Below are 57,671 nucleotides of genomic sequence, written 5' to 3'. Positions count from 1 at the left end.
TTCATATTAGGGAGTCAGAATTAGATTTGTTAAAACAAAAAGCACTAGATCGGCTTTCTCCAAAAAGGCGAATAATTTTTGAAATGTCTCGAAATGAGAATAAAAGCTATGAAGAGATAGCCGAGGAGTTAAATATTTCAATTAGTACTGTGCGAAACCAAATGAGTAAATCATTAGAAATTCTTCGTGATATTATATTGAAAAATAAAGATATAGGGCTTATTTTTTTATTTTTTTATCAAGGCTGGCTATAAGTTATAGGGTTCTCTAAGCCCTGCTAATACTCGAAATATATATTTTTGATATCACATTTTTGTCATATTCGTAATTTTTTGATAAAAAAAATATAATTTTAATAGTATTAAATGAACACTCAGGGGTATTATATAGAACAGGTATATATTTATTTATGAAGCCGATTGAAATTAAAGAGTTGTTTGCTAAATACATAAAGCGAGAATGCACAAAAGAAGAGTTGCACAAAATTGTTAGCTACTTTAGAGAGTCTAAAGATTTTTTTGATTTCCCAACAGTTGAAGAAATATCAAATCTACTAGGGAGTTATCCTGATATGGACGAAGAAGCTGCAAATCGTATATATAATTATATTGTAACCAATGATAGAGAACAACAACCACCAATTCCAAAGAGTTTCACACTTTGGAGGTATGCTGCGGCTGTAGTTGTATTTTTTGCGCTTGGTATGGGTTACTTTTTTCAACGGAATTCAATTAAAGATGTAGAGCCAATAACCGTAGTTAAAAATGCTATAGAGGTTGGGTCAGATAAAGCCACTTTAACTCTAGAAGATGGCTCGGCAATTATTTTGGGAGGTGAGAATACCTACCAATCCCAGAATGCCACAAGTAATACATCTCAAATTTTTTACGATTCGGATCAACAAAATACAAAAGAAGTTATTTATAATTATTTAACAATACCAAGAGGGGGTAAATTTTTCTTAAAATTATCAGATGGTACTCAAGTTTGGTTAAATTCAGATACTCAAATTAAATATCCAGTAAGTTTTGTGAAAAATAAAACACGTAAAATAGAACTTTTGTACGGAGAGGCCTATTTTGATGTATCACCTTCTACAAATCATAACGGCTCTAAATTTATAGTTTTTAATAATGAGCAAGAAGTAGAGGTGTTAGGTACTGAGTTTAATATTAAATCATATAAGGATGAATCTAATATTTATACAACATTAACCGAAGGTAGGGTAGAGATAACTTTTGATGGCATAAAACAAAATTTAATACCAGGGCAACAATTGTTTTTAGATAAAAAAACGAATTATTTTTTAGTAAAAGAGGTTGATTTGTATAATGAGGTATCTTGGAAAGATGGTGTTTTTAGTTTTGATGATAAATCACTAAAAGAGATAATGGTGGTTTTGTCGCGTTGGTATGATGTCGAAGTAGAATTTAAAAATGAAGATATTAAGAATGAAAAATTCGTCGGGATATTAAGAAAAAATCAAACTATAGAAGAAATTCTTTTAGGAATTAAAAATTTTGAAATAATTAAAAACTTTCACATATATGATAAAAAAATAGTTCTAGAATAAAAAAAGAGGGAACGAAGTGTAAACATTTGCCGTGTCAGCTTCGCTCACCTCAAAGTGCTTTAACTAATTAAACGAATAACTAACTAAAACTACACGAATTTATGAAAATTAAACCAACTAATGTCCGTATTCCCAAAGGGAAGAGGTTTTTACTAATTGCTATGAGAGCCATGCTATTCTTTATGTGTACAACCGCATTTTGTTTAACAACAAAAGAGTCTTTTTCTCAAGAAAATGTTGTGATAGAAAAAAATGAACTGGTTACGGTGAACAAGGTTTTTAAGATTATTAAACAACAAACTAATTTTAATTTTGCTTACCCTAAATCACTATTTGAAAATGCACCAAAAATTCAGTTAATAAAAGGAGAAATTAAAGCTTCATTGCTAATAGAAAAAGCTTTGTTGAATAAGAATATTGTTTTTGAAATAACAAAAAATAATACAATTATCTTAAAGAAGAAACCTGAAATTTTTCAAAATAAAGTTAAGTCCCAAGATCTTGTAATCAGCGGAGTTGTAAAAGATAATGACGGTCAGCCTCTTCCAGGCGCAAATATCCTTGAAAAAGGTACTGCAAACGGTGTGCAATCAGATTTTGACGGAAAATTTTCTATAGAAGTATCCAATGAAGATGCTATCCTTCAAATCTCATATATAGGATTTAAAAATGTAGAGGTAACAGTGAAAGGGAAAAATGATATTTCAGTAACACTGGAAGAATCATCAGCTGCTTTGGGTGAAGTGGTTATTGTAGGTTTCAAGGGCGCTGAGCAACGTGCTATTGCCGTGAAGAGAAATGCGGCCAGTGTAGTAGAAGCCATTTCACCTCAGGATATGGGTAATTTTTCCGATGAAAACTTGGGTGATGCGCTTCGTAGGGTTCCAGGGGTTCAAATTCAAGAAGATCAGTCTGGTGGACAAGATGGGGGTTCTAGGGTTTCCGTAAGAGGAATAGGGCCTGCATTTGTACAATTCACTGTAAATAATAGACAATTACTGTCAGGTGGTGTAGAGGGTATTAGTAGGTATAGACAGTTTAATGTAGATGTCTTGCCTCCTGAAATTATTCAAGGAGCCACCATCTATAAATCTTCGGAAGCAAACCTTATTGAACCTGGATTGGCCGGGTTGGTAAATTTCCAAACTCTAAAACCTTTATCGGCATCATATAAAGGTGATAACAATTTTTTCGGAATGGTCAATGTGCGTGGTGAAATAGACTCACAACATGATAATTTTTCTACACCAACCCCAAGAATAAGTGCGCTTTTCGGTGCAAAAACAGATGATGATACTTTTGGTGCGTATATATCTTTTTTGAGAAGTAGTTCCGAAAGGTCCAGAGATCAAATTTTCTCTAACATTACGAATAGAAATTTGAAGGAAGACACCAATGGTAATGGTGTTTGGGATGGTTCAGCAGGAGGTGACACGGAGTTTTTAGATGTATTAACTCCCTCTATTGTTACGCATAATCCCATAAGAGAAAATCAAGAACGTACAGCATTTTCAACGGCCTTGGAATGGAAGCCTAACGATTTCTTTTCTATGGTGGCGGATTTTCAGTATTCGAAATTAGACAATTACACAACGCGATCATTGATAAGACCTGGGGCTGGCGACAATGCTAATGGAGTAATCTCTTCACTAAAAGTATTTACTCCAGGAAACCTGAACATCGTGGATGGTTTTCTTCAGAGTTATGATACTAGCGGAGCTTTTGATTCTGCAACTGGTTTGGCTTCCGAAGGCGCTGAAATGTTGTTTCAGAATGTATGGTTTGATAACTTAAATACGACTTGGTCTAGTGGGATTAATATGGCTTGGGAAAAAAACGGCTGGAGAATCGAAGGTGATTTTTCCCTTTCTGAAGTAGAGTACAACCAAATTTTAGAAGCTGGTGCCAGAAGCTCCTTAGGAGCGAATATTTTTATTGATGCTCCTTTTCAGTTTGATGGTTCTGAATATCCTAAGTTTACTTTGGGTCAAGCAGGCCAATCTGCATGGCTTGGTTCTTTGCTGAGCAATGATGTGGGCGCGCCTGTGAATCAGTGGAACCGCTTTGTAAGGGGGAATACCATGGGTTCTAGATTAGATTTATCTAAAGAACTAGGGGATGCGTTCAAATTGAATTTTGGTATTAGAGCCAATCGTAATGATCTTTTCGTGGCTGCGGTGCAACGAAACGGGGCAAATTTAAGCACATATTTGGCAGACCAGAATAATGGTACTATTCCTACATTGAGTGGTGATGACGCTTTCGGTGGATCTATTGCAAACTTTGTTCCGGGTAATAACTTTGGGCTTATGGATTATTGGCCAACCTTAAATTTTGATGCTTATGAAAATAGCTATTCCCAGTTTTTTGATTATACTCCTGGGAGTAACCCATTGTTTGCACGTAATGTAGATATCTTTGATGCGCCAGATATTGAGAGTGAGGCCATTGCTAATGGTACTGATAATGGGTTTCGTATTCAGAACGGACCACTTTTTCAAGTAGAGGAGCTAACATTCGCTACCTATGCACAATTAGACTTTAAAGTAGATTTAGGCAAAGTGCCTTTAACGGGTAATGTTGGTATGCGTGCCGTAAGTACAGAGTATACTGGTAAGGCATTTACCACGATTACGCTTTCCGATCCAGGGGCAGAGGTAGGAGGCGATATTAACCTAGGTAGGGTAAAGGCAGAAGTCAATGACTCTCGTTGGGATGTCTTGCCTGCTTTAAATCTTAGTTTTGGACTGAATTCCAATTTAAACTACCGATTCAGCGTAGTAAAAACAATGTCTCGACCTGAATTCAATGAACTAGCCCCTGGAGGTGTTCTAAGTGCCGTCAATTCTTCTAATTCTACTTTTGATGGTAATAGTGGTGCGGTAACCTTACCTAATACGGAATTGAAGCCTTTTACCTCTTGGCAGTTAGACAATACTTTGGAATGGTACAATAATTTTGGAGGAGCCGTTTTTGTGAGTGCATTCTATAAGAATATTAGCGATTACATCGGCAGTTCTGTAACATCACAAGTATCTTTTGAAGATGTACTTGCCGATGGCGGGTTTGATACTTCGGCCTTGGAAGATGCTGGGGTTTTAAGTGATTTTCAAAATCAGACCTATACGGTGACGCAGCCACAAAATATAGGTACTGCCAAAGTCTTTGGGTTTGAATTGGGAATCAACCAACCGTTGGACATTATTGGAGATGCTTTCAAAAACTTTGGTGTGCAGGCTAATTATAATTATGTAGATGCAGGTTTTGATGATGACGAAATCAATAGCGACGATCAGTTCCCAGGTACTTCCAAGCATAATTTCAATACTGTGGCCTATTTTGAAAACGATAAATTCGGTTTAAGGGCTGCATATAACATTAGAAGTAATTTCTTACGAACTCTTTCAGGTCAGGGTTTAACTGCTTTACCTGAATATACAGAGGGTAGGGGTCAGTTAGATTTGCGAGGAAATTATAATATCACAAAAGACATGCAGTTTTCTGTTGCCATTCAAAATGTAACGGGTGCGGACCAGAGTTCTTTCTTTAGAAACAATCCAAGCGAAGCATTTCAATTGATTAGTTTAGAACCTATCTATACTGTAGGTTTGAGATATGGGTTTTAATCAGAATATCCTAGGTGGGGGGCATGATTGCAATGCGATGGCTCCTCCACATATTATTAAATAACACTTATGAATTATTAAAAAAATGAACAACAAATTAAAGCCTTTTTTTATATTGATTGCTTTGTCAATATCGTTTATAACTCAAGCGCAAACGTATTATGTGGACTATACCAACGGAAACGACAGCAATGGCGGTACCTCAGTAGGTAGTGCGTTTAAGACCATTGCGAAAGCAAAACAAGTGGTAGCCACGGTCAATGATGGCATGACCAGCGACATAAAAGTTTACCTCAGAGGAGGTACTCATTTTGTAAGTAACCTTCTGGAGTTTAAAAGCCAAGACTCAGGAAAAAACGGATTTCGGGTCATCTACAGAAATTACCCGGATGAAATGCCCATTATAAGTGGTGGTACGCTTGTCACAGATTGGACCAACGAAGGCGGTGATATCTGGAGCTCAAGTGTGCCGAATGGTTTTACATTCCGGCAATTATACGTTGGAGGAAACAAAAGAACAAGAGCCAGAACACCCAACCAAGGTAATTATTATGAGTCTATCGGGTGGTCAAATAGAAGTGAAACAGTCAATGATTCAGAAATTGCCAATTGGAACAACTTAGATGAAGTTGAAGTTGTTGAAATGAAGACTTTCTTACAGATGAGATACCGAATAGGATCTTACTCAGTAAGTGATAATACTGCGACCATTGTGCCTCAAGAACCAGACAGAAACAATATGTTCGGTTGGAATAATCCTCCATCAGGTAGAACCAGCTATTTTTATGAAAACGCCTTTGAATTCATTGACCAAGACGGAGAGTGGTATTTGAATACCGATGAAAACAAGGTGTATTATAGAAAAACGGATAGTGAGAACATGAGTCGTGCTCAAGTGATTGCTCCCAACTTAGAAACCATCTTTAAATTCTCCACCAATGCCAATAGCATTACTTTGTTTGGACTTCAAATCTCTCATACTACCTGGTTAAAACCAAGTTCTGAAGGAAATATGCCTTCTCAAGGAGGTTTATATAAATACTATGATGATGGTGGTAACGCAGTGTTTACATATGTGCCGGGAGCAATCACCCTAGTCACTTGCAATAATATTCAAATAGAAAGATGTAAAATCCAACATGTTGGGGGCAATGGCATAAATATGTTTGGTAACACTCGTAGGAATGTGATTCTTGGAAATCTATTTTATCAAATAGCAGACGCAGGTATAGTTGTAGGTGCCCAACACCCAGCAGGATATGGCTGGAATTTGAATGAAAATACGAACAAAGATGAATTAATTGCCAATAATTATTTCTATAAAATGGGAACGGACTATACTGGCAGTGGTGTGATGGGGACTTCTCCAGTAAGAATGAACATCATACATAATGAATTTGAAGATATGAAGGTATTCGCTGTAAATTCTGGCTTTGGAGCACAGCAAGTTCCAGGAAACCCATACACAAGCCCTACCATCAGCTATAATGTATTTGAAAAGGTAGGTTATGCTGCGAGTGATGTTTCAGCAATCCATACAGTAGACAATGGCAAGGGTGGGCTTATTCAAGGTAACTATTTTTCAAATTTGGATAGAACCATATACCCTGTAGGGGGGACACCAGGAGGTACTACTGACAACCTCTATGGAGCGGGCACCTATCTAGACAATCAATCGTTCAATTATATGATTTCGAACAACTCATACGACAATGTTCCTAATAATGCGGTACTTACATGGGGAACCATTAATGGTACAGGTACCAATTCCCCAAATTACTTAGTCAACAATTATATTACCGACTCTTACGCTAAGCAAATTGTAATAGACAATGCAGGCATTGAGACGTCCTATCAAGACATCAAGACCTTGGCTGGCAACTTTGGCAGTATCGGTAAAAATTTAAAGCCGAATGATAGATATTCTTGGTGGGTTGTAGATCATAGATTCAATGAGGACGATGCTGCGATTGCGCGTTATAATGTTACAGATCCAAAACCTGCTCCACTTGGGATGGAAATTATTCAAACAGCAGGTGAAGTGTATGCACAAAACGGATTTCTTCATTTAGTAGATAATTCCAGCAATGCTCTAGTTAGTGCAACCAGAGAGTTTAAGGATTTGGAAAATACCTTGTTGTTCGCATTTAAGGCCAAAGCCTCACAGACCAATAGTTCTGGTGCTTATATGCTGAGAGAAAATGAGGATATAAAAGTACAATTTGCTTTTGCTGCTAATGGTCAGCTTCGTTGTTGGAACGGCAACACTGCTGTTGACTTAGGGGCATATTTACCCAATACCGAATATCTTATTGAAATTCAGGCGAACCCACAAACAGACACCTATCACGTGGACGTAGATGGTGTGCGTAAAGCATCTCACATGGCATTTACTTCAAATGCAGGCGTTATCAATCAAGTCCATATGACAATAGGGAATTCAGCTACTGGCACACAAAAGGTTAACTGGTTTTATGTCGAAGAGAATTATACCAACTAATAATTACTGTAGTATAGAATTAATAAAATTTTTAAGATGAAAAAATATATAAGCATTATTGCCTTAATACTATTGATGACAGTGTCTTATGCCCAAGAACATCAAAATGTTAAAACGATTAAAATAGCCTCTGACCAAATGGAGTGGACGTATAGTGGTGCAGGAAATGATATTACACTAACCTTTCCTGTCGAATTGTCAAAATCGCATACTATTTTGTCTGCAATTTTTCATGTCTCAGAAACGGATATAAGAGAAATACCATCTAAAGTGGTGCTAAATGTTTCTGGTGAAGAAGTAGAATGGAATACCAGCCCTTGGAATAGTTATGGTAAAAGTAAACTTAAAGATAGCCCAGAGCTAGGAAATATTCTGACTGAAGTAATCACAACAGGAAAAAATTGGTCTGATGGGGATAAGATTAAATTTGTTTTTTCTGGGTTCGAGCCAAAACCGCTGACAAAAGCAAGTTTCGTATCAGAAGACGAAAGCTACATGGAGATTTTTTATATGGAAGAAGAAAGTGTTACTAGTACAAATAGCAATATTTCTCTTGTGATTTATCCCAATCCCACTTTTGAAAATTTTACTGCAAGTCTAAAAAATGAGGAAGGTATAAGTTCATGGAAAGTAGTAGGTCTTTCAGGAGAACAATATATAACTGAAAATAATGCAGAACATAGTAATGAAGTTTCTGTAGATGTGAATAGTTTGTTGTCGGGTGTTTATGTATTTCAGTTACACGATACTAAGGGAGGGGCGCATTCGATAAAATTTATTAAGAAGTAGATGTAATTATACTGCATTTTGATATTTAAACCAAAAATGAGCACCACAATTGCTTTTTAGGTTTATATCAAAAAAATAAAAAGTGTTTTCTACCTAGATCAATCGGATAAATTTTAAATTTTTTACCAAAAAAATCTAGATAGTTTTTATTAATATATGCAATAAGTAATGCTATAGTACAATTAACAAATAGGGGAGTATATTATTTACTCCTCTATTTTTAATATACAATTTAAAGTATTGTTTTTGCGTGTTTTTTTAATACAAAAAGAAATGAATACAATAAAATTTAGTACTATAATTTTTGCGCTACTATTTATATCCTGTGAATCGTCAAAAAAGGAACAAAATAAATCCGCTGAAACAATTAAACATCCCAATATCGTTTACATTTTAGCAGATGATATGGGCTACGGAGATTTGAAAAGCTTGAATCCAGATTCTAAAATCCCTACCCCTAACATGGATCAAGTAGTAAAGAACGGCGTACATTTTACAGATGCTCATACTAACTCTGCAGTTTGTACACCTACCAGATATGGTGTTTTAACAGGTCGTTATGCGTTTAGAACTAGATTAAAAAATGGCGTTACTTGGGGTTATACGCCATCCTTAATCGAAGAAGGAAGAGAAACTGTTGCTTCTTTCATGAAGCAAAACGGTTATCAAACTGCCTGTATAGGTAAGTGGCATCTAGGACTTGACTGGCCTAAGAAAGATGAATCTAAAGAAATAAAAGATATCCAATGGAATGAAAATGTGCCTAAAGGTTATGAAGATAATGTTGATTATTCCAAACGCGTTGGTGGTGGTCCGGCAGATCATGGGTTTGACCATTCGTTAATTATCCCTGCTTCGTTGGATATGAGTCCCTATGTATATATTCGCGATGGTTATGTTGTAGAACAACCACTTGAATACACTGAAGGTAAAGAGCAACAGGATGCAGGAAGAGGCGTCTTTTGGAGACCAGGGAAAGTAGCCCAATCGTTCGACTTTGATCAGGTACTTCCCTCTTTTGTTGACTCGGCTACTCAATACATTGCTGACCAAGCCAATCAAGAAAAACCATTCTTTCTGTATCTACCCTTACCTGCACCACACACACCATGGTTACCGACTGAGGGCTATCAAGGAAAGTCCAATGCTGATACTTATGGGGACTTTGTAGTAATGGTAGATGATATGATAGGTAAAGTAATTAAGCAAGTAAAAGATGCGGGCGTAGAAGAAAATACGCTAATTATTATTACATCAGATAATGGATCTGACTGGAGACCAGACGATAAAGAAAAAACGGGTCATCAAGCCAATTATATTTATAAAGGGCGCAAAGCAGATATTTATGAGGCCGGTCATAGAGTGCCTTATATAGCCCAGTGGAAGGGTGTGATTCCTGCGGGGCATCAATCAAGTCAGGTTATTTGTACCACAGATTTATTGGCTACTATGGCTGGTTTATTGGATAAGCCTTTAGTCGAAAATGCAGGAGAGGATAGTTTTAATTTATGGCCAGCATACATTGGTGTGGCTGAAAAACCTATTAGAGAGGCTACCATTCACCATTCCTTACATGGAGCATTTGCAATCAGAAAAGGGAAGTGGAAATATACAGCACACTTGGGTTCAGGAGGTTTCTCAGTACCCGAAATAATAGAATTTAGTGAAGGGGAGGCTCTTGGAACTTTATATGATATGGAGAACGATCCTCAAGAGAAGAACAATCTTTATATGAAGAACCCTAAAACGGTGCAAGAACTAAGTCAATTATTGGAAAAGTATAAGGTACAAGGATATAGTAGGGTAATAAGTGAATAACTATAAAAAGAGTTGCAAATTGAGAAAACGTATTTTATGTGTTTGTATAGTATTTATGTTTTTAGGGTGGGGTTGCGAAGCCCTACCAAAAAATGAAACACGACCAAATATTGTGTTTATTTTAGTAGATGATTTAGGGTATTCAGACGTGGGTTATATGAAGCACAAACCAGGAATTCAGACGCCTAATATTGATGCTTTAGCGAAGAGTGGTATGATATTCACCCAAGCCTATGCAGCGGCACCTGTATGTTCGCCCACAAGAGCCAGTATCTTAACGGGGAAATCCCCAGCTGCCTTGAAAACTACTTGCCATATTCCTGGACGAGATATGGAGGGGTATATAGAACGCCAAAATAAAGGTCATCGATTAAAAGAAGCCTTTTTTCTAGATCATTTACCATTGCAGAAAATTACCATCGCTGAAGTATTGAAGGAGAATGGATACACGACGGGGTTCTTTGGTAAATGGCATTTGGCTGGTTCAGGCTCTGCATTTAGCCATAGTGAAGGGGTTGTGGATGCGCAATATCATCCAGAGCATCAAGGGTTTGATCTAAACATTGGTGGTTGTGCTTATGGCCAACCCAAAAGTTGGTTCGCTCCGTTTCACAATGCTACCATTCCCGAAAATAAAAAACATGAATATCTCACTGATAGATTAGGTCAAGAAGCCGTCAATTTTATTGCCTCAAATGAGGAAAGTCCATTTTTATTATACTTATCTACTTACACGGTGCACACGCCACTAGTAGCCCCACAAGAAACTATCGATCAGTACAAAGGCAACACTTATTTTGCCATGATAGAAAAACTAGATCAAAACGTGGGAAAAGTGATGCGTCAATTAAAGAATTCTGATTTACTAGAGAATACTTTGGTAATTTTTTATTCGGATAATGGCGGACTCTGGGGCAATGCTCCATTACGAGATAAGAAAGGATCCTTGTACGAAGGAGGCATAAGGGTGCCATTGGCTGTAAGTTGGCCGGGAAAAATTAATGCAGGGCAAATTGAAGATACCCCCGTAACAAGTGTAGATTTTTTTCCTACGCTTATGGCCTTGGTCGGTATTGAGGCTGCAGATACCATGTTGTTAGAAGGAGAAAGCCTGCTACCGTTGTTATTAGATAATGAGAAAATGGAGGAGCGACCTTTGTACTGGCATTTTCCCCATTATAGAAAAGACGGACTTACTATGGCTTCTGCCATCCGTGAGGGCGACTGGAAACTTATTTGGGAGTTTGAGTCGGATAGTGTGCACTTGTATAATCTTAAACAAGATTTGCAAGAGACAGATAACCTCGTCTATAAATACCCCGAAATAAAGGAAAATTTACTTCTGAAGTTAAAAGATTGGCAAATGATAGTAGATGCTGAAATGCCCACAATCAACAATAATCAATAAAAAAATGAAAATGATACTTAAAAATCGCGCAGGTTTAGTAGGAATAAAAGCAAAGCTAAAACCAGTCCATTTAGGATGTATTTTCATCTGTTTTCTAATTTCCTCGACTTTCTCGTTTGCTAGTGTAAAGTTGCCAGATATTTTCTCTGATCATATGTTGCTCCAAAGATCAAGTGAGGTAAATATTTGGGGTTGGGCCAATCCAAGTGAGAAGATTTCTGTTCGAGGAACATGGAGTCAACAGATATATACTACATCAGCAGGCGAAGATGGAAAATGGATGATAAAAATTAAAACGCCTGAATCAGGCCAGAGCCAAGAACTTGTTGTGTCAGGGGAAAATGAAATTAGAATAAAGGATGTACTCATTGGAGAGGTTTGGTTGTGTTCGGGACAGTCTAATATGGTCTGGCCTATGGAGCGCACAGACGAGTATAAGCTTGAACCGAAAAATGTAAATAGGGAGCTTCGCTACTTTGAGGCTAAAAAGCTCACAAGTCCAAATACTACAGAAGTGGAGGGAAGATGGATAGTAGTCAATCAGAAAACCTTGGGTCAATTAAGTGCGGTCGGATATCATTTTAGTAAGAATTTAAATAGGTCACTGCAATGCCCCATTGGCATCATAGTAAATGCCTACGGTGGCAGCACGATTGAGTCTTGGATTTCTCGTGAGGTATTAGAGAAACAATCATTTTTCAGGCCTGTGTTACAAGATTTTGACCGTATGCTTAAAGATATGGACAGCCTCATGTTAAAACATGAAAACACGGTGATCAAAGATTGGAATAAGCAAGTTACAGAGTCAAATAAAAAAGGAGTTGAACCACCTACAAAACCGAGAAACCCAGAGCCGACCAATCAGCATAGACCATCACATTGTTATAATGCGATGTTGTATGGCATTATCCCTTACACGATCAAGGGTATTCTCTGGTATCAGGGAGAGTCAAATGCAGGCAGAGGAAAGCAATACGAACAATTACTTCCGATACTTATAAACAGTTGGAGAAAGGAATGGGATCAAGGTGATCTTCCATTTTACATTGCATTACTGGCACCCCACGTAAGCCAGCAACCTATGGACATGCACAAAGCAGAGATTAGGTTAGCACAAGTAGAAGTGGCGAACCGAACGAATAACTGCGAAATTATAAGTACCATGGACGTTGGTAATCTAACCGATATTCATCCAAGAAAGAAGCAATTGGTGGGAGAGCGCTTCACGAAGATGGCCTTAGGTGAGGTGTACAAGACGAAAGGTAGCAGCCCACATGGGCCAAAACTTTCAAAGATGCAGTTGCAAGGAGATCATGTGAAACTGTCATTCGATCATGCCAAAAAACTCATTTGTACATCAGATACGCTTAAAGGGTTTCAAATTGCTGGGCTTGATGGCATATATCGCATGGCGGAGGCTACTATTTATGGGAAAACCATTAAAGTTTTTTCTGCAGAAGTAAAGAAACCCTTGAATGTGCGCTTTGCCCTTTATGATGCTGCGGAGGTATTTGTTTATAACGAATCGAACATTCCCATGCTACCATTTAGGACCGATAGTTTCGAATGGCAGTCAGAAAGTAATTTTTTACCCCCTTACCTCAGAGAGTATTTATATGATAAAGAGTGATGTTAAGTGCGCAGCAAATTGCATAAGATTATATGCAGTTAGTATCAGGGAAATTGTAAGTCTTCTTAATTATTAGTTAGTGCATAATAGTTTGAAGTATTTCTCTAAACCAAATCTAAATTTTTATAAACCATTTAATTTAAAGTAATTATGAAAAATTTTGGATCAACCTATAGTTGTATAGCCATACTTTGTATGTCGAATGCATTTGGGCAAAATTTTTATGCCAGTCCAAACGGAAGTGGCGATTCATGCTCAGAAGGAAGTCCTTGTTCTTTAGCAACATCAATAGAAAAAGTTGCTGGGGCAACTAGTGGAATGACAGCGGATATTACCGTCTTTTTAGAAGGGGGGTATTATTTTCTTGAAAACCCAATAGTCAATGTTAGAACATAATGAGGTTAATTAGATTAAATATTTTTTTTGAATATCATGGATTTAATCAAGAAAAAGGAAGGAAAGATGTTGAGTGGCGTATTCTTTTGATTTTGAAAAGGGTATTGCCTGCTTTTATTGATACGGTGGGTAAACATATTCAGAACTATGCAGATTTAGAAAAACACTTCTATCTTTTTTTGTCCCTAGCTGTAATAAAAGTATAAGCATCAAGGATATAGCAGTAAGCTATAAGTATTTTTGAGGTTTTTGGAAGCTAAAAAATGAATAATTACATGAAATTAAAATTAAAAAAAAATAGGTTTTTAAAACGTACATATTATTTTTTACTTATAATAGTAGGTTTTGTACTTGGCGGATGTGCTGACAAGTTCCACGATTTTACGGTACATTCCCCTGAAGGTCAACTATCGCTTATCATGCAGAACAAGAATGATTTGATAAGTTATACTCTATTAAAAAAAGGTAAAGAACTGATCGGTTCATCAGAAATAGCAATTTTATCAAATGTTACGAAAACCAAAATAATAGGTTCGAATTTAACATTTGAAAGTAAGATGTGGGAACCTGTTTGGGGTCAATTCAGCGAAATTAAAGATGTATACAATGAGTTGGTTTTGGATATTGATTTAGACGGTAAGAAAGCAAAACTTTTTGTGCGTATTTATGATAAAGGAATTGGATTTAGATACCAAATAGAAGGCTATGAAGAAGCTACGGAAGCTGATTTTTATTGTGAGTATAATTTAAGCGGTACGGATGCCTTATATTCTTCTTCAGGGGAAAATAGCCCCATTGGGCCTTTTAGCATCAATGAAATTAAGCTAGGGGGAAATAAACCTAGTTTATTGACACCATTAGTTGTTGAGCAATCCAAAAAAACATACCTATCAATTTTAGAATCTGACCTTTATGCGGCACCAGAATTTGATGTCATCAATTTTAAGTTCAATCTTGAAAAAGGACTACTAACATCCTCAAATAAGACTAAGCTTAAAGGAGCTAAAACCACCACGCCATGGCGTGTTATTTTAGTGGAAGATAGGATTGGAGATTTGGTCACCAATACCGTTCCTCTCAATCTGGCAACACCTAATCAATTACAGGATGCGTCTTGGGTAACCCCTGGTAAAACCCTTTGGGATTGGAGGGTGCATGGCTACACAGCGGACGACGGATTTACCTATGGTATCGATACAGAAAGTTATATGCGGTTCATCGACTTTGCTGCTGAAAAGGGAATTGAGTATTTTTTAATAGATGACTCTTGGTACACCAAAGTCACAAAAGGTCATTTTGAACTATCCGATAAACTAGATTTACAGCAGGTAATAGATTATGCCAATGAAAAAGACGTACAACTATTGCTTTATTATGATAGGAGACACGGAGAGTATGGGGACGATGAACTTTTTAAATATTATCGTTCATTGGGTATGAAAGGCATCAAGTATGGGTTTATGGGAAGTAATGTTCCGTTTACTAAAGATGCAATAAAGGCGAGTGCCGAAAACCGATTACTTATAGATTTTCACGATGGTCCAGTACCATTTACGGGTATCGAAAGAACATTTCCGAATGCCATCACAAAAGAATATTGTCATGCACAACAAGATTCTAGAAAAGCGTTTACGCCAGAGACGTTTATCCGTATGGCTTTGATTAATGCAATTCAAGGTCCGTTGGATATGAACAATGGTAATTTTGATTTAACGGGAATCAATGACGGAAGTAGAGAGAAGGGCCCCAAGATAATAGGTTCTTATTTGTCTACTGTAGCGTCAGAAGCTGCCAGAACATTGATAATTCATAGCGGATTGGTGTGTATTCCAGATGCTCCTGAAGCATATACTAAAAAAGCAGATTTATTTGAGTTTATTCAAAAAATGCCAGTAGGTAAATGGGATGAGAGCAAGGTGTTGCATGCAAAAATGGGGGAATATATTTCTACAGCCAGAAGACATGGTGAGGCATGGTTTATAGGCTCTGTTTACAATCAAAAAGGAGGCGTACTCAATATAGATTTAGATTTTCTAAAAGAAGGTGAAAATTACAAGGTAACTTTTTATGAAGATACACCAGAAACACATTGTAAAACCAATCCTGAAGCGTATCAAGTTAGAACAGGTATAGTAAAAAAAGGAGACGTTATAAAAGTTAAAATGGCTCCAGGTGGAGGACATTGTATGTGGATAAGACCAGAATAATTTATGATTATGACTAAATTAAATTTATTTATTTTTTTACTTATTTTATTGTTTTCTTGTAAAACGAATAATAGTTTTTCCAAAGTTGAAAAACCTAATATCATCTTCATTATGGCCGACGATTTAGGATGGCAAGATGTTGGTTTTATGGGAAGTAAATGGTTTGAAACTCCTAATTTAGACAAACTAGCTAAAGAAAGTTTGGTTTTTAATCAAGCATATATGTATCCAACTTGCTCACCTTCAAGAGCAGCATTACTAACAGGTCGTCAATCATTTAGAACAGACGTTTATAATGTACCTGTTTTAGAGCGTGACAACAACCAAACTAATATTTTTTCACGTTGGACTGTTGGTTTAGAACATCCTGTTTATGCAGAACCCCTAAAAGAAGCTGGTTATAAACTTATTCATATTGGGAAATGGCATATTGTAGGGCCTCATCCTGAGAATGAAACAGATTATCCATTTGATAAACCGCTTAGGCAGCCTCCAAATGCCAATTTAGATTGGTTAGAAAACCATAAAAGTGAAGGTATACAGCAATATTACCCCATTGGAAGAGGATTTCATGAAAACGTTGGGGGTACTTGGTGGGGAGATCCAGCCAGAGGATATGACAAGGGTTATCAAGCCGAAAGCGGAGGCTACCGGGCACCTTTTAAAAATCCGTTCATTGCGGATAAGCCTACCGATGAGTGGTTGACCGATAGACTCACTGATGAGGCACTGGACTTTATACAGCGAAACAAAGAGAAACCCTTTTTTGTGAACCTGCACTACTATGCACCACACCGTCCAACGGTAGTTAGGAATAAAGAATGGATGGATAAATTTCTGCAAAAGAAAGGCGATTCCATGACGGGTCAAGGAGAGGAAAATCTTGAAGAAATGGCAGGGTACGCCACCATGATTCAATCATTGGATGCTAATGTGAGGCGAATCATGGATTATTTGGATGTTAATAATCTAAGGAAAAATACAATTATTATATTCACCTCCGATAATGGTTTCAATGGACTGCAATCTGTCAATAAACGCTTGCGTGGAGCCAAAGGAAACGTTTATGAAGGAGGGTTGAGAGTACCCGCTTTTGTGAACTGGCCAAGTAACATTGAACCGAATCGAAGCACTGTTCCCATTCATGGTCTGGATTACTTTCCAACGTTCCTTGAATTAGCGGGTATTACCGATTATTCAGAAATGTTGGATGGAAAAAGCATTGTTCCAATACTAAAAGGCAACTCTTTTCAAGAACGGTCACTTTTTTGGCACATAGCCAGTACCTATAAAGACCCGCCTTGTTCTATTATTAGAAAAGGAAAATGGAAACTTATTCAGTTTCTCAATAATGAAACTGTAGAACTTTACAATCTTGAGGAAGACTTAAAGGAAAGTATAAACCTTTTTGAAAAAGAACCAGAAATAGCAAAAAAAATGTTGAAGGAACTTACCACATGGCGTAAAGAAAATAACGTACCGCTTCCACCAATTTCAAAGTTGCAGTTTTAAAAAATAAATATATAAACCATGAAAAATACTAAATAAAGCAAACCTATGTATCGAATAATTTATAGCATTCTATCTTTAACCCTTCTATTTACAGTTTCATCTTGTAATGAAACCAAAAGTTCAAAGAACCTAACGGAGAGCTCCTATATGGGTGATCCACTAGAGAAATCTGCTTTTTTAAAGAAAGACCTGCCTTGGTTTGCACAATTTCAAGTGGGAGAACAACCTGTTTTAGGGTTTCCAGGAGAAACAGCCAATGCAAGAGAACTGCGTATGAAAAATTGGGCGGACGCCAAATACGGCCTATTTCTACATTGGGGTCCGCAACGCTCGGGAGGAGAATATATAATTCCACAAGATACACTGGCCAAATTTATTCCTATGGATTTCAATGCGGAGGAATGGGTGCTAAAGGCGAAGGATCTAGGGTTTAAATACATGGTTATTACCGCAAAGCACCACGCAGGGTTTTCCATGTTCGATTCTCAGCATACCGACTATGATATTGTAGACCAAACCCCTTTTAAAAGAGACCCCATTAAAGAGTTGTCAGCTGCCTGTGAGAAATACAACATGTTGTTCGGAGTCTATTATTCTGTTTGGGATCTCTATCATCCTGATTATAGTAAAGAAATCGGAAACGCTGATTATAAAAATTATCACGAGTTTATGCTCAATCAGGTAGAAGAACTGCTGACCAATTATGGCCCTATGGTAAGCGTTTGGTTCGATGGCGAATGGGTTAATAGCTGGACAGTAGAGCGTGCTACAGAATTTAGGAATAAAATAAGGACACTCCAGCCCAACACCGTTTTAGCGAACCGTATAGGTCAAAGAAGGAGAGGCGAAGGCGACCATCAGTCGCCCGAAAATTTTTTGCCATATGTAGGCAACCAGAATGAGCATTGGGAGGGTTGTGCCAAGTTTGATGGGAGTTGGTTTTATGATGGAACCAATACATCACAAACTGCTGAATGGGCTTTGTACAAACTCTGTTACGCTACCTCGAGAGGCGGCAATTTTTTAATGAATCTAGGACCTACTCCAAAAGGCGGTTTTTTAGAATCTAGTATCAATAAACTGGATAAGGTAGGGAAATGGTTAAAGACCAATGGAGAATCTATCTATGGAGCGAAAAAAGGGCCACATTACCTATTGGAATGGGGCACCTGTACCCAAAAAGGAAATGTGTTATACTATCAGGTATTTGACTGGCCGAGCGATGAAAAACTAGTGATTCCCGGGTTGCTGTCAGAGATTGAATCCGTTAGTCTATCGGTGAACGGCACATCTTTGGAATATAGGAAAGAAGAGAGTACGGTAGTAGTTACGGTTCCCAAAATATCACCAGATCCAATGGCTACCGTAGTAAAGGTTAAACTCAAAGAAGCTGCCAAGGTAGATAATTCCATTCGCGCATTTGCAAAAAAACTTGAATCCGTGGATCATATGCGTGAAGTGCCCAAAGGAGGGTATTTCTTATCCGCTGCTTTCGCCGAGGTACATGGTGAGCAACTCTATTTTTACTATGGCACGGGATCAGGTTCACAGCGTGAAAACCTAAAGGGATGGACAGAAAAATCAGACTGGGTAGAATGGGAGTTGCTGGCAGAGGAAGAAGGAGATTATGCAGTTGAAATAACCTATGCTAACCTCACTAACGGAGGATCTTTTGAACTGAAAATCGCCGACCAAACTTTTGAACATACCGTCGAAAAAATAGATAAGAAGCCAAAAGCAAAAGAATCACCTTTAAGTGTAAACTATAAAACATTTAATCTAGGCAAAGTAAAACTCGAACCAGGGCGTCACAAACTGATCATCAAACCAATTCATATAACAGAGGAGGCAATAGTATATCATCAGGGTTTAATGACGTTGCGGGACATTACATTAATTCCACAATAAATATGAGGGACATAAAATTTTTATGCATCATTCTACTTTTGGCAACCCTTTTCGGTTGTTCACAACCAGCCAGAAACCAAGAAGGAAAAGCACCTAACTTCATCATCATTTTTACAGATGACCAAGGGTATAACGATTTGGGTTGTTTTGGGGGTAAGCATGTGAACACACCGCGAATCGATAGAATGGCTCGCGAAGGAGTACGACTTACGAACTTTTATGTAGCTGCCCCGGTTTGCACGCCATCCCGTGCGGCATTGATGACCGGAAGCTACCCAAAGCGCAACGATATGGCCACTGGGTCGCGTGGTGCTGTTTTGCTTGCGGCGGATGCAAAGGGACTCCATCCTGAGGAAATCACCATTGCCGAAGTATTGAAAACGGTAGGCTACAAAACGGGGATGTTCGGAAAGTGGCATCTGGGAGATCAACCTTCTTTTTTACCAACGCAACAGGGTTTCGATGAATTCTTCGGAATTCCATATAGTCATGATATTCATCCTTACCATCCAAAGCAGAAAAAGTTCCAGTTTCCACCACTTCCTTTGTTGGAGGGAGAACAGGTTGTGGAAAGGGATCCTAATGCGGATTACCTGACCCAAAGAATAACGGAACAAGCTATAGATTTTATCGAGAAAAACAAGGACCACCCATTTTTTCTGTATGTACCACATCCTATTCCGCATCGTCCGATACATGTTTCCCCAGAGGTAATGAAAAATGTTCCCGTCGACATAAAAGAGGCCTTAGGGAATGAAAACGGTACTATCGATTATAGAACCCGTGATAAAATATATGCCCATGCCATTAACGAAATCGATTGGTCAGTAGGAGAAATTTTGGATGCCCTGAAAAAATACGGAATCGATGATAATACTATGGTAGTTTTTACTTCCGATAATGGTCCCTCCATAGGTAGTGCCGTTCCATTGAAGGGCAAGAAAGGAAGTACCTTCGAAGGGGGTATGCGTGTTCCGGCCGTGATTCGTTGGCCTAAAAAAATTCCTGCAGGGCAAATCAGCAATGCGCTTCTTTCCACAATGGATATGCTGCCAACCTTTGCTAAACTAGCAGGCGCTAAAATTCCCGAAGACAGAGTCATAGATGGAAAGGATATTTGGTCCGTGCTAAGCGAAAACAAGAAAAGTCCACATAAAATGTTCTTTTATTATAAGGAAAACGTTCTTGAAGCGGTCCGGTCGGGTAAATGGAAGCTCCGCATAAAAGGGGATGAAGCACCAGCGCTTTATAATCTTGATGAAGATATCGGGGAAACGACCAATGTTATCTCAGTACAAGATTCTATAGCTGCAAGGTTAACCAATTATATCGAGGCCTTTAAGGAAGATATCAATGTACATAACAGGCCTGCCGCTTATGTAGAGAACCCTAAACCACTTTCCAACTGAAGCTTGGTGAATAAAAATAGGAAAAAAAGTTTAGCATGAAAAAGAGAAGTATTGGTTGGATAACGATAGTGTTTGTATTATTTGTTGGTTTTAAAAGTTTTGCCCAACAAAATGAATGGCCGGTTTTAAAGACTTACGAGGGGGAGTACCTAAAACGTATTGCCATGCCTGTCGGTGGTATTGGTACGGGTACGGTAGCATTAAATGGAAGAGGAGGTTTACAGGACTGGGAAATTATGAACAGGCCTATGAAAGGTTTTAATCCTAGTTTAATAAAGGGCCCTGTAAAGAGAGCTCCCTTTTTCTCAGCTTATATTAAAGAAAAAGATAAAAAAGGGCAAGTGGTCTTGCTAGAAGGACCTGTATCAGATTTAGAATACGAGGGTGATTTTGGAGCTATTGCTTCCAATCATGGACTTCCTCGTTTTAAGAATGCTATTTTTAAAACAGCTTACCCATTTGGTCAAGTTGAATTAACGGATGATGAATTGCCAATAGAAGTAACCGTTGGTGCTTTTAATCCATTAATACCAGGAAAAGTAGACGATAGTAGTATTCCAATGGCCGTTTTAAGTTATCGGGTTAAAAACACATCCAATGCTGCTTTAGAAATAGCCATAGCAGGAACCATCCAGAATATTATAGGAACCGATGGTTATAACGGAAAACCGGATAAGAACTTAAATACGTTTCGAGAAGAAAACGATATCAAAGGCATTTATTATACTTCTAATGGTGTGGATAATAAAAGTGCACAATGGGGAACGATGAGCCTTGTATCATTGATTGATGGGGAAACAACCTTTAGAACCAATTGGTTGCCAGCTAAATTTGGGGATGCCACACTAGATTTTTGGGATGACTTTAGTGCTGATGGATTGTTAGAAGATAGAGAAAATCTAGAAACAGATGCGCCAACAGGTACATTGGCAACCAAAATAGTATTAGAAGCAGGAGAAGAAAAGGAAATGAAATTTTTGATTACTTGGCACTTTTCTAACCGCCCCACTTGGCCACAACCAGGGTTTCATAAAAAAATAGATGGTATTGTTGGTAATTATTATGCCACTAAATATACTGATGCTTGGGATGTTGCATTAAAAACAGTACCAAAATTAAATGCTTTAGAAGATGACACAAAAACGTTTGTAAAAACTTTTATAGAAAGTGATATTCCTCAAATTACAAAAGAAGCAGCACTTTTTAATTTAGCACATTTAAGAACTCAACTAGCTTTTAGAACAGAAACAGGTCATTTGTTAGGTTGGGAAGGTAATTTTCATAACAGAGGAGCTGGTTTTGGCTCTTGTACTCATGTTTGGAATTATGAACAAGTAACGCCATTTTTATTTGGTGAATTGGCTCAAACCATGAGAGATGTTGAATTTGGATATGGAACTGACACTAATGGACTAATGAGTTTTAGATTCTATTTACCACTAGAGCATGCACAAAAACATGGTAAAGCTGCTGCAGATGGACAAATGGGAAGTATCATGAAATTTTATCGTGAGTGGCAACTTTCTGGTGATGATGCTTTTTTAAAGAAACATTGGCCAATGGTTAAAAAAGCATTGGAATTTTGCTGGATCAAAGGTGGTTGGGATGCTAATAAAGATGGTGTCATGGAAGGTTCTCAACACAATACCATGGATGTAGAATATTTTGGGCCTAATCCACAAATGGGGTTTTGGTATTTGGGAGCTTTAAAAGCTTCAGAAAAAATGGCTAAATATGTAGGAGAGAAATCTTTTGCAAAAACTTGTGAAAATTTGTACGAGAGTGGTTCTAAATGGATGGATAAAAATTTATTTAATGGGGAATATTACCAACAAGACATTCAACCGCCAATGCTACAAGAAAATGTAGCACCAGGATTGAGGTTGGGTATTGGAGCTAAAGATTTAACAAGTCCAGACTATCAATTAGGAGAAGGTGTTTTAATAGATCAACTAGTAGGTCAAGTTATGGCACATATTTTAGATTTAGGGTATTTGGCAAACGAGGAAAATATTAAGAAAACCAACAAAGCCATCATTAAATATAATTACAGAGAGAACCTTTCTAAACACCCTAATTTTATGCGCTCTTATGCTTTAGGTGATGAGTCTGCGTTGTTAATGGCAGCATATCCTGGAGAACGTCCAGAGAAACCTTTCCCTTATTTTACAGAAGTGATGACCGGTTTTGAGTACACGGCTGCTGTAGGGATGTTGTATGAAAACCAAGATACTATTGGGCTTAAAACGATGCAAGATGTTAGAGATAGATATGATGGTAAAAAGAGAAATCCGTTTAATGAAGCGGAATTTGGAAACCACTATGCTAGAGCAATGATGGCTTGGGGAAGTATATTGGCAACTACAGGGTTTAATTATTCTGCAGTAGATGAATCAATGAAATTTAATGATAATGAAGGGGCTTATTTTTGGTCTAATGGTTATCAATATGGAAACGTTAAGATTACGAAAGAAGGGGAAATAAAAAAAGTTGCGCTTACAGTTTTGAGTGGTTCTTTAAACCTGAAATCATTTACTCTTAAGGGGTTTGGTTCTATCGCATTTAAGGGAGAAAAGGCATTTACCGATAATGAAACGGTACTATTCAGGGTTAAAAAGAATTCAAAATAGTAGATTAAAATTACAAATATGAATTCATTTATTTTAAAGAAATTAGTGTTTATTACTTTCATTAGCTGTGGCACAATTGCTTTTGCTCAAGAGCCTCTGAGCGCAGACGGGCAAGTCGAACGCCCTAGAGTCCTCAACTTCCACGGAGACAATGGCCACGTGCATAAGTCAAAACAAGCGGGTATAAATTTAATAGAAACCTTGGGACAAGAAAATGGATGGGAAGTGGTCTCCACAAACGATACTTCTTTGTTCACACTAAAAAACTTGTTCTCTTTCGATGTCATTTTATTTAATAACACTTGTGGAAATAGAGGAAGACTATTTTCCAATGAACAGCAACAGGCCTTGCAACATTTTATCCGTAATGGAGGAGGTTTTGTGGGTATCCACTGCGCAGGAGCACTTTGGCATGAAGGAGGTGAATTTCAAAAATGGTATGAAGAACTGATCGGCACACGGTTGGTTGATCACCCTAAAGTACAACCTGCAAGACTTATCATTGAAGATAATACACATATAAGTACCCAACATTTAAAAAACGAATGGAGGATGACAGATGAATGGCATAGGTTTTCAAGCAATCCAAGAGCGGGTGTAAATGTGCTCATTTCGCTGGACGAAGATTCGTACGAAGGAGAGAAAAAAATGGGCGGAGACCATCCATTTACTTGGTATCAGTATGTAGATGGCGGGCGTTCCTTTTTCACATCGTTAGGACATACAGTAGCCACTTATGAAGATGAAAATTTTAAGAAGCTAGTTAAGGGAGGAATTGAGTGGGCGGCTATATCAAAGATTGCAAATTCTCTTCCTGTTGCTGATGGTTTATTGGTCGATCTCAATGCCGATCATGGAGTTACGCTGGAAGATGGAAGTAAAATTGGTGAATGGAAAAATCAAGTCGAAGGTACCAACATCAAAAGCTTTATAAAGCAAGACATAGGTAGAAAAATATCGGGTTCTGGAAGACCAAGACTCTTACTAAATGTTCCTGAATTAAATGGCCATAACACAATTGTGTTTCATCGACAAGAATTACTCAATCACCAAGAAGATGCATTCGATCATCTAACACAAGGTAGTGGCTATACATGGTTTTCCATCATGGCTGTATACGAACAAGTTAAGGGGAAGCCAGGAGTAAATTCTTTTTTTGGTAATCTTCGGAATACCAATATGGATAAAAAGGGTCAATATGAGGGATTTTGGGGTGGAATGAGTGATGAAAATAAAGTCTGGATTAGCGCTAGAAACGGATTAGAGAAAGGATTGTGGAATAAGAATAGCCCACACGTCATTGCAGATGAAGCCCTAGAAAAATCTAGGTATTATCTTGTAATGGGTAGAATGGGAGAAGGCCAAGATACTGTGAATCTGCAGCTTTTTGTTAACTCTACCTCTTCGATAGCAGAAAAACCATTCATAGTAAATCCCAAAGCCAATCCTTCCAAAATGGCCATTGGTCAAGAAAGAGATGCGACGAATCATCCCGGTGCAGAATCTTTTGATGGCGAGATTGCTCGATGTCTGATTTATGAAAAGCCTTTGAACAAAGATGAATTAGCTGCGACAATTGAATATTTGAAAACCACCTATAACATACAAGAATGAACGAAAATTAGAAAATGAAAAGTAATATGACCATAGTTTGCAATTAAAATCAATACGGTTCAACAAAATTTAAATAAGAAGCATCTTAATAAATGAAGTAAATTATGACTTTAAACAAAGCAATATTAGCACTAACCACTCTTCCTTTCTTTCTGCTAGGAGCATGCGCTCAGATAACGCAGGATATCGGAGATTATGGTGCACGAGGTAAAAATGCTAGGCCACTTGGTAATGAACTGTATTTGACACCGAATGAATTGATTCCATTAAAAATAAAATAAATAAAATGAAAACAGTTTTAGTATATGCGTTATTGAGTCTTTCATGTATTGGTTTCGGGCAATCTGAAGGAAAGGATTCTATAAGAGTGTTTTTTTTGGGAGGACAATCCAATATGGTTGGAAGAGGGAATAACATAGATTTGCCTTCTTCTTTAAAGAAAACCTTTTCAGATGTGTGGATTTTTAATGGAAATCTCACGGAGAGAAGCTCAAAAAGTGGAGAGTTGGGAACCTGGGAAAATTTAAAACCTGGGCATGGAGCGGGAATTAAAAAATTTGGGGTAGAATTATCATTCGCTAAAAAGTTGCAGGAGTTATATCCAAATGAAAAAATTGCACTTATAAAATATGCTAGAGGTGGTACGGCTATTGATAGTATGGCAAATCGTAAGTCTGGCTATTGGGAGCCTGATTATAAAGGGAAACAAGGTGTGAAAAATTACGACTTGTTTTTAAAGACAGTAAAAAGCGCGTTTAATGAAGAAGATATTAATGATGATGGAAGAGATGATTATCTTATTCCGTCAGGCATTATTTGGATGCAAGGAGAAAGTGATGGAAATGATGAGGAAGTTGCTTCCCGATATTATTTTAACCTTAAAAGGTTGATGGATTTATTCAGAGCTACTTTTCGTGATAATTACTTACCCGTTGTAATTGGGAAAATATCAGATTCGGGTAATGATGAAGATGGAAAAGTTTGGGATTATTGTGAATTGGTGCAATATGCTCAGGAAAAATATGTGAAGTTAGATGATAATGCTATTATCGTCAGGAGTACCAAAAATTATAATTATTCGGATCCTTGGCATTATGATAGCAAAGCATATATTGACTTAGGGGAAAGATTTGCTGAGGCTGTTTATCATTTAAATAATTTAAAATAATAAAAATTAAGATGAAATTTAATTATCTGCATATACAAAAAAACCAAAACCACTTTCTAACTAAAATTTTAAAATCAAAGTATTGAAAAAAGTTGGCTGTATTATTCCTGTTATCCTTTTGTCTTGTCTGCCTCTTATACTTTCAGCACAAACAAAAAAACCAAATATCATTATTCTTTTTGCTGATGATTTGGGCTATGGTGATTTAAGCTGTTATGGAGCTCAAGATGTTAAAACGCCTAATATTGACAGCTTAGCAAGTGAAGGATTAAGATTTACCGATTTTCAGGTAGCATCATCCGTTTGTAGTCCATCTAGAGCAGCACTTCTTACTGGTCGCTATCCCATGCGAAATGGGTTTCCTGTAGCTCAAGGTAAAATTGAAAAACATAAAGATTATGGTTTGCACCCAGATGAAATTACTATTGCTGATTTACTTTTAAAAGAAGATTATGCTACGTTGGCCATTGGTAAGTGGCATTTAGGTTTTAACGATGGAGCACAACCTATCGACCACGGTTTTCAACATTTTTATGGGCTGAAATCCAATTGGCATAGCAGTCATCCTGATTTAAACGATGTTTACAGTGACCGCAAAGTTGTAAAAGAAAATGTAGCTTTTGAAACATTAATTGGCGATTATACTCAAAAAGCCATTGAATATATAGAAGAAAATAAAGAGAATCCTTTTTTTCTGTACCTAGCTTATCATTCGGTGCATTCTCCAATTAAGCCAAGCAAGGAATTTATAGGAAGTTCAAAAGGAAGTCTTTACGGCGATTATGTACAGGAATTGGATTACCATGTAGGACAGTTAACCAAAGTACTTTCTGAAAATAATATGGATGAAAATACCATTGTAATTTTCTTGTCAGATAATGGTCCTGCTATTTGTCATTTTGGAGGTTCTGCAGGACCTTTAAATGGTGGGAAGTACACGACTATGGAAGGTGGTTTCCGAATTCCAGCTATCATCAAATGGAAAGGTGAATTCGTAACCGGAGTCAACGATACCTTTATATCTTCCATGGATTTATTGCCAACATTAGCAGCTTTAACGGGAACAGAACTTCCAAAAGATAGAGTGATTGATGGAAAAGATATCACCTCTATCTTAAAAACAGGAAGAGGGTTATCACCACACGAATATATATACTATTATAATGGCATCAATTTGCAAGCAGTTAGAAAAGGAAAGTGGAAGCTGCATTTGCCAAGAACCTCAGCAGATCAACCGTTTTGGTCTAAAAGCAAGGACGAAAAACCTTTTAAAGGAAAGAATCTTAAAAATATTTCATGTAAAGGTTTAGAAGTATTGAATCGTCTATTGCTATTTAATTTGGATAATGATATGGGTGAGTTAACAGATATTTCTGAAAATCATCCTAAAATAGTAGAAGAATTATTAAAGGCAGCAGACAGAGCTAGGTTAACTCTCGGAGATGTTAATTTTGTTGGAAGTAATCAGCGTTTACCTCCTTTCAAAAATATTCAAGAAAAATACTAATACTAAAATAATGCATAAAATTATACACAAAGTAAAAGACAAACGTATCAAAATATATAACAAGTTGAAGAATAAATAAAACTAAAGCCTTTGTATTAATTAACGTTTCCATAATGAATAAAGGAAAAGTTGCTGGAGAAGAAATAGTCCAGCTGTATACAAATGATAAAGAATCTAGTGTGGTTCGTTTTGTCAGAGAATTGAAAGAGTTTAATTGTGTTTGGATACATTTTAGACCCTGATTGTATTCAAAATTACTTGTCTAATTATGTAAGAATAAGTGTTTTTATACTTTTACATGTTTTTTTTAACATTAATAACTCCGCAATTTTAAATCTGAAAATTTTTCAGTAAAATTTTCAATAGATGTATAATAAATTAAAAACCAAATAAAAATGAAATTAAATAAAATAGCAATGTATACATTAGTATTCGCATTTTTATCTTGGAAGTCAAACAAAATAAAAGAAGCAGATAAATCAGTAAATATTCATTCAGAAAACATGAAAATAGAAGATGTAGGACGTGCTGCGGAAAACGAAGGAATAAACGTTTTAGCTCAGAAATCATCTAAAAAACCAAATGTGATTGTAATTATGGCAGATGATCTTGGTTATGGTGATTTGAGTTGTTATGGGGCGTCAAAACTCCTCACTCCAAATATAGACAAACTAGCAAGCGAAGGAAAAATATTTACCGATGCACATTCGGCCTCGGCAGTATGTACACCGTCTCGTTATGCTTTGTTAACAGGTCAATACCCAATAAGAGGGGAGAATGGAAAAGGAATTTGGGGACCTGCACCAGTTACTTCAGAATTATTAATAAACCCTGAGCAATTAACCATTGCGGATGTGTTTAAAAATGACGGTTATACTACTGCAGCTTTAGGAAAGTGGCATTTAGGTTTTGGAAAAGGAGAAAATAAATGGCAAGAACCTTTAAGTCCAGGGCCTAATGATCTAGGTTTTGATTATTACTATGGGGTGCCTGTTGTAAATAGCGCTCCACCTTATGTATATGTAGAAAATGACCGTGTGGTGGGAGGTGATCCAAACGACCCCTTGGTTTATGTAGGCAGAGGGAAAGACGAAGAAGTTACTCCAATTACTCCTATTCCGCCAGAAGCATCTCAAAGAACGCCTAACATGTTTAAAGGAGCTGCAGAAGCTCATAAACTCTATAACGATTATACCGTGGGAACTGTGTTGGCAGGAAAAGCTGTAGACTGGATAACAGAAAAAACAATTACCGAAAACCAAAACCCTTTCTTTTTGTATTTGGCAACTACACATATTCATCATCCCTTTACACCAGGAAAAAATTTTCAAGGAAAAAGTGACGCGGAACTTTATGGTGATTTTGTTCAAGAATTGGATTGGATGGTAGGACAAGTATTATCAACTTTAGAAAAACAAGGAGTTGCCGAAAATACCTTAGTGATTTTTACTAGTGATAATGGAGCTATGCTGAATTTAGGTGGTCGTAATGCAGTAAAAGCTGGACACAAAATCAATGGCGATTTATTAGGTTTTAAGTTTGGTGTTTGGGAAGGTGGTCATCGTGTACCGTTTATTGCCAAATGGCCCGGAAAAATACAAGCTGGAACGGTGTCTAATCAATTAATTTGTAATGTAGATATGCTAGCTACTTTTACAAAAATCTTGAAGCAAGATTTAAATAGTTTAAAGAATTCTGATAGTAAAAATATCTTGCCTGCTTTATTGGGTAATCCTGAAACACCTGTTAGAAATGAATTGATTTTAGCTGCTCACAAATCGACACATTTATCTTTAAGAAAAGGAAAGTGGATGTACATACCAGCAAAAGGTAGTGGCGGATTTGGAGGATATAAACCACATCATCATGCTTGGGGTGGCGCTCCTGGAGTAGCCTTTTTAGGAGGTGTGAATAGCGATATTGAAAATGGAAAAATAAAAGAAGATGCTCCAATAGGACAACTTTATAATTTAGAAGAAGATAAATACCAAACCACTAATTTATATAATCAATATCCAAACATTGTAAAAGAAATGGAAATTGCTTTGAATAGATATAAATCTAAAGATTAATTATGAAACAAAAACTAGTATTCAGAACTCAAAGAGTTGGATTCATTGTACTTTCTATTTTATTGGCTGTATCATGTAAAAGCAAACCAGAAACTGAAAAAGATAATCTTTCAACAGAATTACAAGAAAATAATAAAAATGAAAACATAATAACCTATGCAGATGATGTCTCTTTTATGAAAGATTATATTGATATTATTGAGTTATCAAATAACAATAAAGCAAAAGTAGCTGTGTCTGCGAAATTACAAGGTCGTGTTATGACAAGTAGCTCTTCTGGTTTAAACGGTAGAAGTTATGGTTGGATTAATAAAGAATTATTTAAAACTAAAGAAATACAAGAACATATTAATGTTTTTGGTGGTGAAGAGCGTTTTTGGTTAGGACCAGAAGGCGGACAATATTCTATTTTTTTTAAAAAAGGAAGTGAATTTACTTTAGAAGATTGGTACACGCCAAAACTAATAGATTTAGAACATTTTGATATCAAAACAAAAACTTCGAGTTCGGTTACTTTTACCAAAACAGCTTCTTTAGTTAATTATTCAGGATTTAAATTTGATTTTGATATTGAAAGAGAAGTGAAAGTTTTATCAAAACAAGAAGTGAATGAAGATTTAGGAATTGAGTTACCAAATGAAATTAATACGGTAGCCTATAAAACAACCAATTCTTTAACAAATTCAGGAAAAGAAGATTGGGAAAAAGAAAAGGGCTTATTATCAATCTGGCTTTTAGGGATGTTTAATCCATCACCAGAAATGACTATTGTAATTCCATATAAAAAAGGAAATGAAGCAGAATTTGGTGTAATTGTTAATGATGATTATTTTGGAAAAGTACCTGCTGAACGATTAATTGTAAAAGAAAATGCTATTTATTTTAAAGGCGATGGTAATTTTAGAAGTAAAATTGGGTTGTCTCCAAAACGCGCAAAAAATGTTTTAGGTTCATATGATGGAGTTAGTAAAACACTAACCATTGTAAAATATAATAAACCAAAAGGAATTACCGATTATGTAAATTCTAAATGGGAAATTCAAGAAAAACCTTATGCAGGTGATGTTGTAAACTCATATAATGATGGAGTTCCAGAACCAGGAAAAAAGCCATTAGGTCCTTTTTACGAGTTAGAAACATCTTCTCCGGCACTTTATTTAAAAGCAGGTGAACAACAAACACATATTCAAACTACGTATCATTTTGAAGGAAATCCAGTTGATTTAACTAAGGTTTCAGAGAAAGTGTTAGGGGTTTCTATTGTTGAAATTATGAATGTTTTTATGGTGAAATAACAATAGTATTAAATCAATAGTTATAACATGAAATCAATAAAAATAATAGCTACCTTATTAATTCTATTTTGCGCGGTTATTAATATTGGAGCTCAAAATATTACTTCTAATAGTAAAGTTTTATATAAAGAGATAAATGGAGATAGTTTATATCTGCATATTTTTAAACCTCAATTATCAAAAAAACCAACTGCTGCAATTGTGTTTTTCTTTGGTGGAGGATGGGCATCTGGTACCCCAGAACAGTTTTATCAACAAAGTGAATATTTTGCATCAAGAGGAATTTTAGCAATATCTGCAGAATATAGAATTAAAAACACACATAACACTTCTCCTTTTGATTGTGTAGAAGATGCAAAATCAGCCATTCGTTGGATTCGTGAGCATGCTAAAGAATTAAATGTAAATCCTAACAAAATTGTTGCTAGTGGAGGTTCTGCTGGAGGACATATTGCTATAACTACGGCTTTAATAGAAGGATTAGAAAACGTTAGCGAAAATTCATCTATTAGTTCTGTGCCCAATGCTGTAGTTGCATATAATCCAGTTTTAGACACTACAGAGAAGGGCTATGGTCATAAAAAAGTGGTGGGTCGAGAAACAGAAATTTCTCCAACGCATCAGGTTAAAAAAGATTTGCCTCCTATGTTGATTTTTCATGGAACAAAGGATAAAACAGTACCTTTTGAAAATGCAGAACGTTTTACCAGCTTAATGAAAGAAGCAGGAAATGAATGTGAATTAGTTGCAGTTGATAATGTTGGTCATGGTTTTTTTAATGGCGATTTTTTCAGAAAAGGCGCTGGTAATAAATACTTCAATTTAACCACATATAAAACAGATGTCTTTTTAGAGAAATTGTGCTACTTAAAAGGAAAACCAACGCTAGCTGAAAATATCAAACATATATCCTGTGTTGGAGATAGTAATAATGAAGCCAAATATCCTTCATTTTTGCAAGAAAAATTAGGTAACGAATATCAAGTGAAAAATTTTGGAAAAGGAGGAGCAACATTAATTGATGGAACAAATCATCCATATTTTAAAAAGGAGCAATACAAAAATTCATTAAAATTTACGCCAGATATCGTTTTAATTATGTTTGGTACAAACGATGCAAATGTGAAGTGGTGTTTAGATGAAAACAGAAAAACGGAATTTATTGGCACACCTCAAGAAGAGTTTAAAAGTCAATATGTAAAATTGATAAAATCCTATAAACATAAGAATGAAAATGCAGAGGTATATGTATTAACTCCGTTACCAATTTATGAACATGCAAAAAGTAGAGATCCAGAAATAAAACAACGTATCAAACACTTAAATGAATGGGTAATTCCTATCATTAAAGTAATTTCAGAAGAAGAAAACGTTCAACTTTTAGATGTAAACAAACTAATGAAAAAAGCCTATAATTGCACAGTTGATGGCGTTCACCTGAATAATAAAGGCTATGAAATTTTAGCAAAAAAAATAGCTCAAGAAATCAAATAAATCAAATCAATGTATAAAATGAAATTAAAATTAGGAATTATAACCATAGTAGTTTGCTTGATAGCATCTTGTAATAATACTAAAAAAGAAAAGAGTTTTAGTAAGGAAATAGCTATTAAAGAAAATGCTGTAAAGTTTACGTATCAAGAGGTTGCCGGTATAGGTAAAGACTCCACATATAACAGGCGTGATAATAGCGATATAATAAAAGTAAATGACACTTACCATATTTGGTATAGTCGTATGGATAGCCCTGTTACGGCTGGGTATTGGGCCACTATTTGGCATGCAACATCTACCGATGAAGGGCATACTTGGAAAGAACAAAGTATGGCACTTGGTTTAGGTGCAGAAGGTGAGTTTGATAATCACTCTGTCTTTACACCAAATATTTTAGTTCGTAATGGAAAATATTATATGTACTATACGGGCGTAAAACCAACACCTGGAAGAAAAGATAAAAAGTTTGAAGGCAATTCTACTACAGATATTACAGCCATAGGTTTGGCTGTAGCCAATAGTCCAGATGGTCCATTTGTAAGAGTAGAAAATAATCCTGTGTTAGAGATTTCAAAAGATTCTACTGATTTTGATAGTTTTAGAATTGATGATGCAAGTTTATTGGTGCGAGATAATAAAATAGCATTGTATTATAAAGGTCGACAATGGGGTAAATCACCAGCTGAGACTAAAATGAGTGTAGCTTATGCTAATCACCCGGAAGGACCATTTACAAAGTATGATGGTTATTTATTAGATGAAAGTCACGAAGTCTTAATTTGGCAGAAGGATGGAGGTGTTGCTTCTCTGGCATCGATTAATGCAACTATAAATTTTGCTGCCGATGGTGAGCATTTTTCTGTTTTGAATGATAGCCTAAAAAATATTCCAAAAGCACCAGGTTTGTACCGGCCAGTTTTGGAAAATGGAAATCCTGACACTGAGATTCCAGGTTGGGGAATAGCGATGAAATCAAGCAAAGGACTGACGTATTTATTGCGTTTTGAGATAAAGTAATAGTATTAAAAAAGCATTAAAATGAACAAATTATTTTTTCTTACACTCTGTTTTATTACAAGTTTTTCTTTGAATGCACAGCAAAAAGAAAAGCCTAATATACTTTTCATCTTTGCAGATGACCAAATGTATAATACCATTGGAGCTTTAGAAGATTGCGAAGTGAAAACGCCTAATCTGGATCGTCTTATGGATAACGGTGTTTCTTTTACCAGAACCTATAACCAAGGGTCTTTCTGCCCTGCGGTATGTGTGGCGAGTAGAACAATGATTATTACTGGAGCTAATCTTTGGAATGCAGCTTCTTTTTCTAAAAGAGGTAATATAGGAAAGAATGTTAGTGAGAATACCCCTAGTGCTGCATCTACGTATGAGATACCATTTAAAAAACCTGAAAAGTATTGGCCTCAATATTTAAAGGCAGCTGGTTATGATACCTACATGTCTGGCAAATGGCATATAAAAGAAATAGAAGCTAAAGAGGCTTTTGATTATACTAAAAATGTTAGAGGTGGTATGCCAAGACAAACCAATACAAGGTATACGCGTAGTTTTGAAAAAAATAAGCCGGATACTTGGTCTCCCTATGATAAAAAACTAGGTGGATTTTGGCAGGGAGGTAAACACTGGAGTGAAGTGTTAGCAGATAATGGTATTTCTTTTTTAGAACAATCAAAATCAAGGGACAATCCGTTTTTCATGTATTTAGCATTTAATGCACCACACGACCCAAGGCAAGCTCCTAAAGAATTTGTTGATATGTACCCGGTAGATGAAATCAAAGTGCCTGATAATTTCATTCCCGAATATCCATATAATGAATATGCTGGTTCGGGGCGTGGATTGCGGGACGAAAAACTAGCGCCTTTCCCTAGAACAAAATATTCCGTACAAGTAAACAGACAAGAATACTACGCCTTAATAAGCCATATGGATGCCCAAATAGGCCGTATTTTAGATGCGTTAGAAGGCTCAGGAAAAGCAGATAATACTTATATATTTTTCACAGCAGACCATGGGCTTTCTGTAGGTGATCATGGTTTTATGGGTAAACAAAATATGTATGAAAGTAGCATGCGTGTACCGCTAATTATATCTGGACCAAATCTTCCAAAAGGAAAAACGATAGAATCCTTTGTTTACTTGCAAGATATTATGCCAACGACTCTAGAGTTGGCAGGACTTAAAAAACCGGAGCAAGTAGATTTTAATAGCTTATTGCCTTTGGCAACAGGGAAGGTTAATACCAGTAATTATCCGACTGTTTATGGTGCTTATTTTGGTGCCCAAAGAATGTATAGAACGGAAGATTATAAAATGATTATCTACCCAACAGCCAATACAGTTAGGTTGTATGATATGAAAAATGACCCATCTGAAAAATATGATTTAGCAGCGGATAATGGTAAATACAAAAAAGTTTTGAAAAAACTCTACAGAGAATATAGGGTTTTGCAAAAACAAATGAATGATCCAGTAGATATTAAAAAGCCTTTTAAAAACTTCATGAAAGGAGTAGCACCGCTAACAAGTTTAAATAGCACGGAAAAATCATAATCAGTAAAACCATACGTATGAAAAAATCCTATTTACCTATCCTATTACCACTTTATTAATGGTAATAGGTGTTACGGCTCAAAAAAAGATAGTAAATCAAAACGAAACAAAACTATTCAGAGGAGATCCTCTTGAGAAGTCAGCCTTTCTAAAAAAAGACCTTCCATGGTTTGCGCGCTTTCAAGTTGGAGAGCCTCCTGTAGTTGGTTTCCCTGGAGAGACATCCGAAGAAAAAAAAGAACGTATGCGCAAATGGGCAGATGCTAAATATGGCTTGTTTCTGCATTGGGGGCCACAGAGAAAAGGAGGAGAATATATTATACCTGATACAGTTCTTGAAAATTTTAACCCGACTAATTTCAATGCCGAAAAATGGGTGTTAACAGCAAAGCGTTTAGGCTTTAAATACATAGTAATAACGGCTAAGCATCATGCAGGATTTTCAATGTATGATTCTAAACTGACGGACTATGATATTATAGAAAAAACACCTTTTAAACGAGACCCAATAAAAGAATTGGCGGATGCTTGTGCCGAACAAGAGATGCCTTTTGGAGTGTATTATTCCGTTTGGGATATGTATCAGCCTACTTATTCTAAAGATATAGGGAGTGCTGAATATGCCAAGTATCATGAATTTATGCTAGGGCAAGTTGAAGAGTTATTGACGAATTATGGCCCTATGATCAGTGTTTGGTTTGATGGAGAATGGGTGAATAGTTGGACTGTGGAACGGGCGACTGAGTTTCGGGATAAAATACGTGAGATACAACCCAATACTGTAATAGCGAACCGTATAGGCCAACGTAGAAAAGGAGAAGGAGCTCACCATTCCCCAGAGAATTTTATGCCATATATAGGAAACCAAAACGATTATTGGGAGTCTTGCGCAAAATTCGATGGCGGTTGGTTCTATAGCGGTACAGAAAAATCAAAATCTCCTGAATGGGCACTTTATAGCCTCTGTTATGCAGCTTCTCGTGGAGGTAATTTTTTGATGAATCTAGGCCCTACTCCTAAAGGAGAATTTCTTGAAACAAGTGTAAAGAAGCTAGAAAAAGTGGGAGATTGGCTTCAAACGAACGGAGAATCAATTTATGAAGCCCAAAAAGGACCACATTACTTTTTAGAATGGGGAACTTCTACCAGAAAAGGAAATACACTCTACTATCAAATTTTTGATTGGCCTGAAAATGGGAAGCTAATGATACCAGGCTTAGTAACAGAAGTAGAATCTGCATGTTTTTTGGCTGATACAATGAATACATATTTAAGAGTAACTCGTAAAAACGGAAATGTATATATAACAATACCTAAATCGCCACCCTATAAAATGGCGAATGTTATTAAAGTAGAATTAGAAGGCACGCCTAAAGTAGACCATGCAATACGAGTTTTTCATAAAGAATTACTAGCAAAAGATGCTATGAGAGCTGTACCGGCTGGAGGTTATTTTTTTTCTGTAGGATTTGCAAACATACAAGGTGAAACATTGCACTTTGCTTATGGTACTGGAGCAGGAGCACAACGTGAAAATTTGAAAGGTTGGACAGAAGAGAATGATTTGGCAGAGTGGGATTTGTTAGTAGAGAAAGATGGATCCTACAATGTTGAGATTACTTATGGCAGTTTAGTAGATGGCGGTGTTTTTGAATTAACCATTGCTGATAAAACGTTTCAACATACGGTTAAAGCAATTCCATTACATCCAAAAGCTAAAGAATCACCATTAATAGTGAAGTACAATACCCTTGTATTGGGCGATGTGACTTTGAAACCAGGAAGGTATAAAATGACCATAAAACCATTGAAGATAGATAATGAAGCGAAAAGATTGCATCAAGGTTTAATGACTTTAAGAGATGTCACCTTGGTTCCAAGATGATATTTATTATCGAATAATAAGCGTGTTTACTTTTAAGTGAAAATGATTAAGATCAATAAAAAAAATCTACTTTTAATACTAGTACTCCTTTTACCTGCGGGTGTTCGTTTAACAGCGCAGAAAAAAAGAGAAAGTATAAATGAAAGAAAAATTAAGATTCTCAACTTTTATGGTGCTAATGGATATGTGCATGACTCAAAAGAAGCTGGGATAGATCTTATTGAAGCTTTAGGCCTAAATAATGGATGGGAAGTTATTACAACCGATGATACATCTATATTTAATGTAAAAGAAATAGTCTCATTTGATGTGGTGTTATTTAATAATAACTGTGGAAATAAAGGGCAAATACTATCTAAAGGTAATCAGCTAGCACTACAACAATTTATTCGCAATGGTGGTGGATTTGTAGGTATACATTGTGCAGGTGCTATTTGGAATGAGGGAGGTGCATACCAACAATGGTTTGAAAAATTAATTGGGACTAAACAGATAGATCACCCTAAAGTACAATCCGCTAAATTAATTGTAGAAGATGCAGTACATCAAAGTACTAAACATCTAGATAAGGAATGGACAGTGACAGATGAATGGCATCGGTTCTCATTCAACCCACGTAAGGATGTACATGTATTATTATCTGTTGATGAAGATTCGTATGAGGGTACTCAAAAAATGGGTGGAGACCATCCGTTTACTTGGTGTCAGCAATACGATGGCGGGCGCTCTTTTTTTACATCACTGGGGCATACTCAAGAAATATATGCAGATTCAAATTTCCGAAATTTGATAGCAGGCGGAATTGAGTGGGCGGCCGATAATTCAAAAAAAGAGGACGTTTTACCTATAGATAATGGTCTTATATTGGATTTAGACGCAGATTATAATGTTCTAATTGAAGATGACGATAGAATAAGCACATGGAATAATAATGTTGAAAATGAGGTTAAAAAATTCGTGCAACAAGATGAAGGACGGGAAACTAAAGGTTCTGGAAGGCCTAGTTTAAAACAAAATATTCCAAATCTTAATGGTCATAATTCAGTAGTGTTTCATCGGCAAGAATTGGTAAATCACAACGAAGATGCTTTTGACCATTTAACCACAGGAAGTGGTTACACTTGGTTTTCAATAATGTCAGTTTATAAACAAGTAAAAGGGAAACCTGGGGTGAATTCATTTTTTGGAAACCTTCGTAATACGAACCTTGATAAACAAGGTCAGTATGAAGGTTTTTGGGGAGGGTTGAATATAGAAAATCAAGTTTGGATGTCTTCTAGAAATGGTTTGCAAAAAGGAACTTGGAATGATGATAGCCCCCAAATTCTAATAGAAGAACCACTGCAAAAATCTGTTTATTATTTAATTATGGGTAGGCTAGATTCAGGTAAAGAGACCGTAACCATGGAAATGTTTATTAACCATACAACACCTGTGGGGACAAAGGAATTTCCTGTTAACCCTAATTCAAATCCGTCAAAAATGGTTATTGGTCAAGAAAGAGATGCTACAAATCATCCAGGAGTAGAATCTTTTGATGGTGAAATCGCGCGATTCTTAATTTTTGAAAGACCGCTTTCTGATGCTGAATTAAAGACGGTTGTAGATTATTTAATGCTTAAATACAATATAAATAAATAGCAATAGTATTAATTATGAAACAAAGTAAAATTATAAATAAGAGAATGGGTTTTGTTTTTTCAAAATCTAAAATGATTATTAAATCTGCCTTCTCATTTATTTTAGTACTTTCTTTTTTTAGTTGTAATAAGACGACTGAATTTGTATCAAAATCACCTCTAAAAATATGGTTTAAACAACCAACAGTCGATTGGGATGGAGGTCTACCAATTGGTAATGGCAATTTAGGAGCCATGATTTACGGCACTCTAGAGAAAGAAATAATTTACCTAAACGAGGAAACTATTTGGACAGGTGGAAAAGATTCTTATCACGATAAAAAAGATGCTGGTATGTACATCGATACTATTTAAAAACTGCTTTTTGAGGGTAAGTATATGGATGCAGAAAAATTGGTTGATAGTAAAGTTTTAAATACGCGATTGCCTTGGGGTTAAAATGCATACCAAATGTTGGGTAACTTATTTGTAGAAACTCCCAAATTAGATTCGGTACTTCATTATAAACGAGCGCTAGACATTAATAAATCGATAGCGACAACAACTTTTGAAAGCAACGGTATTGGCTTTAAAAGAGAATATTTTTCTAGTTTTCCTGATAAGGCCATAATTTTAATCCTAAGCCATTTTCAGGCTTTCATAATTTCGGAAAATTTCATCTTAAAGATAGTATTCCAGAAACCGCGAATGTGCGGTACATAACGCCGTTAAATTTGAGAGACCACAGTTGTTAATGAATGCTAATAATGAACCAGAATACCTTTATTGCCCTAGCGGTGTAGCTATCGATGGTAGTGATGGCACGAACTCTTATGTATTAAAATATCATATAGAAAATAAAAATGATTAAGTAGTAGATATAGGTGAGTTTTTGAAACCTCAGATTTGGAACAAATTTATTTTTCTTAAGATTTGAGTTATTTTCTTGGATTTTTATAACGGCAAATTATATCTTTGGTTTATCAGAAAGTAAAGCATTTTACTTTAAGGTCATTTATATAATCGTCAACAATTCGGTTAACAGTTTAATTTTAGTAATTTTAATTAATTGATAATCAAATAATTATAGGGTAGGGGTGTAACCCTGTCATCCCGACTGAATACCAAAATGAATCGTGTAAGCGGTTCATTTTTTGGTTCCAAGGGCATCAAGAACAACGTTCGTGTAAGCACTTGGAACCAAAAAATGAGAAGGCATTAGCCTTCATTTTGTCATTTGCACTGAGGGTTTATTAGGATTCTACAAATCCAGATTTTGTTTGTGTAAGCACTTGGAACCAAAAAATGAGAAGGCATTAGCCTTCATTTTGTCATTTGCACTGAGGGTTTATTAGGATTCTACAAATCCAGATTTTGTTTGGGTAAGCACTTGGAACCAAAAAATGAAAAGGCATTAGCCTTCATTTTGTTATTTGCACTGAGGGTTTATTAGGATTCTACAAATCCAGATTTTGTTTGTGTAAGCACTTGGAACCAAAAAATGAGAAGGCATTAGCCTTCATTTTGTTATTTGCACTGAGGGTTTATTAGGATTCTACAAATCCAGATTTTGTTTGGGTAAGCACTTGGAACCAAAAAATAGGAAGGTTAGAAGTTAACGCTTATAGAAAGTTAAAATTGTATCTAAAATTCTTCTTATCACAAGCGCTTAGTTCTCTTGAATTTCATGAAAATTACGGTATATATAATGCTGCTAAATCAAAAGGTGTCTTCTGAAAAATTTTCAGAGAAGGACGGTACGCGCGTAACATACTAATCAGCTTTGATTGTTATTTTAAAACCAGATGAGTACGGAATTTTGAGGCTTTAAAATAGTTTGTGGAGTACTATAACTTACAGGATTTCTTTTGGAATTAATTTTCTAGTCCAAGTTTTTAAACGCTTATACTTATTTACCTCGGAGTCTGGATTATAGTCCAAGGTGGTTTCCCATGAATTTTCAGGTTTAAATTCTTCTTCCATTCCGCTTAAAACACCTTTAGAAATTTTTTCAGAAGAAACAATAACCACACATTCGGTATTTAAATTTGCGCTTCTAGGGTCTAGATTAAAGGTACCAATAACCGTTGTTTTATGATCTACTACCATTGATTTGGCATGCAGTCCAAAAATGGGAGTATAGTCTAGCGTTTCTTGTAATTCTCCTGTCATTATTTTTTTGCGTTCTGCAGCATCAGGCCTAAATTCAAAGATTCTTACTCCTGTTTGTAATAATTTTTTTCTATCCGTTTGATAACTACTGAAGGCTTCTACATTGTCTGTTGAAGCCAAACTATTGGTTAAAATTCTAATTTTGACACCGCGGTCTATGGCCTCTTTAAATAAATTTTGCGCTAATTTTGTTGTTATTAAATATGGGGTTTGAATGTCTATAGATGATTTCGCATTTTTAACTAAGTTAATCAAGGCACTAGTGGAAATTCCACCACCTCCCAAACCACTTTCGCCGTCATTTTTTCCGGGAGCATCAGAAATAAACTGTACCTCATCTAACCAAACTAAATCTCCTGATTCATTTATTTTTTTAAATGTTGTAGGTAAGGCAGCAATACGCTTTCTAACTTGTGGCCAAAAATTATAGGGATTACAGGCATATTCATGAAGTTTGTCAAATCTTTTTTCTGAGGTTATATTTTCAGGTAGGTCTTCAACAACTTTAGAGACTTCTTTTGTTAATGTGCTATTCCAAAATTGGTCAAATGAAGTATTTACAGTTTTAGCTATTTTTCCTAATAATAGAATATCTCTATCTCTAAAATTATACTCATGGTCATAATCAAAGTACTCATCCGCAATATTTCTACCTCCAGTAATGACTACTTTACCATCTACGATAAACGTTTTGTTATGCATACGTTGATTAGCAGTTCTGAAATCTGTTGTAAATTTTTGTATTTTTCTAAAAAGGTTTTTTCCTAAATTAACTCCAGGATTATAAATTTTGACTTCAATATTTTTGTGAGAGGCAAACGTTAAGATATCTTGAATGTCTGCATTTACCATAATGTCATCTACTATGATTCTTACTTTAACCCCACGATCTGCTGCTCTAATCAAATAATCACAAGCAATAAGACCTACATTATCTGTAGAAAAGATAAAATATTGAATGTCTATTGTCTTTTCAGCATATTCACTAAGCCATGCTCTAGCTACCATAGAACCACTACCGTCTTCTAAAACATATACCCCAGTTTTGGTATCCATCAATTCTTTTACTTCGGCTAACTCATTGGTTAATGTAATGCTGTCATTTTTATGAATGGTAGCACAGAAATCTGTTGGTGGCGCTATTTTTGGTTCTTCATTACAAGAAGCTAGTACTAGCAAAAAAAGAGTAAAAGAATATTTATAATTGAGAATCAATTGAAGTGGGTTTATTATTGGTTTCTGTTAATAAACGTATATGTAAGTTTCTTTATTTTGCACACGTAGCAAAAGTGTCTTATCAATCTATGATAAGACACTTTTGATTTATATTTATTTAATCAAATTCTGGTGTGCTAAAGATTGTAAACAGGTCGCTATAGTAAATGTACGAAAGCATTAAATCATAAACACCTGAAGCGTAGCATTAATAAAATTTTTCAAAAATTCAGATATTAATATATTACGTTTTCAATAGACTAAATTTCATAGCATCTGGGAGTTAGAATACGTCTTCACCTTTCTTTATCTCAACATTTTGCTTGGGTACGCCAATAATTTAATTCTTAAAACCATACTTTCTTTTTTGAAAGTCAATTAAAATAATTTAAAAATTTTTAGGATCAGTACTTGTTTCTGTTATTATATTTTTAGTTTCCGATTGGGTTTTTACATTATTCTTTATCCATTGTAAGCAATCTGTAAAATTATCGAAGATATTTTTTTCCGGAATTAAATGCGGTATAATATTAACTCTTTCCATCATATAACGCGGTTGTTTTAAAACATTGACAAAAAGAATAATGATATTTTCTTTTTTAAGGTCTATTAATACATCTTCTAGCGTATAGAGTCCTGATTGATCCATATACTGCATACGTCCCATTCGTATGATTACTGTAGAAGCGTTTTTTGGTATTTGATTGGCCAAATTCAGGAATTCACTTGTAGAACCAAAGAATAAGGGACCTTTAAGGTGTTTGATGAAAACTTCTTCTTTTAGATTTTTTGGAAATTCGGCTTCATCTGCCCAGCCTTTCTCTTTTTCGAGGGACTTAACGTCTGAACGTTCTGCGGTAAGATCCCCCATTTTTTTCATAAACATCAGGGAGGCGATTATTAACCCTACACCTACGGCATATACGAGATTCCATACTGACGATAATACTAAGACAACGAGCATAATGATTACTTCTGAACTAAATTTGAAAGGTCCTATTTTTGCATCTTTTGGCATAAAAGGAATGGCCTTTAGGCCTTTATAGTCCATGACGCCAATGCCAACGGTAACCAATATTCCGGCGAGTACTGCGGCAGGAATTTGAGAGGCTATAGGGCCTAAGACCAAGAGGATGATCAAAAGCAGAACGCCAGCAACCATACCTGATAATTTTGTTTTACCTCCTGCATTTATATTAACAACCGTTCGTATGGTGGCACCAGCTCCTGGAAGACCTCCGAAAAATGCGGCTATACTGTTACCTACACCTTGTCCAATTAATTCTTTATTTGGTCGGTGCTTTGTTTTGGTCATGTTATCGGCGACCACAGAGGTCAATAGAGAATCAATTGCTCCTAAAAGTGCTAAGGTTAACGCAGTAAATACATAGGGGGTAATTGAATTTAGCTCAAATTGGGTGAACATTTTTAGATTAGGGACAGGAAACCCACCAGGAATCTGTTCAATAGGGCGGTAGTCTAGATTGAAACCATAAGCCACTCCTGATACGACTATTAATGCCACCAATGCACTTGGAATTGTTTTAGTGATTCTTTTAAAACCGAAGATGATTAAAATCGTAGATAACGCCAGTATTAATTCTAACCAATTAATATTTTGAAGGGCTCTTGGGAGCACTTTAATTGCCCCAAAAACTCCTGATGCATCGATATTTGCTAATGTTTTAGCTTCTTTAAGAATACTTTCTTCTGTAACTTCATTAGCCCTATTTACTGTTTCTTGAATATCCTCGAGAACTAATATGCCTTCTCCCGTTTCTTCACTTAAAATGTTGTTCAGAATTAACTCTTCCGCCATAGGCTTATAGTTTTCTATAAAAGCGGCATCCTCTTTGGGGTAGTATCCTACAGAAGGTAATAGCTGTGTAACCAATATAATGACCCCAATAGCGGTCATGAAACCAGAAACTACGGGGTAGGGAATGTATCGTATATATTTGCCAACGCCAATAAGGCCAAGGACAATCTGCAGACAACCAGCCAAAAGAAAAACTAATAATATCGCTGGTAATGCTTTTTCTAGGCTCCCGTCGTTAAGCACAATAATTCCTGAAATGACGACCATACTTACTGCGGTCATTGGTGCTGTAGGTCCTGAGATTTGCGTGTTTGTTCCGCCAAACAAGGCAGCGAAAAAACTTATAAATATTGCACCATAAAGACCAGCACTTGGCCCCATTCCGGAACTAACACCGAATGCCAAGGCTAGGGGAAGGGCGACAATACCAGCTGTAATACCACCAAAGAGATCACCTTTTAAGTTTGAAAAAATATGCTTCATTATATATTGGTTATTTGTTTTTAATCAAAAAAATGTATGATCAAATACCATGATTAAAACTGTTTTAGACGGTTTCATCTCAAGGATGGTATTTGATTTTTAGTTGTGAATTAAAGGCCTATTGTTTTCTGTAGTGCTGAGGGGCTATAGCACTAGAGCTATAGCCTTTAAATAGGACATGTATGTATGATCTCAATTTACACGGATCAAAACCAAGCTCTTCCCCAATCAAACGTTTTTTGGCCTTATTATGATCATTTTTTTGTACACTAGTTCTGGGAGGGTTTGCCAGGATAGGCATGCATTAATTTCATTGGATTAAATATTAAAGCCAGCATAGCAATTCCAATAATGACTAAAAAAGCCATTTCAAGTTTCGAAAGCAGGTTATTCATGCCTAATGATTTATTTGAAAGTTGCGTCAATAATTTGCTTTCCTCCAACTGGATGTTGGCCAAGCCATTTAGACTTAAGCTTATTTCATTAAGTTTTTTAATCGTTGCTATGTTGTGGTTTTCGGATAAGCCATTGTTAGTTTCTGAAAATTTATGTTCCAGTTCCTGCAAGCTTGAGAATTGTAGGTTTAGCTGATCGAGTAAGTGCGATTCTTTTGGAGTCAGTTTTGTAGTTCCAAAATCGGATAATAATTGCGTTACTTTTTTATTTTCAGATAAATTAGGTTTATCGTTCTCCTTTAGAAGAAGGTGTAGTTCCTTATCGTGAATAATATTGGTCAGTTGATAAATAAAATTTTGAACAACGACTCGGTCTTTATATACTGAATTCACAGAAGTTTGTATGTTCGAAAAATGTCTTTGGTCCAACCGATTGGAACCTAGAACTAATAAAAATGCCATGGCAAGTACCAAGCATATTAATATGCGTTGCGATATTTTAAGTTTTGTAAACATGATATTCTTTGTTTTTATTCTTATAGGAAACTATTTTTTTTGTAATGTGAAGCCACCAGATGGATTTTATGAACTAACGGACAAAAAATCTATCTAGCCCTTAGCTCACCAGAGGTCAGCGCTTTTTTAAAATCTGCGGATACGAGGGTGTGAGAACCAAAAAAACGACCACTGTCCTTGCGTTTTATTTTCACTTGAGTACTGCCGTCTTTTTTTTCTTTTATAGCAGTTATGACGACTAACTTTCCTTCTTGATGTTTGTAATTTGCGATTCCACCTCTTTTGATAATAAAATTTTCACGAGGAAAATCTATGTGCTTATAGGTGTTGGTTTTTGGTTTGCCTATTTCAAAAACATCACCTACTTGTACATCTGAAGTTGTTGCATAGGGACGATCTTGTGCTTGGAGTATACTTGTTGAAAATATTAGGACTAGGATATATTTTATCATCATTATATAGTTAAGATTAGAAAATTAGTATCGTGTGCTGTACTTTAATTAACTTGTAGCTTTTGCTACTCGTTTTTTCGTGAGATCCGGAACTGATAAAAAGGTTAATTTTTATAATTTCAGAAGTTCAGAACACAAAATGCAAACGGCATGCCTTTATTACGGAAAAGAGATGGTAATGTTGTAACTAATTGATTATCAGTTGTAAAATTTTTATTCTTGGAGCAAAGGATTATCTGTAGTGAGGAGAAATTACCCGGTTGAGGAGATTCTACCCTGTAGCTTCCTTCAGATGATCTCTTAGGCTTTTAAACACTATTTGATCTGGCTTGGCTACTCTTATTTTGTTCCTTTGGGTATGGAGCAAAAATAGTTATGTGCAGTTTTGTACCTCCCTAGAGAAAGGTAAGCTGTCTTTGAAGAAGTTAGTTTGCTATTTTAAAAATTGGATAGCTCTTTAGGGTTTGCAGTTCCATTGGATATTATTTCCCTCAAGTATTTTAAATATTATTCTTAGCTACTTTTAGTCTAGCGTCAAAAAGTCTTTAATCAGTGGGAAGAGCCTTATCAGAACATTCTTTTCTGTTTTATTTAAAAAAATGTCTGAGTTTAAACGCTGAGGTTCTTTAATATACCTTCCCGTTATCAAGTTGTTTTTTTAGTGCGTGTAATTGCATAAAAAAATAGAGGATTAACGGGAAAGTATCTGAAGTTAGTTTTCTATCATGAGCTTAGCGCACTGAAATAGTTTTGGACTTCAGAAATGTGTTTTTCTTTCGTTTCAGGATCCAACCAGCTTACTTCAAAAGCATTAATGGCTAACTGCATAAGATGGTGCTTATTTAGATTTAGAGCTTTAGCCGTTTCATAATAATTTTCATTCATATATCCTCCAAAATATGCAGGATCGTCTGAATGAATGGTAGCTAAAATTCCTTTGTCGAGCATTTTTAATACAGGATGGTCCTGCATTTTCTGAATAACTTTAAGTGCTATATTACTTAGCGGACATAAGGTTAGGCCTATTTTTTCTTGAATTAAGCGCTGTACCAAAACAGCATCATCTAAACAACGATTTCCATGATCTATTCTTTGAACATGTAATACGTCAAGAGCTTCCCAAATGTATTCAGCGGGGCCTTCTTCTCCTGCATGCGCGACTAATTTATAACCTTCATCTGCGGAAGCTTTAAATACTTTGGTAAATTTACTAGGAGGATTTCCTTTCTCAGAGGAGTCTAAACCTACCCCATCAATCCAATGTTTAAAAGGCAAAGAAGATTCTAGTGTTTTAAACGCTTCTTCTTCGCTCAAATGTCTTAAATAAGACATGATAAGTTTATAGGAAATGTTTAATTCATCTTTAGCTTTTTCAAGGGCCTTATAGATACCGTTAATAACAACCTCGAAAGGAATACCTCTATCCGTATGCGTTTGTGGATCAAAAAACACTTCAACATGCACTACATTCTGACTGTGAACTTTTTTAAGATAAGCCCAAGTTAAATCATAAAAATCTTGTTCATGGAGGAGTACTTGAGCACCTATGTAGTAAAGGTCTAAAAACTCTTGAAGATTGTTAAATTTATAGGCTTTTTTTAAGGAGGCTACAGAGTCATAATCTAGTGTTATATTATTTCTTTTGGCAATTTCGAACATAAGCTCGGGTTCAAAACTTCCTTCAATATGTAAATGAAGTTCTGCTTTGGGAATTCCTTGAATGATTTTTTTAAGTTCAGATGATTCCATAAAATAAATTATTTTTTATAAAGTTTTATAGTACTTGTGCTAGTGCAGTACCAAGTAAGTAATATCGTATTTGGTTGTAGAATTTGTAAGAGCGTTCTAAATTCTCATTAAATATAATAATAATTTTCGCTAGCTTCTAGTTCCGTTTGAATTCTAGTACTATAGTTTCTAAAATTGACCTTGTGTCACAAAGAACGATAAACGTTTTACTTTTCAATTTTATAAAGTAATAACTCCTTGCTGTCATTTGGAAGATTTGTTACACCAATCTTTTTTAAGCCTAATTTTTCTAAAAGTTTTAGAGAGGAGAAGTTCTCTTTCGATGTAATTGCTTTAAGTTCTTTAATCTCAAATACTTCAAAAGCAGCTTTTAGTATTTCATGTGTAGCTTCATACGCGTAACCTAAACCTTCATACCCAGGTAAGAGGCCAAAGCCTATATCTATTCCGTCAAGGCCTTCCCGGTTGTAAAGACCGCATGTGCCAATTTTGTCACCGTTCAGTTTTCTGCTAATCGTATAGCTAGAATAACCAAGTGAATCTAATTGAGGAAGCATTATGTCTTGAATATATTTTTCAGCATCTTCAATGGTACTAATACCTCTATCTCCTATATATTGTATGAATTTAGGCGTATTCATGAGTTGATAAATCAATTCAGCGTCCGGTTTTAAAGTTGGTTTTATCCATAAGCGTTCTGTTTGAAATTCCTTATACATGAATTTTGTATTTAGTTACTAGCAGCTCTAAATTAATAAAAATGTGGAAGGATATGCTTTTTTATTTTTGCTTAGAGATTTTTAAATTCGGTTTTTTATTTGGATAATCGTTCAAATTGCCTCTAATTATATTGAAGTTAGTTTTTTCTTACTTCTTACTATTTTTTTAGCATATTTTATATTCTTTTTAAAGTCTTTAAGGCTAGTGTTATTTGAAAGAAAGTAGCATTATAGTGGTGTATCGTGGCGTTTCTTTTTATATTTTTTAGTTGAGGGACTGTAGCTAAAGAACAAGGTACTAAAAAGGAAAAGCTATAAATGCCTCATCTTATTTTCTTTTAAAATCAGTTCTTTAGGCCATTAGATTTTTTTATGCGCTGTTTTTTTGTAGAGATATTCTATTGTAAAACAAAAAGCGATAATACCAAGTGCGATAAATACATCAATTTTACTAACGGTATAATGTTGAATTAGTAAGGCTATCATGGCACCAAAACAGGAGATAGTGCCCAAGAGTGGTATGCTTTTTTTGCCTTCTATTTCCTTAGATAATTTAAACCCTGTATAATTTACCACAGCAAATATTAATAAAAACCCAACACTACCTGCGGTTGATATACTTTCTAGCTTTAAAGTGTTTACAGCTATTAGGGTTGCTATTGCGGTAATAAATAAGCCAATAGGCTGATTCCATATTTTGTGAAGAAATTCATTAGGAAGCTCATCATCCTCTGCAAGTTCATAATTTACGCTACTTCCGCCATACAGAGAGGCGTTTATGGCAGAGAATGTCGAAATTAATGCAGCTATAGTAATGATGGTAAACCCTACTTTCCCTAGCATTGGTTTTGCGGCCTCTGCTAATACATAATCTTGGGCAGTAGCAATTTCACCAAACGCTAAGGAACCTACAGTTATTGTTGCTATTATGATGTAGAGTGCTACTACAAACAATACGGACCAATAATATGCTTTTGGAATATTTACCTCTGGGTTTTCAATATCTGGTGCAGCATTTGCTATTAATTCAAAACCTTCATAGGCCACGAAAATTACCATTCCAGCAGTAAGAAGGTGAAATGGAGATTCCCAATTTTCTGGTGCTAGCTGTGCTACATGCGGGTTTCCAAATAAGCCGTAAATACCAAAACCTGCAAACGATAATAGGATGATTAGCTTTATAATTACAGCGTAAGATTCTATTTTTCCAACAACAGAAATACTATAGTAGTTAATAGCTGTAGCAAGTACAACAATAAAAGAAGCATAGATATGAGCGTCTAAAGTCCTATCACTTGTTAATTGAAGTAAATTAGGTGCATAAGAACCAAAAGCAGAGGCGTATAATGCGAGCATAATAATGTAACTCACCCAAAGTAAATTGTTTATGCCTCCACTAAAAATTCCATTACCAAATCCTTCATTTATAAATTTAACGGTGCCGCCTCTGTTCGGGTATTTTAGCGATAATTTTACGTAGCTATAAGAGGTTACTAAGGCGATTAATCCTGCAATTAAAAAAGAAACTGGAGTACCGCCTTTAGCTAAAGAAACAGCCAGTCCAAGTACAGCAAAAATACCGCCTCCCACCATACCGCCTATTCCAATTGATATAGCTTCTTTTAAGCTTATTTTAGTTTTCATTCTTGGGTTTATTTGATGGTATCAATAATCTAGTAGTAAGTAGGGCATAGGGTTAAAATTATTTTATAGACTGTATATCTAAGCGCAAAAGTTTCTAGTGGTTATAGTTCCATTAAGATGAGTTACCTCCTTATAATTAAGAATGAAAAGTTATTTTTTTAATATTAAGCGCTTAAGAAGTGCTTGTTGAGGTTTAATACAATGGAGAGTTGATGGCGGCCTATGTTTCCTGAAAAAGGATTGTTACTTGTGGAGATGGTGTATCCGTAAAAAATATTTACATCGCCATATAAGCCTAAACCTATTTTTGGCGTGAAAACGAAATCTCGTTCCTTAAAGTCTGTTAGGTATTTTGCTTCTAAACCTAAATTTAACAAATAAGCATTGACCTCATACCCAATTTTTAACCCGTAAATATCTTTTTCTTTATTGGGAGTCCATTCTAAAGCACTATAGATATCATTAGAGAAAAATCCTGTATCGCCATAATTACACGTATGAAGCGCTAACCCCAATTCGGTATAAAATGATTTTTGAATTCCGGCTCCAACACGAATAGAAACTTGTTTTTCGGAATTAAACTGACGATTGTAGCTACTAATTTCGGTGGTATCTTTTTGAGTTTCTTGACCCAGTGCTGTAAAACCCAGAAAAAAGATAATTACAATTAAAGTCTTTTGTATCATTTTATAGGGGATGCGAAATTGCAAGTAAGAGGAACACTACTTTAGTGTAGTACGTACTTTTTTTAGTAAAAATACGACAACTTAGTACTTTGAAGTTAACTAATGCTATCGAAACATAAAATCTCACAGCAGCAGACTTTATAGGGAGGTTCCTTTACTCCATGGAGTCTTCCATGATTAACTTATCTACAATAGATTTTAGCTTTCCTTTTTTTATAGGCTTAATAATGTAGTCTGAGATTTCACTTATTCTTTTGGCTCTTTCAATATCTATTGGATCAACAGATGAAGAGACCATATAGATGGTTATTTTTTTTCCTAATTTCGGTTTAATTTTTACGTATTCTTCCATAAATTGATACCCATCCATTATTGGCATATTAATATCTAATAAGATAATATCAGGGAGTTCTTCATCATTATGAAGGTTTTTAATCATGTAATCTAAGGCCTCTTCCCCATCAGAAAAAGCAATGATATTTTTTGCTAGATCTAGGGAATTTATTGTTTTTTTTATGGTAAATTGATAAATGTCATCGTCATCAACAATACAAAAATTAAAATTTTTAATCATTTTTATTTATTAAAATTAATACTGAAAACAGAGCCTACATTAACGTCACTTTCTACAGTTATTTTCCCACCCATAGATTCAACCTGTACTTTAGTCATAAATAAACCAACCCCTTTGGCATCAGGGTGGCGATGAAATACTTTATTTAATCCAAATATTTTATGACCATGTCTTTTTAAGTTTATGCCAAGACCATTATCTTTAAACGTGAGTTTAAGGATACCCTCTTCTCGCTTAGCCTGTATAAAAATCTCTGGAGTTCTATCTTCAGATTTATATTTTATAGCATTGCTTACTAAATTAAGAAAAATACTTTCTAAATAAACGCTATTATACTCAATATTTGGATTTTCAGTAAAGTCGCTCGTAATTTTTGCGTTTGTTTTTAAAATTTGACCAGAAAGAATTTCTTGTGTTTTCTTTAGGATTTCACTAAACGCAAGAGTTTCAATTTTTTTAGAGCTCTCGTCTTTTACCTTTAAAGCCTCAATTAATGTGTTTAATGTTGTGGTAAGGTGGTTTATGACATTTTCAAATTTCTCAAATAATAAGGTTTTTTCATCTTCTGTTTCTGCATCCTTATAAAAATCCAACAAGGAATTTAAATTACTAACGGGAGCGCGTAAATTGTGAGAGGTTATTTGCGCAAAATCTGCTAGTTGTATATTTTTTGCGGTAAGTTTATGTGCCAAAACTTCTAAACCTCCTTTGGCTTCCAATATCTTTCTTTCTGCCTTTTTTTGAAAGGTGATATCTCTAATTGCGGCAGAAACAAGAAGACCTTCTTCTGTTTTAAGAGGACTTAAGCTTATTTGAATGGGTATTTCTGTTCCTTTTTTATTAATACCAAAGAGTTCTTTTCCTTCTCCCATTTTTCTGGTCTTGGGAATATTAAAAAAGAGCTCACGATGTGAGGCGTGCGTTTCTGTATATCTTTTAGGAAGTAATAATTCTACTGGTTCGTTAATCAATTCTTGAGACGGATACCCAAATAATTTTTCGGCTTGGTTATTTACCAACTGTATTTTTCCCTGTTCGTTTACTATAATCATCGCATCTGGAGCAGATTCAAGCAGTCCTTTAAATTTTATTTCTGCCATTCTTTGCTCGGTTACATCTTGGCAGGTTCCAATAATTTCTATGACATTGCCTGCATTATCTGTAATAACGTCCCCGAGGAGTTGAATTGTTTTTGTTTTGCCATCGGTTAATATAATACGATGTAATATTTCATTAAATTTTTTGTCCTTTATTGATTTTTCAAAGAAGGAATTAACGGTGTCCTTATCGTCTGGATGAACTAAATTAAAGTAGGTCTGAAAACTTAATTTTTCATTAAGATCAACACCAAAAATATTAAATAAGTTGGTAGACCAGATAACGTTATCATTAGTGGTGTCTAGTTGCCAATGGCCCATCTGGGTTATTTTTTCAGCATAATTTAAGATCTGATTTCTGCGTATAAGATCTATTTCTGTTTTTTTTTGTGCTGTAATATCTCGAAATATTCTTATACAGCCATTGCTTTGACCACTTTCATTTATTACAGGAGTAAGTGTAGATTGTGCAATAAATGTAGTGCCATCTTTTTTTACAATCGTCCACTCCCGAGAATCATAGCCATCATTCTGGGCTAATATTTTATAAGGATTAAAATCTAAATTTTTCAGCGTATAGCGTATGGCTATATCATTTTTGAAATTTTCAAATTCATCTTCTTTAAGAAAAGAAATGGTTTTTTTTAAACCAATCATTTCAGAAGAAGAATATCCGAGTAAAGTTTCGGCTCCTTCATTAAACTTGTATATAATATCATCATTATTTGTCGCTATTACAGCTATAATTTCAGCATTTAAATTAGGATTCATAACTTAGGTTTAGTTCAGTGTATTTACTTTGAGATGGGCAACTCGGATGAATTCCGTGATTATATGTTTAAATTTTAATGCTGTCTTGTCCAGCTAGGTATTAAAATGATATATTGATTTAGCGTAAAATTAACCGTGTATTCTGAATAGTTATTTTTATTCTTGTCTCTTTATTCCATGTTTTTATGCGCTCTGTAAAAGTATAGATGAAGCATAACTATTCAACCTTTTTAATTTTCTCATCGCACTTGGCAAAAATTTCTAGGTTTGTTTTTAAAATCATCAGTACTCTAAATATTGTAAAATTAAAGATTTTACAGCGCCATAAATATAGATAAAACTTACAAGGAAACACTTAATTTCATGTAGCCTTTGTCAGGAATAACAAATTTATACTCTTATTCTGTTCGTGTGCTGTATAAAATGTTTAGGTGTGGGTGGTGAAAAAGAAGAAATATAAATTAGGAAGAAGCTATGGAGCGGGTCATTTTAAAAGGCATCTTCACCCATGAATTGTAGGAAGGTATTTAGCGGAAATAACAGCGTTACAATCTGGAAGTTCTTCAGTACATACCTATAAAGGAAGATAAATTTAAAATAGTAGCGGTAGCGTTTTTTATAAAATGAATAAAGGCAACACCGTTAGATGCTGCCTTTGTTAAAACTTTTGACAAGTTTTATTTGTCAAGAACTAGTTCTCGTTTGGAAGTTTTTTTACTGCTTTCAAATTGATTGCTCGTATTTTTGCCCCCTCCAGCTTTTAAAGCCTTATCACCCGCAAAAAAGGTTTTATGGTCATCTCCAAGATCAGAACCTGCCATTCTTTGATGTTTTACACAAGACACTTCTTTACGAATTTCTTGTCTTTGCACTCCTTTTACATACGCCAACATACCTTCTTCTCCAAAATACCCTTTCGTAAGATCATCCATATGAAGGGCTGTAGTGTGGTAGGTAGGTAATGTAATTAAGTGATGAAAAATACCTGCTTCTCTTGCACCATCTAATTGAAATGATTTAATTTTTTCGTCTGCGCGAAGGCATAATTCTGAAGCATCATATGCTGCATCCATTAAATTATTTCTATCATATTCCGTCATATTTTCTCCTTCAGCAAGCATTTCTTCATATGCTTGAGTACGGAAACTCAAGGTCCAATTAAAAGAAGGGGAGTTGTTGTATACCAATTTTGCATTAGGCACAACTTTTCTTACACGGTTCACCATATGGGCAATTTGCTTTACATTAGGGGTAGGTGTTTCTATCCATAATAAATCTGCTCCGTTTTGTAAACTTGTAATACAATCCAATACCACACGATCTATGTTAGAACCTTCTTTAAATTTGTACAACCCATTAGCTAGCCGTACTGGGCGTACTAATTTACCATCCCTTTTAAGGAGTACGTCATCTTCTTTAGCATCACCAATTTTTATATCTTCTGCTTCCACAAAAGCTAAATATTGAGAGGCTAAATCTCCAGGTTCTTGACTTACGGGAAGTTTTTGTGTAAGGCTAGCTCCTTCAGAATCTGTTCTGGCAACAATAATTCCGTCTTCTACGCCTAGTTCTAAAAAAGCATATCGAACCGCATTTAGTTTCGCTATAAAATCTTCATGTGGTACGGTCACTTTCCCATCTTGATGGCCACATTGTTTGGCATCAGATACTTGATTTTCAATCTGAATGGCACAAGCTCCAGCTTGAATCATTTTTTTTGCCAACAAATACGTAGCTTCTTCATTTCCAAAACCAGCATCAATGTCTGCTATAATGGGGACAACATGAGTTTCAAAATTAGTGATCTGATTCTGTACGGGTTCTCCATTTTCAAGTCTTCTAAATAAATCATTTAATGCAATAGCATCTGCTTGACGTAAAAAATCATATATCTCTTCTATTAAGTTGGAAACAGCAGTTTTTTCGTGCATTGACTGATCTGGTAAAGGACCAAATTCTGAACGCAATGCGGCAACCATCCAACCCGACAGGTATAAATAGCGTTTGCTAGTAGTTTTGTGGTATTTTTTAACAGCAATCATTTTCTGTTGTGCCACAAACCCGTGCCAGCAACCTAATGACTGTGTGTATTGAGAAGAATCCGCATCATAAGCAGCCATATCTTCTCTCATAATAGCAGCGGTGTATTTAGCAATATCTAAACCAGTTTTAAACTGATTTTGAGCTGACATTCTAGCAGCGCTTTCCGGGTGTATTGCATTCCATGATGCACCATATTTTGCTTTAAGACTCCTAACAGTTTCTAATGCAGAACCATAATTTGTTTGTGCTAAATTTTTCATAATTTTGTAATACGTTATTTACTATTAATAATTAGATCCTGTTGATTGTTGACGCAATCACAGGATCGCTTTTTTTATATATATTGGTATGCGGGAAGCGTTAAGAATTCTTCAAATTCTTCAGACAAAACTAATTTGTCAAAAAGTTCAATGGCTAGTTTAAGCCGCGTATTTTTTATAGTCTCCGGTCCAAATTCAGCACTAATTTTTGCAACTTCATCATTTCTTAAATCAGCATATATTTCTGGATTAAATTGACGACCATCCTCTAGGGTGACTTTATTCTTTAACCATTGCCACACTTGTGTCCTAGATATTTCGGCAGTAGCAGCATCTTCCATTAAATTGTACAGAGCAACAGCACCATAACCTCGCAACCAAGCTTCGGTGTATAGTATACCCACATTGATGTTTTTTCGAATGCCAGCTTCCGTAACGGTACCTTTAGGGATTTCTACTAAATCTTGTTCCGTGATATGAATATCATCGCGAGTTACCTGTAATTGATTTGGAGTAGGCATATACTTATTAAATTCTGTCATTGCCACCGCTACTAATGCTGGGTGTGCTACCCAAGTGCCATCGTGACCGTTTTTTACTTCACGCTCTTTATCTTTCCTTACTTTCTCCAATGCAGCATTATTGGCAACTGGATCATTTTTTATAGGAATTTGTGCTGCCATACCACCAATCGCTAAGATGCCTCTTTTGTGGCAACGTTGTATCACCAACTTAGAGTAGGCATCCATAAAAGGAGAAGTCATGGTCACTTGATCTCGATTTGGAACTACAAAATTAGGATGGTTTCTAAATTTTTTGATATAAGAGAAGATGTAATCCCATCGGCCACAATTTAAGCCCACAATATGATCTTTAAGCTCATAGATTATTTCGTCTAACTGAAAACTAGCGGTAATGGTTTCTACTAAAACCGTTGCTTTGAAAGTGCCTTTAGGAACTTCTAAATAATTTTCAGCAAAGGTAAATACCTCATTCCACCACCGTGCTTCTAAATAGTGTTCTATTTTTGGCAAATAAAAATACGGCGCAGTATGTTGCGCTAATAGGGTTTTAGTGTTGTGAAATACGTATAATCCAAAATCTACCAAACTACCAGAAGCTTCTTCGTTGTTAATGGTAATATGTCGTTCGTTTAAATGTAAGCCTCTTGGTCTTACTATTAGAACGGCAGTTTCTTTGTTTAATTTATAAAACTTGTCTCTTTTCGGGTCGCTTAATGAAATTGTTTTTTTATTGGCATCTATAAGGTTTTTTTGCCCTTCAATAGTATTTTTCCAAGTAGGTGCATTGCTGTCCTCTAAGTCTGCCATAAATGTTTTGGCTCCAGAGTTTAATGCATTTATAATCATTTTTCTTTCAACAGGACCTGTGATTTCTACGCGTCTGTCTTGTAAATCATGAGGTATATTTCCTGCAGTCCAGTCGCTATCTCTAATGGCAGCTGTTTCTCTTGGAAACTCAGGAAACTTACCATCATCAAATACTTGTTGCTGATGGACGCGTCTTTTTAGCAATTCTAAACGTTCTACATTGAATTTTTCATGAAGTGCAGTTAAAAAATTAAGGGCCTCATCCGTTAAAATTTCAGGATAGTAATTGGTAACGTCCTTGGCAAAAGTAATCTTGGGTAATTTTAAGAGTTTGTGTTCCATGGTGTTATAATTTTATAGGACAATAGTATAACAAAGTTTTGTAAAAAACAAGCGAACGTTCGCTAAATATGTTTTTTCGCTGAAAATAGATGTTCGCAAAAAAGAGTATATTTGCTAGTATGGAAGAAGAGGACATTAAATTAATATTTGGCTTAAAGCTAAAGCAGATACGGACTGAGAAGAATTTGTCTTTGTTTGGCTTATCTAAATTATCGGGCTTATCTAAGTCGTATTTAAACGAAATAGAAAATGGAAAAAAATATCCAAAACCAGATAAAATCGCCATTCTTTCAGAAAAATTAGATGTCCCTTACGACCATATGGTTTCTTTAAAATTAGATAAGAATTTAGCGCCTATCGGCGAGCTGTTGCAGTCTAAAATATTGAAGGAAATTCCTTTAGAGCTTTTTGGAATTAAAGAAAGTAACCTGATTGATATTGTGGCGAATGCACCAGCCAAGGTAAATGCCTTTATTAGTACGGTTATAAAAATAGCACAGAATTACAATTTTAGCAGAGAGAGTTTCTATTTAGCTTCCTTAAGGTCATACCAAGAAGCAAATAATAACTACTTTGAAGATATAGAACAAAGTGTTTTAAAGTTTGCTAAGGCCTATCAAATAGATTTAAATGAAACTATTAGGTCTAAAGATTTAGAAGAGATCTTAATTGAAGAGTATGGATATACTATTGAGGTCGATGAATTGAGTAATTATGAGGCTTTAGGCGATTTACGTTCTGTTTTTGTGGCAAAAACCAAGACTTTATT

At 35.6% G+C, this 57,671-nt stretch carries 38 protein-coding genes and 1 pseudogene (2 of these 39 cut by a window edge); 27 read left to right on the top strand and 12 right to left on the bottom strand.

Translation table 11 applies throughout. The annotated features are described in order from the left end of the window. The 26 genes and pseudogenes from GQR94_RS01485 to GQR94_RS22580 all read left to right on the top strand — a co-directional run. Positions 1 to 254, top strand: partial view of an RNA polymerase sigma factor gene (locus tag GQR94_RS01485; protein ID WP_158973671.1) — the end only. 343 nt of this gene lie to the left of the window's left edge; the window shows 254 of its 597 coding nt (coding positions 344-597); its start codon lies off the left edge, out of view; it ends in the stop codon at positions 252 to 254. A gap of 155 nt (positions 255 to 409) precedes the next feature. Next, positions 410 to 1,573, top strand: a complete 1,164-nt coding sequence (locus GQR94_RS01480) for a FecR family protein (protein WP_158973670.1) — start codon at positions 410 to 412, stop codon at positions 1,571 to 1,573. 101 nt (positions 1,574 to 1,674) lie between these two features. Continuing rightward, positions 1,675 to 5,199 (top strand): TonB-dependent receptor, encoded by a 3,525-nt coding sequence (locus GQR94_RS01475; RefSeq protein WP_158973669.1) that lies wholly within the window; start codon positions 1,675 to 1,677, stop codon positions 5,197 to 5,199. Positions 5,200 to 5,284: 85 nt separating this feature from the next. Next, positions 5,285 to 7,699 (top strand): hypothetical protein, encoded by a 2,415-nt coding sequence (locus GQR94_RS01470; RefSeq protein ID WP_158973668.1) that lies wholly within the window; start codon positions 5,285 to 5,287, stop codon positions 7,697 to 7,699. Positions 7,700 to 7,735: 36 nt separating this feature from the next. Then, positions 7,736 to 8,488 (top strand): T9SS type A sorting domain-containing protein, encoded by a 753-nt coding sequence (locus GQR94_RS01465; RefSeq protein ID WP_158973667.1) that lies wholly within the window; start codon positions 7,736 to 7,738, stop codon positions 8,486 to 8,488. A 273-nt stretch (positions 8,489 to 8,761) separates the two neighbouring features. After that, positions 8,762 to 10,306, top strand: coding sequence for an arylsulfatase (locus tag GQR94_RS01460; protein ID WP_158973666.1), 1,545 nt, complete (start codon positions 8,762 to 8,764; stop codon positions 10,304 to 10,306). Positions 10,307 to 10,325: 19 nt separating this feature from the next. After that, complete coding sequence (locus tag GQR94_RS01455) at positions 10,326 to 11,714, top strand: sulfatase (protein ID WP_158973665.1); 1,389 nt, start codon at positions 10,326 to 10,328, stop codon at positions 11,712 to 11,714. Positions 11,715 to 11,718: 4 nt separating this feature from the next. Beyond that, positions 11,719 to 13,344: a sialate O-acetylesterase gene (locus GQR94_RS01450; protein WP_158973664.1), complete on the top strand. Its 1,626-nt coding sequence runs from the start codon at positions 11,719 to 11,721 to the stop codon at positions 13,342 to 13,344. 150 nt (positions 13,345 to 13,494) lie between these two features. Further along, positions 13,495 to 13,740 carry a hypothetical protein gene (locus GQR94_RS01445; RefSeq protein ID WP_158973663.1) on the top strand — a complete coding sequence of 82 codons (246 nt, stop codon included), beginning with the start codon at positions 13,495 to 13,497 and terminating at the stop codon, positions 13,738 to 13,740. Between the two features lie 275 nt (positions 13,741 to 14,015). Beyond that, positions 14,016 to 15,947: a glycoside hydrolase family 97 protein gene (locus tag GQR94_RS01440; RefSeq protein ID WP_158973662.1), complete on the top strand. Its 1,932-nt coding sequence runs from the start codon at positions 14,016 to 14,018 to the stop codon at positions 15,945 to 15,947. Between the two features lie 3 nt (positions 15,948 to 15,950). After that, a complete protein-coding gene (locus tag GQR94_RS01435) occupies positions 15,951 to 17,459 on the top strand; it encodes a sulfatase (RefSeq protein ID WP_370458268.1) in 1,509 nt (502 codons plus the stop codon). Between the two features lie 45 nt (positions 17,460 to 17,504). Beyond that, a complete protein-coding gene (locus GQR94_RS01430) occupies positions 17,505 to 19,367 on the top strand; it encodes an alpha-L-fucosidase (protein ID WP_199271515.1) in 1,863 nt (620 codons plus the stop codon). A 2-nt stretch (positions 19,368 to 19,369) separates the two neighbouring features. After that, positions 19,370 to 20,776 carry a sulfatase gene (locus GQR94_RS01425; RefSeq protein ID WP_158973660.1) on the top strand — a complete coding sequence of 469 codons (1,407 nt, stop codon included), beginning with the start codon at positions 19,370 to 19,372 and terminating at the stop codon, positions 20,774 to 20,776. Positions 20,777 to 20,811: 35 nt separating this feature from the next. Then, positions 20,812 to 23,406 (top strand): GH116 family glycosyl-hydrolase, encoded by a 2,595-nt coding sequence (locus GQR94_RS01420; RefSeq protein ID WP_158973659.1) that lies wholly within the window; start codon positions 20,812 to 20,814, stop codon positions 23,404 to 23,406. An 18-nt stretch (positions 23,407 to 23,424) separates the two neighbouring features. Continuing rightward, on the top strand, positions 23,425 to 25,020 hold the full coding sequence (locus tag GQR94_RS01415; RefSeq protein ID WP_158973658.1) for a ThuA domain-containing protein: 1,596 nt from the start codon (positions 23,425 to 23,427) through the stop codon (positions 25,018 to 25,020). Positions 25,021 to 25,306: 286 nt separating this feature from the next. Continuing rightward, positions 25,307 to 26,188, top strand: coding sequence for a sialate O-acetylesterase (locus GQR94_RS01410; protein ID WP_158973657.1), 882 nt, complete (start codon positions 25,307 to 25,309; stop codon positions 26,186 to 26,188). Positions 26,189 to 26,270: 82 nt separating this feature from the next. Further along, complete coding sequence (locus tag GQR94_RS01405) at positions 26,271 to 27,695, top strand: sulfatase (RefSeq protein WP_199271514.1); 1,425 nt, start codon at positions 26,271 to 26,273, stop codon at positions 27,693 to 27,695. A gap of 113 nt (positions 27,696 to 27,808) precedes the next feature. Continuing rightward, a complete protein-coding gene (locus GQR94_RS22885) occupies positions 27,809 to 27,937 on the top strand; it encodes a fibronectin type III-like domain-contianing protein (RefSeq protein WP_370458267.1) in 129 nt (42 codons plus the stop codon). 153 nt (positions 27,938 to 28,090) lie between these two features. Further along, on the top strand, positions 28,091 to 29,767 hold the full coding sequence (locus GQR94_RS01400) for an arylsulfatase (RefSeq protein ID WP_199271513.1): 1,677 nt from the start codon (positions 28,091 to 28,093) through the stop codon (positions 29,765 to 29,767). A gap of 2 nt (positions 29,768 to 29,769) precedes the next feature. Continuing rightward, positions 29,770 to 31,062 (top strand): DUF6786 family protein, encoded by a 1,293-nt coding sequence (locus GQR94_RS01395; RefSeq protein WP_199271512.1) that lies wholly within the window; start codon positions 29,770 to 29,772, stop codon positions 31,060 to 31,062. A gap of 27 nt (positions 31,063 to 31,089) precedes the next feature. Then, a complete protein-coding gene (locus GQR94_RS01390) occupies positions 31,090 to 32,556 on the top strand; it encodes a GDSL-type esterase/lipase family protein (RefSeq protein ID WP_158973656.1) in 1,467 nt (488 codons plus the stop codon). An 18-nt stretch (positions 32,557 to 32,574) separates the two neighbouring features. Continuing rightward, positions 32,575 to 33,573 carry a family 43 glycosylhydrolase gene (locus GQR94_RS01385; RefSeq protein ID WP_158973655.1) on the top strand — a complete coding sequence of 333 codons (999 nt, stop codon included), beginning with the start codon at positions 32,575 to 32,577 and terminating at the stop codon, positions 33,571 to 33,573. Between the two features lie 21 nt (positions 33,574 to 33,594). Beyond that, positions 33,595 to 35,130: a sulfatase-like hydrolase/transferase gene (locus GQR94_RS01380; RefSeq protein ID WP_158973654.1), complete on the top strand. Its 1,536-nt coding sequence runs from the start codon at positions 33,595 to 33,597 to the stop codon at positions 35,128 to 35,130. A gap of 58 nt (positions 35,131 to 35,188) precedes the next feature. Beyond that, positions 35,189 to 37,015, top strand: coding sequence for an alpha-L-fucosidase (locus GQR94_RS01375; protein WP_158973653.1), 1,827 nt, complete (start codon positions 35,189 to 35,191; stop codon positions 37,013 to 37,015). A 42-nt stretch (positions 37,016 to 37,057) separates the two neighbouring features. Then, positions 37,058 to 38,656: a ThuA domain-containing protein gene (locus tag GQR94_RS01370; protein ID WP_158973652.1), complete on the top strand. Its 1,599-nt coding sequence runs from the start codon at positions 37,058 to 37,060 to the stop codon at positions 38,654 to 38,656. A gap of 14 nt (positions 38,657 to 38,670) precedes the next feature. Further along, positions 38,671 to 39,357: pseudogene (locus GQR94_RS22580) on the top strand (glycoside hydrolase N-terminal domain-containing protein). 1,131 nt (positions 39,358 to 40,488) lie between these two features. Here the strand turns inward: GQR94_RS22580 and GQR94_RS01355 are convergent. From GQR94_RS01355 to aceB, 12 genes are all read right to left on the bottom strand, one after another. Continuing rightward, the gene (locus GQR94_RS01355; RefSeq protein ID WP_233268601.1) at positions 40,489 to 41,985 is read right to left on the bottom strand and encodes a phospholipase D family protein; all 1,497 of its coding nucleotides are present in this window, start codon (positions 41,983 to 41,985) and stop codon (positions 40,489 to 40,491) included. Between the two features lie 424 nt (positions 41,986 to 42,409). After that, positions 42,410 to 44,323 carry a SulP family inorganic anion transporter gene (locus tag GQR94_RS01350; protein WP_158973649.1) on the bottom strand — a complete coding sequence of 638 codons (1,914 nt, stop codon included), beginning with the start codon at positions 44,321 to 44,323 and terminating at the stop codon, positions 42,410 to 42,412. A 269-nt stretch (positions 44,324 to 44,592) separates the two neighbouring features. Continuing rightward, positions 44,593 to 45,234 (bottom strand): MCP four helix bundle domain-containing protein, encoded by a 642-nt coding sequence (locus GQR94_RS01345; RefSeq protein ID WP_158973648.1) that lies wholly within the window; start codon positions 45,232 to 45,234, stop codon positions 44,593 to 44,595. 89 nt (positions 45,235 to 45,323) lie between these two features. Next, the gene (locus GQR94_RS01340; protein ID WP_233268597.1) at positions 45,324 to 45,689 is read right to left on the bottom strand and encodes a hypothetical protein; all 366 of its coding nucleotides are present in this window, start codon (positions 45,687 to 45,689) and stop codon (positions 45,324 to 45,326) included. Positions 45,690 to 46,409: 720 nt separating this feature from the next. Then, positions 46,410 to 47,435 (bottom strand): adenosine deaminase, encoded by a 1,026-nt coding sequence (locus GQR94_RS01335; RefSeq protein ID WP_158973647.1) that lies wholly within the window; start codon positions 47,433 to 47,435, stop codon positions 46,410 to 46,412. Positions 47,436 to 47,641: 206 nt separating this feature from the next. Further along, positions 47,642 to 48,154 (bottom strand): GNAT family N-acetyltransferase, encoded by a 513-nt coding sequence (locus tag GQR94_RS01330; RefSeq protein WP_158973646.1) that lies wholly within the window; start codon positions 48,152 to 48,154, stop codon positions 47,642 to 47,644. A gap of 360 nt (positions 48,155 to 48,514) precedes the next feature. Then, positions 48,515 to 49,798: an APC family permease gene (locus GQR94_RS01325; RefSeq protein ID WP_158973645.1), complete on the bottom strand. Its 1,284-nt coding sequence runs from the start codon at positions 49,796 to 49,798 to the stop codon at positions 48,515 to 48,517. A 164-nt stretch (positions 49,799 to 49,962) separates the two neighbouring features. Next, on the bottom strand, positions 49,963 to 50,484 hold the full coding sequence (locus tag GQR94_RS01320; protein WP_158973644.1) for a hypothetical protein: 522 nt from the start codon (positions 50,482 to 50,484) through the stop codon (positions 49,963 to 49,965). 154 nt (positions 50,485 to 50,638) lie between these two features. Then, positions 50,639 to 51,058: a response regulator gene (locus GQR94_RS01315; RefSeq protein ID WP_158973643.1), complete on the bottom strand. Its 420-nt coding sequence runs from the start codon at positions 51,056 to 51,058 to the stop codon at positions 50,639 to 50,641. 2 nt (positions 51,059 to 51,060) lie between these two features. Next, the gene (locus GQR94_RS01310) at positions 51,061 to 52,926 is read right to left on the bottom strand and encodes a sensor histidine kinase (protein ID WP_158973642.1); all 1,866 of its coding nucleotides are present in this window, start codon (positions 52,924 to 52,926) and stop codon (positions 51,061 to 51,063) included. 677 nt (positions 52,927 to 53,603) lie between these two features. Continuing rightward, positions 53,604 to 55,229 carry an isocitrate lyase gene (locus GQR94_RS01305; protein WP_158973641.1) on the bottom strand — a complete coding sequence of 542 codons (1,626 nt, stop codon included), beginning with the start codon at positions 55,227 to 55,229 and terminating at the stop codon, positions 53,604 to 53,606. A gap of 74 nt (positions 55,230 to 55,303) precedes the next feature. Next, entirely contained in the window at positions 55,304 to 56,902 is a 1,599-nt protein-coding gene (aceB, locus tag GQR94_RS01300; RefSeq protein WP_158973640.1) for a malate synthase A, read from the bottom strand. 119 nt (positions 56,903 to 57,021) lie between these two features. Here aceB and GQR94_RS01295 point away from each other — a divergent pair, with 119 nt between their 5' ends. Beyond that, a protein-coding gene (locus tag GQR94_RS01295; RefSeq protein WP_158979436.1) for a helix-turn-helix domain-containing protein crosses the window boundary here: on the top strand, positions 57,022 to 57,671 show its start. It continues 829 nt past the right edge of the window; only the first 650 of its 1,479 coding nucleotides appear in the window; its start codon is at positions 57,022 to 57,024; its stop codon lies off the right edge, out of view.

Origin of the sequence: Cellulophaga sp. L1A9 (genome assembly GCF_009797025.1) — a bacterium.
GTDB lineage: Bacteria > Bacteroidota > Bacteroidia > Flavobacteriales > Flavobacteriaceae > Cellulophaga.
This window is presented reverse-complemented; position numbering and strand designations above follow the sequence as displayed.

Coding starts and splice junctions, on each gene's coding strand:
- GQR94_RS01430 (WP_199271515.1), top strand. CDS start 17,505: ATGTATCGAATAATTTATAGCATTCTATCTTTAACCCTTCTATTTACA.
- GQR94_RS01315 (WP_158973643.1), bottom strand. CDS start 51,058: ATGATTAAAAATTTTAATTTTTGTATTGTTGATGACGATGACATTTAT.
- GQR94_RS01460 (WP_158973666.1), top strand. CDS start 8,762: ATGAATACAATAAAATTTAGTACTATAATTTTTGCGCTACTATTTATA.
- GQR94_RS01320 (WP_158973644.1), bottom strand. CDS start 50,484: ATGATACAAAAGACTTTAATTGTAATTATCTTTTTTCTGGGTTTTACA.
- GQR94_RS01395 (WP_199271512.1), top strand. CDS start 29,770: ATGAAACAAAAACTAGTATTCAGAACTCAAAGAGTTGGATTCATTGTA.
- GQR94_RS01305 (WP_158973641.1), bottom strand. CDS start 55,229: ATGAAAAATTTAGCACAAACAAATTATGGTTCTGCATTAGAAACTGTT.
- GQR94_RS01350 (WP_158973649.1), bottom strand. CDS start 44,323: ATGAAGCATATTTTTTCAAACTTAAAAGGTGATCTCTTTGGTGGTATT.
- GQR94_RS01475 (WP_158973669.1), top strand. CDS start 1,675: ATGAAAATTAAACCAACTAATGTCCGTATTCCCAAAGGGAAGAGGTTT.
- GQR94_RS01415 (WP_158973658.1), top strand. CDS start 23,425: ATGAATTCATTTATTTTAAAGAAATTAGTGTTTATTACTTTCATTAGC.
- GQR94_RS01410 (WP_158973657.1), top strand. CDS start 25,307: ATGAAAACAGTTTTAGTATATGCGTTATTGAGTCTTTCATGTATTGGT.
- GQR94_RS01440 (WP_158973662.1), top strand. CDS start 14,016: ATGAAATTAAAATTAAAAAAAAATAGGTTTTTAAAACGTACATATTAT.
- GQR94_RS01335 (WP_158973647.1), bottom strand. CDS start 47,435: ATGGAATCATCTGAACTTAAAAAAATCATTCAAGGAATTCCCAAAGCA.
- aceB (WP_158973640.1), bottom strand. CDS start 56,902: ATGGAACACAAACTCTTAAAATTACCCAAGATTACTTTTGCCAAGGAC.
- GQR94_RS01470 (WP_158973668.1), top strand. CDS start 5,285: ATGAACAACAAATTAAAGCCTTTTTTTATATTGATTGCTTTGTCAATA.
- GQR94_RS01385 (WP_158973655.1), top strand. CDS start 32,575: ATGAAATTAAAATTAGGAATTATAACCATAGTAGTTTGCTTGATAGCA.
- GQR94_RS01375 (WP_158973653.1), top strand. CDS start 35,189: ATGGTAATAGGTGTTACGGCTCAAAAAAAGATAGTAAATCAAAACGAA.
- GQR94_RS01465 (WP_158973667.1), top strand. CDS start 7,736: ATGAAAAAATATATAAGCATTATTGCCTTAATACTATTGATGACAGTG.
- GQR94_RS01380 (WP_158973654.1), top strand. CDS start 33,595: ATGAACAAATTATTTTTTCTTACACTCTGTTTTATTACAAGTTTTTCT.
- GQR94_RS01345 (WP_158973648.1), bottom strand. CDS start 45,234: ATGTTTACAAAACTTAAAATATCGCAACGCATATTAATATGCTTGGTA.
- GQR94_RS01435 (WP_370458268.1), top strand. CDS start 15,951: ATGATTATGACTAAATTAAATTTATTTATTTTTTTACTTATTTTATTG.
- GQR94_RS22885 (WP_370458267.1), top strand. CDS start 27,809: ATGAATAAAGGAAAAGTTGCTGGAGAAGAAATAGTCCAGCTGTATACA.
- GQR94_RS01450 (WP_158973664.1), top strand. CDS start 11,719: ATGAAAATGATACTTAAAAATCGCGCAGGTTTAGTAGGAATAAAAGCA.
- GQR94_RS01445 (WP_158973663.1), top strand. CDS start 13,495: ATGAAAAATTTTGGATCAACCTATAGTTGTATAGCCATACTTTGTATG.
- GQR94_RS01370 (WP_158973652.1), top strand. CDS start 37,058: ATGATTAAGATCAATAAAAAAAATCTACTTTTAATACTAGTACTCCTT.
- GQR94_RS01480 (WP_158973670.1), top strand. CDS start 410: ATGAAGCCGATTGAAATTAAAGAGTTGTTTGCTAAATACATAAAGCGA.
- GQR94_RS01310 (WP_158973642.1), bottom strand. CDS start 52,926: ATGAATCCTAATTTAAATGCTGAAATTATAGCTGTAATAGCGACAAAT.
- GQR94_RS01330 (WP_158973646.1), bottom strand. CDS start 48,154: ATGTATAAGGAATTTCAAACAGAACGCTTATGGATAAAACCAACTTTA.
- GQR94_RS01400 (WP_199271513.1), top strand. CDS start 28,091: ATGAAATTAAATAAAATAGCAATGTATACATTAGTATTCGCATTTTTA.
- GQR94_RS01425 (WP_158973660.1), top strand. CDS start 19,370: ATGAGGGACATAAAATTTTTATGCATCATTCTACTTTTGGCAACCCTT.
- GQR94_RS01325 (WP_158973645.1), bottom strand. CDS start 49,798: ATGAAAACTAAAATAAGCTTAAAAGAAGCTATATCAATTGGAATAGGC.
- GQR94_RS01390 (WP_158973656.1), top strand. CDS start 31,090: ATGAAATCAATAAAAATAATAGCTACCTTATTAATTCTATTTTGCGCG.
- GQR94_RS01340 (WP_233268597.1), bottom strand. CDS start 45,689: ATGATGATAAAATATATCCTAGTCCTAATATTTTCAACAAGTATACTC.
- GQR94_RS01420 (WP_158973659.1), top strand. CDS start 20,812: ATGAAAAAGAGAAGTATTGGTTGGATAACGATAGTGTTTGTATTATTT.